The following is a 57,671-nucleotide window of genomic DNA, read 5'->3' as shown; positions in this document are numbered from 1 at the left end:
GACCGTTATTTTGTCACTATGGCACCTGCTTTAAGCTATTTTTTAATACTAGCCTTTAATTACATTGGAAATTTATGGACATTAAAAGAGGATTATCAAAAATTAATATACAGGATGTTGATAATAGTACTGGTGGTTATGATCATATCGTCAGCTGTATTCTCCATACATGAGATACCTGATAATGAATCACAGATGAGATGTATTTCAAACGATGTTCAAGCTGCCAGCCAATGGCTTAAAGATGATGATCATCAATATAATAGTAAGATGATATGTTCAGAGCGATGCCCACAATTAAGTTGGTATCTTAGAACTAATGTCCTGCAAATGCCATTATGTGACACAACAGGATCTTGTGAAACTCAGTTAAACAGAGATAAAATAGATTATTACTTTTCTTTTGAGGAAATGTCTAACTTCACAGAATACCAACAAATAAAACATTTTGGAGTTATAACAATTTACAAAAGACGATCTTAGAACTATTTAGAGGTTTCTTGATGTTAGAAAAATTTGAAAAAAAGCATGCTCAATGGGTGTTTTTAATTCTTTTAATTTTAATAGTTGGTCTGATTGCTTATTGGCGTGTCATCATGCATCTGTATTTGTGGCCGGCCTATGATACCTTTGATTTACTTGCCAATGCTGCACTATTTGCAGGTAAAGGGTATGGATATTCAGATCTCCTCAGACCACCTTTACTCCCCTTTTTAACTTCCATATATTTCATGTTTGATGGGTTAAGTATAGCGCCTATGTTGATCATTGACGGACTTTTATACGTAATAGGATGTATTGGGTTTTATTTATTCTTAAAAGAACGTTTCACGCCATTGATCAGCTTTTTGGGAAGTTTATTATATGCAACATCTCCTCTAATCCTCATATATGCTGCTGTTGGATACAATGACATTCCCAGCGTATCCATCGGAATTTGGGCACTGTATTTAACGTATCTGGGTGTTAAAAGAAACTCTAAATTCTTTTATTTGGCATTTTCCGTGGCAATGCTGGCTGTTTTAACCAAGTATAATATGGCTCTGCTCATATTCCCCATATTTGCTTGTATCTTGATGAATTGGAACAGGATAAAAAAACCTAAAGATATTATGTGGGGAATGGGTTTGAGTTTACTGGTAATAATACCGGTTCTGCTCTTTTTCTATGTAAGGTTGGGTAATCCCATCTATCCTTTCATGAGTTTCTTTACAACATCAGGAGGGTCGAGCACTTCAGTACATTTTGCATATAACCCTGATCAATTGTATTTTGTTAAGAATTCTCCTTATTATCTGGGAAATAGTGCCCTATTAATCATATTTTTCACATTATTCGCTTTATTGTTCCATTTATACAAGAATTTGGATAAAATACGGGTTTTAAGTTGGAGTAAAGTTAGGGGGGATGTGACTAAAACCAGATTATTATTAGCCTTGATTTTCGGACTATTAGCAGTTTTTTTAATCACATTTGGAAAAGTACATTATTTTATTAGCGAAATCCTTTTCTTTGCAATCATATACCTTGTTTATAAGGTCTCTTTTAAATGGGGTTGTGATTGGAGTATGGATCTTCTTTTCTTATCATGGTTTGCAACATTCTTTATATTCCACAGTGTTTATGTCATCAAGGATCACCGTTATTTCATCTTTATGGTGGCACCCCTGGCCTACTTCCTAGCACGGGCAGTAAGTTTTTCCACCGAAAGGTTCAGATTCAATTATAAAAAGAAAAATTTAACATTATACATTTTTTCAGCAATTTTAGTGTTGTCTATGATCACATTTACATTTGCTCAGTTTGAATCCATTAAAACAGCTAACATGGGTAATAAAGTGTTTAATGAAGAAGTGAGTAGTGCGTGTAACTGGTTAATGGACCATGACCCTAATTACAAGTCTAAAGTAATATATGCTGATTTTTGGGCCATGTTTGCATGGCATCTGCAGATGGATGTTGGGAAGATGCCCACATTCCGAAATAATACAACGATACTGTTGGGTGCTAAAGATGCCAATTTCACTGAAGAAGATAGGAAGGCATATGACCGAGAATTAAATAAAACAAATCCTGATTATTATTTCTTCACATGGGGAGAAATAAATTTCACCAACTACAAAGCTATCAAAAGATTTGGAGATGTAACCATCTACCAGAGGAAATAATTTGTTTATTTACTAAAAATATAATATGAAGATTGTGATTGATCGTTTTATAGGGGCAAAAAACCTTGAAAATATGTATTGTAACAACCATGTTCCCTAAATTTTTGGGAGATTATTATGGTTCATTTATATTTGACGAAGTTAAAGCCCTGGCGGATCAGGGGTTTGAAATCCATGTAGTTACTCAACATAACCATGGAATACCTTATGAGGAGATCATGGAAGGTATTCACATTCATAGATTCAGATGGATTGAACCCAAACAATTCAGGGCTCTTGTTCATTTTCATGGTTTAATGGATACTTTTCGAATGGTAACGTATGTTATTTCTTTATTCTTCAATTTAATCAAAATAATACGGAAATACAAAATCCAGATTATCCATGCACATTCTGTTATTCCCACAGGGTTTATGGCATCTATTGTATCCAAAATTATGCATAAACCCCTTTTTATAACTGCACACGGTATGGATATTAACAACTTTGAAAATAGCAGAATTTTTAATTATTTTATATCATATTCTTTAAACTCTAGCTTTAGATCCATAGCTGTCAGTGAAGATTTAGCTAAAAAAATGCGATTAATGGTAAATGATAATAATAAAATTGTGGTTATAAGAAATGCAGTTGATACAGATAGATTTAACCCGACAAAAAATACAATTATCCGTGAAAAATTTAACATCAAAGATGAGGACATTTTACTTTTATTCGTAGGATATTTAGATGAATTTAAGGGGATATTTGAGTTAGTAAATGCGTTTTCCCAGCTCAATGCAGGAAATAAGAATGTTAAACTTATGGTGGTAGGTGTTGGGCCTAAGAAAGAAGATCTGTTAAAGATTTTAACTAAAATGGGCATTGAAAATCAGGTAATATTTACCGGAATGATTGAACATCATAAGATTCACAAGTACTACCAGTCTGCAGACATTTTTGTACTCCCATCTTATACAGAAGGTGGAGGACCACCGTTAGTTGTCATGGAAGCTATGGCTTGTGGTCTACCTATAATTGTTACAAATGTTGGGGGGATGTCAGAAGGTATTGAAGAAGATGTAAATGGATTCATCGTACCTCCTAAGAACGTAAAGGAATTAAATAAGAAATTAAATATTCTAATTGAAAATGAAGATTTAAGAAAAAAGTTTGGAAATAATTCATTTAAAATAATAGGGGAATATTCAACTATTTTAGGGAAAAAAACAGAGAATTTAATAAATTTATATGGAAATCAGATTAAAAATCGTTGATTATTGTAGTAAGACCATCATATATGCCCCTGTAGTAAGCTAAGAATAGTTTAGGATTTTTGTAATAAATACTCAAAGATATAGGAAATATTATTGCCCCAATGGTCTGATAAATAACGAAAAACAGAAAATCAGTTTTTTTTGCCCATTTTTTCATGAACAACCACCTATTTCTAGTTATGTAATATAATCCAACCTTTCCCTTTATCCCACCCCCAGATCTAGATACTTTATGCCAAATTTTCCCCCCCGGCACAAAAAAGCTTTTATAACCAATTTTAGATGCTTTTAATGCCAAATCTATCTCTTCAAAGTATAGAAAAAATCTTTTGTCAAATAGCCCTATTTTGTCAACCACTTCTTTTTTTATAAGAAATGCACATCCACTAACATATTCCACTTCTGTAACATGATCATGTTGTCCCACATCAATTTCGTTGTGACCAGTGTTAAGTCCACGACAGAATTTCCATGAAATTTTGCCCTTTGCAAACCAAATCCGGTTTGGTTCGTCATAATAATAGATTTTTGGGCCTGTGATTCCAATTTTATCATTGTTTTCAGAGATCTTCAACATTTGAACTAAAAATTCTTTATCTACCACTGTATCGTTATTTAGAAGTAAGATATAATCTGGATTCAAATTATTCAGGGCATATCTTATTCCAATATTATTTCCTTCGGCAAATCCTTCATTTTTATTATTTTTAATTAAAAAAAGTGTGGGGGATGAAGATTCAACAATCTTTTTTCTTTGAAAATTATTATCAGGTTCAGTTTCTAAGATTTCTAAGGGCTTATTGTTAGGATCATATCTAAAAAATGTTGATTTGATTTTTATTTTTCCATTACAATATTCTTTAATTTTTTGCACTGATTCGTCATTAGAATCATTATCTACAACAATAACATTATAGTTTGGATGATTGTTTTGGAAGACAGATTCTAAACATTCGATTGTATCTTGCCAACCATTCCAGTTTAAAATTATAATACTCAGCTTTAAATTCATCTGCACGTCCTTATTTAATTTTAGTTTTATGTGTAAATTCGTATTTTTATGGGTTTGATTTAGATTTTTGGATAATTTAATTCATATGTTGAATATTATAGGTATCTATCAATATTTTAGTTCCAGGGATGATGGAGTTTAATATTATTAATAAGATTAAAAAAAGGTTTACTATTTATTCCGTTTTTCTCATCAATCTAATAAATTTTCTATAATTAATTAAACAAGTTAAAATTATATAACTTATTATCAAGTTTAAGAATACAAAGCTGAATACTATCTTTTGATCAAGTGTCCCGTATTCTTTAACTGTTAAAGTAATATTTTTGATACCTAACCTTTGAAAATACAATAATTTTGAGTCTTCTTTCTTAATACTCTTCCCAATTTTGTGGTATATGATGGATTTAGGAACATATATGGCTTTCCATGAGTTTATATTAGCTCTCCAAGATAATTCAGCGTCTTCATATAAAGTAACCAAATCTTCTTTAAATAGGCCAAGATTCTAGCATTTCGCGTTTGTAAAGACAAGCAGCTCCTTTAGCACCGATTACTTCAGTTTTAGCATCGTATTGGTTTTTATCAACTTTTTCAGAACCTCTATCAACGATTCTTCCCCACCTAAATATATGGCCCGCAGAATCAATTATGTTGGGATTATTGGCGTTTAATATTTTGGGTGCAAATATTCCCACAGTTTCATGCTTTTTCACAGCCATAATTAATTCTTTTAAGAACTCTTTATTAACAATAGTATCGTTATTCAACAATAAGATGTAATCTGGGTTAAAAACTTTTAATGCAATTTTCATTCCTATATTGTTTCCTTTAGCGTATCCATAATTTTCGGAATTTTTGAAAATAATTAAATTTGTATTCTTTTCTTTTTCTACATCCAGATTAATGGAATTAAAATCTTTTTCTTCATATACTGACAGTTTAGTATCAAGACAATTGATCCTTGAGGTGTGATTAGTTCTATTTGAGCAGTATTTTTTTATTCTATTGACTGAATCATCTTTAGAATCATTATCTACAACAATAACGTTATAGTTGGGATAATCGTTTTGGAAAACAGATTCTAAACATTCGATTGTATCTTGCCAACCATTCCAGTTCAGAATTATAATAGTAACATTTGGGTTCATAGTTACCAACTTCACTTACAATATGATAATTTATAATAATTAGAGTTTTCTTATTTGGAAATGATTTTATTTCACTTTATGTATTCATAGGAATATTTGGTAATGGTTTTTAAAAATGCATTATTATATACGATTTATAACAATATTTGAGTCTTTAAACAGATTAATTTAAATATAAATACTTACATATTTTTGTTTGTTAAGGAGAATGAATCATCATTCAAATATCTGTAAAAAAACCTAATTGTGGTCTGTTAAAGAAAATATTTAAGATTATCGGTTCTCACACCAGTTAGTTGTGAGTTTGCGGAACATAGTTCAACAAATTCTACAAAACATAAACAATATATTTTCTAAAGGTATTGAACATATTTATCTGATGATTTTATCAAGTAGGATTACATCTATTGGAATTTTGTCAAGATTTAAAGTTGATACATACCTTAAACAGATCCAAAAACCACTAAAAAGATTTATAGAAAGCTATTGGGTATTTAAATTATTCGGTGCAAAGAATAGAATACAGAACACGAAAATTTGTCTTTCAAAATGTAACAATTAACAATTCTAAAATTATATTATTAAAAACTTTATTTAGGTTACATCAAATAATTTTTTTATTTCTTATTGATTAATAAAGGGAAAAAATGAATACAGTCCAGAGAATAGCAAAAAATGTTGGGATGTCTGGAATATCACAAGTTTTCACTTCATTATTAGTATTTGTATTTTTGATTTATATTGCAAGATACTTTGGAGAAGCTGGTTTTGGTGTATTCAGCTTTGCACTCTCATTTTCAGCATTATTTGTTGTTTTTGCAGATATTGGAATCAGTCAATTTGTGATAAGAGAGATTGCAAGGGATAAAAAACTTACAAATGAATATATCACAAACATTTCAATAATAAAAGTTTTATTATCTTTTTTAACTTTTGCTCTGATTATATTATTCATTAATTTAATGCATTATCCTCCGAATGTAGTATATTTGGTCTATATTTTTGGTATTTATGCTATTTTAACATCTTTTAGCCTATTCTTCATGTCTATATTTCAAGCTTTTGAGAAAATGGAGTATGTAGCATTTTTAACAATTATTGAAAAGATCATAATCGTTTTATTTGGATTTTTGGTTATTTTTTGGGGTTATGGGTTAGATGGATTGGCATATGTTTATGTGTTGGCTGGTGCAATCAATGTTATAATTAGTTTTTCATTAGTTTTGATGAAACTTTCAAAACCACTACCCAGTGTAAATTTCTTGTTATGGAAGACAATCACTATAAAATCCATACCATTCGGTCTAAACACGGTTGCAAGTGTTCTTTTTTTTAAGATAGATACAGTTTTACTTTCTTTCATGAAGGATGCTACTGTTGTTGGAATTTATAATGCTGCCTATAATCCTTTACTTTCATTTGGAACTATCATATCAACTATGGTTGTATCTGCAATTTATCCTGTGATGTCCAGATATTTTATATCTTCTAGGGATTCTTTAGAAACTTTTACAATTTTAATCTCTAAATATATGATAATAATAGGATTTCCAGTAGCTATGGGATGTTTTGTACTTGCAAATCAGTTTATTGAATTATTTTATGGAGGTAGTTATACAAATTCAGTAATTGCATTTCAAATCTTAGCGATTTTTATCCCAATTAGGCTTGTGAGTAGCATAACAGGAACACTTTTGACTTCAATCAATAAACAAGGTATTCGTACTTTTGGTGTTACTCTGGCAGCACTTTTCAACATTTTTCTAAACATCGCTTTGATTCCTTCATTAAGTTATGTTGGCGCAAGCATTGTAACAGTGTTATCAGAAATCTTTTTATATTTTCTTTACATCATTTTCATTAGTAACTACTTCAAAAAACTTAGATTATACAATCTTTTTATAAAACCATTAATAGCTTCATTAATAATGGGTATCCTTGTGTTTTATTTTAGAGAAATCAATTTGTTTCTTGTAATACTCTTCGCAGTTTTATCTTATTTTATTGTTTTGATGGTCTTAAGGACCTTTACTAAAGAAGATAGATTCATTTTTAAACAGATTCTAGGGAAGTTTATCAATTAAAGATTATTTTAACAAGTAGATGATTTTGTTTCTTTAAATAATTTCTCATTATTTTGGTCAAATAAAAACTCTTTTTAGATATTGCATGATGGGATTATTTATATAATACTGGTCTAATATACCAAAGTTAGGGAATTTTTGGTATCTTATGGAGAAGTATGGATATCTAAATCACTTTAAACTTATGGAGCCAAATCTTTTCACTCCTTCCTTATCAAACGTCGCGCGGTGCTTTGATAACGGGATTACCTCTAACTTTATAGCGGGCAAATTTCTTAATTAGGGGACATGAAATGAGTAAAAATCATATTAATGAGAAAATTAGCTTGTCAGATTTTCAATTAGATGCCATAAGTAACGTTTTTTATCATGAAAAATCTCACACGATTGATTACTCTGATGGAGTCCAAAATGAGGTTTACGTTTTAAACGCCATAAAAAACTCTGGAGATATTAGTAATCATTCATCTGAACTTATAAAGTGGGTAAAAGATTGGCCTTCTTATTACCATTTAGGCACTGGTAGATCAAACATTTTTAATGTGTTGGATTTGTCCAAAAATGCTAAAGTGTTGGAGTTAGGATGTGGTTGTGGAGCCATTACACGATATCTTGGAGAAACATTTGAAAAAGTAGATGCTGTTGATGGAAGCCCATTTAGAGCACGAATCACACGTGAAAGATGCAAAGATTTGGATAATGTAAATGTGTATTGTTCTAATTTCAGTAACATTAAATTTAGTGCATCTTATGATATTGTAACAGCCATAGGTGTTTTAGAATATGCTCCAATATATTATGATAAAAAACTTGCTCCTAGAGATTCATGTATGTATTTGTTGAAACAATTAAAATCTGCTCTGAAAACATCCGGGCTTTTAATAGTAGGTATAGAAAATAAAATAGGACTTAAATATTGGAGTGGGAGTCCAGAAGATCATACCGAAAAAGTGTTTGATAGTATCCAGGATTATCCTGATGAAGGTCCAATAACATTTAGTAAAAGAGAAATTGAGTCTCTCTTAAAAGATGCAGGGTTTTCCAACATTTCATTTTTATATTGTTTTCCGGATTATAAATTTGCTAACACCATAATAAGCGATAGAGGTGATGAAAGAGATTATTATCTTCATAACTGGATAGAGGTACCATTTAAATCTCAAAGTATCCCAAGGAACTATAACTTTCATGAGGGTCTGGCAATTAAAACATTATCTGAAGCAGGATTATTAAAAGAATTTGCTAACTCTTTTTTGATTATTGCGAGTAAGGATAACTCTAAAACATTATCTCAGGAATGGATTATTAAAAAAATTTCTGTTAATCGGAAAGATGAATTTAAATGTATAACCACTTTAAATATAGATCCAATGATTGTTGAGAAAAAAAGGATGATGGGGACTGATAAAGATATCATTTTAGAAACTAATGGAATTAAACTAAAGCATAAAGTCGGCACTAGAAAGTGGGAAAAAGGAAATTTAATGATTTTCAATGTTTATAAATCTCTATTTAAAGATAATTGGAAAAAAGAAATATTAGATATATTGAAATTATATTACAATGAATTAACGATTAATTATTCGGAAATGGTTGATGATGAAGGTTATCCGCTTTTAAAGGAAACTGATATTGATTACACGATTGGTAATTTAATTGAATCGCATGATAATGATTTAATTTTCATCGACAATGAATTTGAAGTTGATCATATTCCCGCAGATTATGTTTTTTATAGGTGCATTAAGTTCAATATAGTAGAGTGTAATGATTATTTTTTAAGAAAAAAAATCGTTAATACTGACAAATTTATAATAGAATTGATTAAATACTTTTTCCCAAAATACAATAAAAAAAGACATAATAGAAATAAAAATTTAGAAGAATCTTTTCAGAGATTGATAGATGTGGGATACCCTCCAATCTCTTTTGATGGTTTTTTATTGTCTTTAATGCAGAAAAGTGTGCAGATATTACCAGAAAATGTTAGAGAATATTTAAAAACCATTTATTTGAGATTAATAGAATAATTTTAGTCCCTTACTTTTAAATGATTTTGCTTTTAGTTTGCTGTGTTTAGATGACTATTTGTTGTATGTTATTATTTCTAAATAATACATTTGATTAACCTCAAAGATGTTGGCACTTGCCTGATCTAGTATTACTAAAAAACAAAAAATTCACCAGTAAATTTGGCTTCAGTTAACAAATGACAACAAAATTGATCTCAATCAAAACTCTCGGAAAGAGGAGTTAAGAGTTCGAATAGTTAAAAACCCTTATAATTACATAATGACCATATTTGATAAATTCCGATCTTATTATGTCAAATTGAACACTGAAACATACAGAAAAACTTAAGAGTGAATAGTATTCTTACTATCATAATACTCAACCTCAATTCTATAGAATTCATCTGGAAAGATATTAAGAATATATTTATCCTTATTGTTCACAGAAAACACAAGAACAACTAAGAGATATCATTGAAAAATATTTCAGAGAACTTAAAATCACCAAATTTGTCAACGAATTGATTAAAAAATTCTACAAAAAGAAAGTAAGTTCTATACTAATTCATTGTGAGTCTTTTTTATTGAATTTTTTTCTTAATAACTTATTTTCCTTCTGGATCACGTAAATTTCACGTTTTAAGAGACTGATCTGGGTGGCAACAAATCCAAACATGAGGATCTGTATCCCTGAAATTATCAGTAAAACCATAACAAACATTAGAGGTCTGGTTGGATCTAGGGTTCCAATCAAATATTCGTAGAATAAGTATATGGCGATGATGATCCCTATAAGGCACAGAATGAGGCCAATCACTCCAAATAGCATCATTGGTCTTTCATGGAAAGTGAATAATAGGTGTGATGTTGTGGTGGATCTGAATTGAACCTTTGATTCTCCTAATTTTCTCCCTTTAAGTTTTACAGGAATTTCTTTAACTTCAAAACCGATGGCTATTGCTTTTGAAAGAATTTCCGGATTGATTTCAGTCCCGCTAGATTCAATCTCTATGGAATCAATAACTTCTTTTCTGTAAGCACGTAGTATCCCGGTTACTGTACTTATCTTTTCGTCCAGAGCACATCCCACTATTTTATTGGCCATCTTACTTACAAAGAGGCGGATAAACGGGATATCTTCAGTTTCCCCTCCATCCATGTACTGAGATCCGATGACAATGTCTAAGTGATTTTCACGTAGTTCATGGATGAGTTCGGTGATATATTTGGGGTCGTAACTTAAATCAGCATCCAACGTGATGATCACATCACCTTCTGCCTTTTCAAACCCTGTTCGGAGGGCTCTTCCCATTCCCATATTAACGGGATGGTTTAAAACTTCTAATTCTGGATTTTCTTTGGCGAATTCTTCCAGTAATTGTAAAGTCTGATCACCACTTCCATCATTTACTGCCAGGATCTGATAACTATCATAGGTTTTTAAGACCTTTTTAACTTCCTCAAGTGTGATGAGGACATTATCTTCCTCATTGTACATGGGTATGATCAAAGATACTTCCATGATTAGAATTAGGAGATAAGAAGGATATAAGTTTTTACAAAAAGAGGATAATATATCAAAAAGATGGATCCTGAAAAAAGAGAAATCTAGGAATAAATTAAAAATTAACGAACTTAGATATCATTTAAAGTCTTAAAGTGTGGGGGTAATGGTTTCATTTTGGCTGGTGCCCCTATTGCCAAGTAGTATGGAGGTATGTCCCGGGTGACTATGGCTCCTGCAGCAACCATGGCTCCTTCTCCCACTTCAATACCGGAGAGAAATGTCGAATTTGCCCCAATGGATGCTCCTTTGTTTATAACTGGTCCTTTAAGTTTATAATCAGTTCTTAAGGGGTATCGATCATTGGTGAAGCAGGCGCATGGCCCAATAAATACCATGTCTTCAATATAACTATTTTTAGGGATGTAAACATTTGATTGTATACTGATTTTACTCCCAATGTCGGCATGTCCTTCAATAACACTATTGGTCCCTATGAGTACTTTATCGCCTATTTTGGTCTTTTCTCGGACTAATACTCCGTGCCCAGTTTGGAAATCGTTGCCGATCTCCACATCGTTGTAGATGACTGTGTTGGAACGCAAAAGAGCGTTTTTACCAATTTGTGGAGGTTTTGATCTGAACTTGTAACTGACTCCTAAAGTGACATTTTCATGAACTTTAGGTTTGTTAATATCTTCTTCAGTCTCCACTCCAAAAAAGCGACTCCTGAAATTGGTTTTCTCGCTGGAACCCCATGGATTTTTGAATAACGACATTATAACCTCAGATCTTTTTTTATCCATCCCACTTTTTTTTGCTTAGATTAGTGACATAATATTTCTGTATGCTACCTAATCTATTTTACCATTATATTTGATCTTCATTGTTTATAATAAATAATTGTATACAACCAAATATTTTTAGTTTAGTTAAAAAAGGAGTATTATGCTGTATTGGGGCAAATGGATGGTGTTGAGTCACATAACTTATTTATCCAATCTCTTAACAGATTAAAAACAATATTCATAAATAAGAGATTTATCAAACTTAATCTAATATTATTACAGGGGGTTCAAATGAATAGACAATTATTAGTTCAGATATGCATTATTTTATTGATATTTTCAGTTGGTGTTTTCCTGAGATTGGGCACCGTTAATGTGGAAGGAACTTATGATTTTGAAACCCCTTTTTATCAGGATGAAAACGGCATTCCCTATATGTCTGAGCTGGACTCATATTACAACTACCGTTTAACTGAAAACCTATTGGATCATGGATACATGGGTGATGCCATAATTAATGGTGTACAATGGGATTTGCATTCTTATTATCCTCCTGGAGTCCCCCTTGATTATCCTCCGCTCATAACCTATTTAACCGCATTTATCTATAAATTTGTGAACTTATTTGCAGATGTACCCTTAATTGTGGTTTGTTTCTGGTTACCTGCATTTGTAGCGCCACTGGCTGGAGTTGTGGCCTACTTATTTGTGGGTCGATTCACCAACCAGTATGGGGCAGTGGCTGCGGGTGTCTTGGCAGTTATCACTTCCTTTTATTTTGCTCGCACAGTCCCGGGGTGGTTTGATACTGACATGTTTAACCTGATCTTTCCATTGTTAGTGGTCTGGTTTTTATTTGAAGCATACGATAACATTAATAAATCTACCCAAAAAGTGATATTATTCTCATTTTTGTCAGGATTTTCCATGTTTTTGTTTGCACTTGCCTGGAATGGGTGGCAGTATCTGTTCTACATAATCATCGTATTCTGGTTAATTCAGATTATCTGGAACATTGTTAAAGGTAAAATAGTTAAAAATCATCTATATGGGTTTTCAGTTTTCATAGTTACCACTTTAGTTTTAGTAGTGATTTTTACTGGATTCATTAATATTATAAAATTAACATATTCTCCTTTACAGTTAATTGATTTATCTAGTGGAACATGGTCTGATTGGCCTAATGTTTACACCTCGGTTTCTGAACTAGGTAAACCTTCCCTTAAAGACCTTTTTTCATATTTTGCTGATTTGATCCTTGGTGGATTGTTTGGGATTTTGTGGATATGTAGAATAATGTTAAATGATTCATTACACCAGAAATTCCTAGACAGAATGAACTGGTTATCATTTTCTTTTTTAGTTTTATGGATCATTGCTGGTTTTGCTACTTTAACCCAAGGTGTCAGATTCATCATGATCTTGATCCCCCCACTTGTGATCAGTACGGGGATAATGGTAGGTATTGTTATTGAATATTTAAGTCTGCTTAAAAACAGCAAAAGAACTGATATTTTCCGAAGAAAACCTGTTTTTATTAAAATCTCTTCTATTTTAATCCTTTTGGTGTTATTACTTCCAGGAATCATTAATGTGGAGAGTGATGTTTTTCTGGCTCCAGGGATTGATGATGATGTCTGGGCAGCTTCAATTTGGATAAAAAACAACACAGCCAATAACACCGTTATTATAAGTACGTGGAGCAATGGCCATGTATACACAGCTATTGCAGATCGTCCTGTTAGTGAAGATGGTAGAATGGGTTATATTGAAACGTTATCTGTGAGAAATTACGATGATTTGTATCCATTTAAGAGTAAATCTCCCAGCACGGCCAGGGATTACTGGATCTGTAAAGCCTTTTCAACGGATAATGAGAGTCTTTCTGTTGGTATTATGCGAATGCTGTCTACCAGCGGGGATGAGGGTTACATTAAGCTGGATACTTATATCAAAAATACCACTAAAACTGTGGAGACATTGAACAATATTTTAGGTCTCAATAGAACCACTTCTAGGGAAATCCTTATAAATAAATACAACTTAGAATCAGAACAGGCTGATGAGGTTTTAAAATACACTCATCCTGAAAATCCATCACCAATGGTTTTAGTCACTACCGATACAATGATAGGTCCTGGGCGCTGGACACTCACCTTTGGTGAATGGAACTTCCAAAAAAGACAATCAAATAATTATACATACTCTGTTGGAACTGTAGATATGATGGATGGTTATCTAAATTCCACCAACGATGTGGTAATGAATTTGGAAACTGGAAACATCACATGGAAAAACGAAAAACCATACTGTGCGGTTTTTGTTGATAATGGAACTTCAGAAAAGTGTTATATAGATGATAGTAGTGATTTTTGTATATTCATAATTGATAATAATCAGGCAGTAATAATTGATAGAAAATTTGAAAATTCGACATTTGCCAAGTTAGTTCTTGAAAAAACCAACTCAACAGTGTTCAAACCATTATATGCAAACAAAGGTGCGATTGTTTGGGGAATCTAAGTTTAAAATTTTCTAAAAATGAAACACAGTTACATTCGGTTAATGGTGCTGTCTCTGGCAGTATCTACTATTCCAGTAATGTTTCCAGCTATAGAATCAGTAATATCGTATATGAAGGTACCTGCGACAATCACTATTACTAAAATGGCACCAATCAATAATATCATTTCTGCGCTAAGTTGAGCTTTTTCATCCATTTTATCCACCTTAAAACATTTGGGCCTGTTATTTAAGTATAATTATTCATCAAGCATGCTTTATCATTAATAATTATTATATTGAAGTGTCCTGTATAAATCATTTATTATTTCAGATATTTTGAAATATTAAAAAAATCTTTTTGGTTAATCACTGAAGTTAATTCATACGAATTGTAATCTCTAAAACGAGTTGAATAATGGATTTCTAAATTAATTTATTGAAAAAATTCTTAAAAATAGGTTTTATTTGAAAAAAAGAAAACTTACAACCAATAAATATTATGGGGATTTATTGGTTGTTATCGTTTTAATAATTTGATTTATTTGCGACACTTTCCCTAACGCTTGAAACATCTTCAGCGCTGTTGAAATCGGTGTTCTGGAAGTATGCTTGGTAGATCAGTAGTGCAGCTATTGCAATCACGATTACACCACCAAACAATAGAATATATTCAGCTGCGCCTTGTCCATTTTCGTCTTTTAAGAAACTCATAGGTTTTCCTCCATCATTTTTTTATTATTTAACAAACTTAATTCTATTTATGTTTTTGTAATGCATATAAGTTTTTTGAAATTGATGTAAGTTTTTAAATTTTATATCTTTTCTTATTAGTAGTATTTTTAGGGAGTGTTTAACCCGTACTTTTGTTTTGCACACTTTCTCGAACAGCACTTATGTCTTGTTCGGAGTTTAGTGCTAGTGCTTGGTTGATATATGATTGGTAGATCAGTAGTGCAGCTATTGCAATCACGATCACGCCACCGAATAATAGGATATATTCAGCTGCGCCTTGTCCTTTTTCATCGTTAACAAAATTCATAACATTCCCCCGATTCTCTCCAACATTATTATGATTGATATTATTATAATAATAATATTACTGTATCAACTAATATATATAATTGTTGTTTGTAGACAAAATTGTCATTACATCGTATATCTATAATATCTAATTTATAGTTTCACACACAAATATCTTTAATACACCCTTTTGTGCATATTATCACATAACAATTAAAGGATGGTTGTGACCATGCCCAAAAACTACAATTTAAAAAAATTGATCGTAGAAGTACTGGAAGGTAATGAATTATCCAAAAAAGATATTCTCGATGTTATCAGATCCAGATCAGGAATAGCAACATCTGACAAAACCTTCAATGAATCTTTAATGACATTGTTACGTGAAGGAGAGATCTATATTGTAGATTATGATTTTAGTATCTATGATGGGGTTAAAAGGATTCAATCCATAAGACCAGAGGGTATTGTGTTCGGTATTTCCAGAATGGACTTTGTGGAAATAGAAACCATCTTAAAACAGATGGAAAGTGACGATCCAGAAGAGGTCTATCGGGCTTCCAAGAATCTTAAAAGAATTTTCCGCAGAAAAATTGATGAAATCCAAAAAGATGAAAACACCGGCTTTGAAAGTGGTACAGACTCCCTTTTTAATCAGACTATTTTCTACTTAAATTCCCTGGGTGAAGAACCCAAAAGAAGTCTCAGGAATAAATTAGCATGGAGTTTAAGTGGCAACCAGGGTTCCCTTGAAATGTTTAGAAGTATTGCTTCATTTATTGAGTCCCAGGACTAAAACATCACGGGAATAATACAATATCATTATTTTAAATGTATAATCTTATACTTCCAATTAAATAATTAGGGCATCGATAGGTACAGTTTATATTTCTTGTTTTTTGGATTTTTATAGTGATATTTTAAACATATTTAATTCTAATAAATTTTAAAACACAATTGATTCTAAAAATTTATCTAGTTTACATGGCAATAGTTAACGGGTATATTGTATAAAACAAGGGAATATTCCTTTAAAATTTCATTAAAAAAAATAGACAATAATAGTTTCTTGATTAAAAAAATAGAGTGTTGAGGTAGAAGTGGCTTAAATGAGAGTGTTAATAATTCCTTGCGGTATTGGGATGGGTCACACATCCCGTTCACTAGCTCTGGCTCAAAAATTTCACCAAAACGGGGATGAAGTCCTTTTTGCAAGTTATGGGTCTGGTTACGAGATGTTGAATGAGTACAGCACATTTGATGTTGTTAAACTGCCCAACATCAAATTTTATGGGAGTTCTGGTGAATTAAACCTGAAATACACAGCTAAAAAGTCCATAGATGCACCTTACATTTTTTTAAAAAGCATATACCATGAATCCCGCATAATCAAGGAATTCAAACCAGACGTAGTTGTTTCTGACTCCCATTACTCTGTACCCATCACCTGCAAAGTATTGGGAATACCCTGCGTACTGATCAGCAATGACATTTCCCCGGATATTAAAGATGCTTACCCAAATGACAAGACCATGGAGTACCTGGAGAATGGTTTGCAACGTTTCATAAAAGATGTTTCTCGATTGTGCCAGTCCATTATCATCCCGGATATCAAGAATTCCTGGGATATTCCACCACAAATTCGTGATAAAGTTCATTATACAGGGCCTATCCTAAAAATGGATACCAAGAAGATGGATAGTAAAGAAAAGCTCCGCAAAAGATTTGGATTTGGAAAGTCAGAAAAAATCGTAATGGTCACAGTAGGGGGATCAGAATTTGGAAACAAACTTTTAAATCTGGTATGCCAATCAGCACCAGATCTGGAATGTGATAGGTTAATTCTGGTCACCGGACCCCAAATAGAATTAGATCAAGAAATATCTTCTTCCAATATTATTTTTAAGAGCTACCTGGAAGATATTATGGAATGGATGAAACTTTCAGATCTGGTGGTAAGCCTAGCTGGACATACCACCTCCATGGAAATCGCATCATTAGGCATTCCCAGTATAATGGTTCCAATCCAAAACCATCCTGAACAACTAAAAAATGCCATGAAAATGAAAAATTATGGAATAGCCCATGTTGAGAACATGGAGAATATAAGTTCTAGCCGATTGGTTGATGGTATAAATCATCTACTGAAAAATGAAGATTTAAAGGAAGGAACATTAAAAACACAGAAAATGTTTTCCCAGTACAATGGTACACAAAATGCCGTCAAAATCATACATGACTGCATGTATACAAATGAATAATCTTGATTGAGATTGAATTACTAGGAATTATAATTCAAAGGTTGATAGTCTAAATCAAGGGGATAAGTCAACATAGGAAGACATATCAGGTGCAGTGATTAGCAATAACTATAAAAAATTATCATACAAATCCTTACAATAGAAATCCTGAAAATAGGTTGATATTACCCTAAATTTTTCGAAAAATACCAGGTTTTGGAATGATTATCCGGAAAATATTAATAATTGATAAGACCCTATTTTATTTATAGATTCAATTTTTTAAGAGTTAAACTAGAAGAATGATAATAATGGTGTGTGATGAAACTAATAATTTATAAATAATCCCTAACATAATAAGGCTAGGAGGTATGAGGATGATCAATTTAATTGTCAGCGTTTTTGGGGCTCTCTTGATTATCGGCGGATTGTATTTCATGTATCTTGGTTTAAAAATTCCACCAAACCCTATAGCATTCTTTGTAGGCCTAATAGCAGCAGTATTTGGACTAATTTTACTTATATTCTTTGGTAGCAAAATAGATTTATCAAGGGGGGCAACTTCAAAACCTAAAAAGATAGTATCTCCCAAACCATCCGCTACTAAAATAACCAAACCGATTAAAGTAGCACCTAAAGAAAAAAAGCCTTCAATCTCTCGTGATGAGTCTAAATCTAAGGTAATTAAACCTAAACGGAAGGCCGATGAACAACCAAAATTCGGACCTTCAAAAACCATCACACCAACCATTAAAAAAGACAAAACAGAACCTAAAAAGGTTGAAAAACCTAAAAAAGCAGCCGTAACTCCGAAAACCATCACCCCGCAAGCAAAACCAAAGGCTGACACTACAAAATCAACTTCTACACCTCCAGATGTTGCCAGTAAAAAAAAGGTAACCCCTAAAAAAATCTCCCCAGTAAAAAAAGAGGAAAAAGATAAAAACCCAGCAAAATTTGCTGGTAAAAAAATAGAGCCTATAAAAACCCCCGAACCAGTTAAAAAACCAGTAAAACCTACTGAAGAAAAAATTAAACCTCCTGCCCCTAAATCTGTGTTGGAAACTGCGGATAAAGAACGTTTGAAAGAACTACAAACCCGCCCAGGAAGGGATGATCAGTTCGTTAAAAATAGGCTGGACAAACTAAAAGAAAACTACATTGAGAATGCTAAAGACATTGAAAGCATAATCGATGAACGTTTAGACTCTTTTAAGGGAACAATTGATAAATTGAAAACAGACTCACAAGAACCCAGCATAATATGGTCTTTTGAGGCTCAAGACGTTCAGGAAGCCATGAAAGACACCATCATAACTGCGGAGAATCATTTATTGATGATGTATCCTTGGGTGCGTAACATTGACGTGGGCATACTTAAAAAATTCATGGACACCAAAAGCCGTATGATCATCCAGGAAGCTAGTTTAGATGACGATGCCTCAGTGGAGCTGATAAAACTGCTTCAGGAGAAAAATGTCGATATAAGAACAATGCCCCATGTACACACCGTAGCGGTAGTGGCTGATGATGCCAATGGCCTTATCATATCCACAGACCCTATTTATGAAAGTTATGAAGTGGGAGTAATCTACAAGGATAAAAAATCGATTATGGAAATCGAAAGAATGTTTGAAGATGCATGGACCATTTCACAAGATATTGACCTGGAGATAAGAAAATGAAGATCAGGTGGCTGGGACATTCTGCATTTTCCATATCCACTCCCAATACTGAAATTTTAATTGATCCTTTTATTAGGGATAACCCTGCCTGTCCAGTGGAAATAGAAGATCTAAAAGCAGACATTATCTGCGTTACACATGGACATAAAGACCATTTTGGGGACACAGTGGAATTAGCTGAAGTAAATGATGCAACTGTTATATGTAACCATGAACATTCTGTATATCTTGCTCAACAGGACTTAGACACCATAGGTATGAACATGGGGGGAACCGTTACTGTGGAAGGAATAACAGTTTCCATGGTAAACGCCATTCATTCTTCAGATATGGACTTCATTGAAGGAATAGGTCCTGGTGGTAGCTCTTGCGGCTTTATACTGCAACTTGAAAATGGTAGGAGGATTTACCATGCCGGAGACACCAGTATTTTTGGTGATATGGAAAAGGTTGTAAAAAATATTTACAGACCCCAAATCGCATTACTCCCCATTGGGGATCGTTTTACCATGGGAATCACGGAGGCATCCATAGCTGCCAGTTGGATAAAACCAGAAATCATAATACCCATGCATTATAACACTTTCCCAGTGATAGAACAAAATCCGGAAAGATTCAAAGAATTAGTTGAACTATCCACCGATACTGAAGTAACCATACTCAAACCTGGTGAAACATACCAAGAATAAAACCACCACATTATTACCTATTCTTTTTAAACTTCTGCAGGAATTAGTTCATTTTCCATAATACATCAGTCATTAATTTATTATATTAGAATACACACATGATAGTTTATTTATATTAGAATTTGCACACAATAAATAATTCCTATTAGGTGTACACCAGATAAGTTTATTTATATCAAAATTTCACACGAGATTACTTTACGAATATCAGAATGTTACGCAAGATTTGTTTATTTGCCACCTACAAGAGTGATTAAATGGTTGATATCATGCAAAGAATTTTCAGAAAAAAATTTTTCAGAGACATTTTTAACAAACTAATTGGAAAGGAAAAAAAACTTAAAATAGGATTCTATGGACATCCAAACTCAGGAAAAACAACCCTGGCGAACCGGATGACCAAGGATTGGATAGGAAAATCCCTGGGACTTGTTTCAGAAATTCCTCACGAAACCCGAAAAGTTTATCGGCAGGAAAGAGTTTCCCTTAACTATGATGGGGTTGAACTGGACTTTGATATCATTGACACCCCCGGAATAGCCACCAAAATTGATTATAAAAATTTCCTAGAGTATGGTTTATCCAAGGAAGAAGCCAAAGAAAGAGCAAAAGAAGCCACTAAAGGCATAATAGAAGCTATTAAATGGTTGGATGATGTTACTGGTGTTCTTTTAGTTGTGGACTCAACTAAAGACCCTTTAACCCAGGCCAACATAACCATAATTGGGAATTTAGAGGCACGTAACATACCCTTTGTGGTGGTGGCCAATAAGGTGGATCTGCCTGAATCAAACACAGGAAGAATTCTATCTGTGTTTCCCCAGCATAAAGTGGTGGGAATATCCGCCCTCAATGGAGACAACATTGATGAACTCTACCAGGCAATGGTGGAGAAGTTCAACTAAGGGGTGATTTTCATGGATGAAGATACAAACATTCTGAAGATGGATTTCATTTCATATGATGCCCTTAAAGATCAAAGCAGTATTGAAAAAATATTCATGATCGTGGAAAAAGTGAAAAAAGGCGAAGTTCTGGTAATAGAGGGTGGTTTGGAGCCTGAAGAAGAAGCAGAGCTCATTGAAACCACCATGCGTGAAATCGATGTGGAAAACTTTGTGGGCATAGATATCTACACCCTGGAAAAGGATGAAACCTCATTCTTCGGCCTTTCAAAGAAGAAAACTGTGGGTATAACCATAATTGGACCTGCAAACATCATGAAACAGGTGAAAAGGAAATCGAACTTCCTATCAATGGTAGCAAGCCTCGGTGATAGTGATGCATCGATGTATTAAGTGTGGTCATGAATTCCAGGATTCAGAAGACCTTTTACTCAAGGGCTGCCCTAACTGTGGCAGTAAATTCTTTGAATTCCATCAAGATGGAAAAGTAAAAGAGATCAAAGAAAGCAAAGGCAATTCTGTTGAGACAATCCTGGTCCATGAACAGGGAGTTTATGAACTGAACCTAGAATCTATAATGGCTGATGAATCAGTAATAGTCTCTGATGAGGAAGGGAAATACCTTATTGACATTAATTATATTCTTAAAAAGAAGAATAAGGATAAAAGAAGGTCTTAATAATAATTGTGTGGTCTTAACTAAATAAGGTCTTAATTAACAATTTTTTCTCAATACATCCTTTTTTTATTTCCTTCTTATTTTATTTTTTTGCCGTTATTTTACACAAAATCACACTTACCTGATGGTAAGACCCGGATAACATCTTCCAAAGTTAAAACATGATCAGGATCGATTTTTTTAAGAACTGATCGGGCAATTTCCTCTTTTTTGGTGAAACCTGGCTTTAAAACCACGTAATTATCAGTGTACTTAGAAACTGCTTCTTGGGGTCCTGCCATTATTCTTTCACCCTCATAATCAACAATACCCACGGCTATCTTCAGGGGTATTCCCCGGAGATAATTCCTGGTGCCCCTTATTATGAATGCACCCCTGGCCACGAATTCACCTGACTGGGGTGTTTTGGAAACCTGTTCCGGGTGAACCCAGTAAACATCCTGAGAACCGTAACCTTTACTCCAGGCACTGGAAAAGGATGCAGCCATGTGACCTGCTTCTTGAATACTTTCCTCAGGAATTTCACTTTCACCCTTCTTGATAACCACAGAGGGGGCGCCATGGATATCTGAGTGCAAATAGATATCCTGATTGTCCAGGTAACGTTTCACCACCAGTTCATTGGTCCCGGCATCCCGACCACCAACCACCAAAAGTCCATCTGAAGATAGGAACCATCTCAGTTTTTCGAACCATTTAAGAGGTTTACGAACCCTTTTCTGGGGAAGTTGAACCTTTTCCAGGGCCAATTCCCTTTTATTCCTCATTCTATCCACATCTTTTTTGGTGCGTTCAATGGCAATATTAACTCCTTTAATCTTCCTTTTTGCCTTTTTGCCTTTGTTGTAATATTTCTCTGCATTTTCAGGGATCTCCAGATTGGAGTCCACCATCACTCCTTCTCCCTCAAGATTCAAAGTAAGGACACCCATTTTATCCAGAGATTCAATACTTTGCGCTTCTTGCATACCTTCTTTACGGCCTTTTTTCAGTTTTGATGCAATTTCAGCCCATGAAAACTTCTCCCTGGCCTGGTGAATTATATCAAGGATGTTTTGAACTTCAGAGTAATGTGAATAGAGAAGATCTCCCCTCTTTTTTGATTGAATCACGGTTTTTTGGAATTTTTCCAGACTCTCCTCTTGTATACGGAGCCTTTTTTCATATTTGCCCACTTGTTTGGCCCATATATCTTCCTGAACCTTTTTAATACCAGCACCAACCTTTGCACTGTAGAATTCATCTGCAGCCTGGTTAAAGGTATCAAAACGTTCTTTCTGGAAATTTTTGTAGGTTAAAATATCAAGGGGAAGAACATCTTCTTTACCCTTTTTATCCCCTATTTCCTTACCATTCTCTTTTCCTTTATCATTTTCTTCATTTTTTATGACTTCACGAACGATCTGGGGCTGAAATTGGTAGGTTTTAAGGGGGTTGAAAAGTTCCATCATGCTCTGGTGGATTGATTCAATTTCATTTGCACTGGTTTGGTTGGCTGGCTTTTTTTTATCCACACCAGAACGCAGAAAAATTTCCTCGGAATACATTCCACCCAAACCGCTTCTCGCCAATGTTCGGATAAGATCACTGTCAGAATTCTCAAATAAAGTTTTCAACTCTTCAAGTTCAACATTCAATGGGTGTATACCTCGTTCCGGAGGATAATGGTATTCTTCCTTAGAGGTTATCTTCCGACCCTGGGCATGGCGGTGTTTCAGGGGTAAAATTATCCGGTTGTCTTCATCCAAAAGTATTATATTGCCTTGGGAGAAAAGTTCAACAACCAGAGTAAAGCGATGTTCCTTCTGGATGTCAATTTCTAGGATACGGTCAAAGTTATGTTGCCTCACCATAGTTACTGTGGCATTTTTTAAATGCTTACGCAGTAACATTGGGAATGCAGGGGGAACTTTAGGGTTTTCTGGTGGATACTGGGTGGTGTGTACCCTTAAACCTGCTTGAAACGCTACATCAACTCTTCCTTTTCCTGGAACGTGGAAGCGTATGATTACAGTGTCCTTGGTGGGCTGGTATGCTTTCTGCACCCTGGCATCTTTGAGGGTTTCATTGAGTTCATGGGATATTGCGTAAAGATCAACATTGGACATGGCTTTCATGGAAAACACCTTACTTATATTATATGATTAATAACTAAATATGTAAAATGGAGGAAAACTATGGAAATAGAAGTTAAAGTTACAAGTATACACGCTGCACTAGCCATTGTTGCCGGTTACATATCAGCTTTACTTTCAACAGGCGGTATTCCAGGTCTGGGTAAAAATGAAGCTCTCGCAGTCCTGGCAGGATTGATCATCCTTTATATAGGTGGTCAAATATCCGAACGGATCTTTGGCAAGGAAGAAGTGGGAGGATTTAAAGGCTGGTTATGGAGCGGGATTGTACCATTCTTCTTTTTATGGGTAGTGGTATGGGTAATTCTCTATAACATCTAATTTTGTTTAAAACCCCAAACCATTTATTTCAAAATATTTTTCAAATATCTTTAATTTAAAAACTTTTTTTCTTTTTTAAACTTAATTTCTTTCCAATATTTTATCATCTTCTTATTGTTATATTATGGTTTTTTATATTAATTGAATGTCCAGTAGAATCATATTAGAATGTCCAGTAGAATATCCAGATAAAGACAAAGATCAGTGCCAGCACAAAAATCAGGGGGGCAACGATCCTGCTCACTGCAACTATGGAGCTGATGGTGGTTACCAGTTCAGTGGCGTGGGTGGGACCAAGGGTGTTAATATTTGATACTTTCATCATCTTAGCACCAGCCATCACTGGTTCAAGGTCATTTAAAGCATTTTGCACACTTTCTGTTATTTTTTCGATGATCAGATCGCGTTCTTTTGTTCCCAGGGGATTATGGCCCCCGGAAAGTGTGTTGACAAAGTGGGTGTCGGTGGTCATAACTTCAGCACAATCTACTCCTGTTTTTTGTACTGCATCTAATATTTCATCCCGGAATCCAATGACCATGTTGTTGGCATCCATAAGAATGTAAGCAGTTTTCTGCCCATTAACATCTAAAACCATTACTTTGACTCCGCTTTGACCAACACCACTATTTTTTTCCAGTTCTGGAATGGGGTCACTGGCACATCCCATCTTAAACTCTTTTTCTTCAGTTTTCTCGAGTTTTTCGATTGCATCTAAAAGCTGGAATACTTCTGGATTTCCAGGTAGCACACGTCCGGATTCTCCTTTAAATGAGTTGTGGCAGTCCACCAATACCACATTTTCTGCTTTGGTATGACCCTGGGCTGCTTTGATTAGGGATAAACCCACCCCAAAGTCGATATCGTCGAATCCCATGGGTGCAAATGTGGCCAAAATTAGTAAATCATCTCCAAAGTACTGGACACCTAGTTTAGCATCTTCACTCCCTACTCTGATAAAAGGACTGGCTTTTTTTGAATATTCCATTTCGTTCAGGGCATTTTCGATTACTTTTTTTATTTTGCAGATTTCTCTGGAGCTAACTGGGTTGAAGTCGTGGGTTGATGGCCCGTGACTCACCATTGCAAAAGTTTCTAAACTATTTGCTAACTGTGTTGGCATGTTACCTCCTCCAATGGTCCCCACCGGACCAGGATGTACGCAGGGAGATATGAAAAGTCCCTTAATACCATTTTTTCCCTTGAAACTAACCAAACCCACCAGGGTGTCGATTGGTTCACCCATATCTTCAAAGAGTTTTTCCATGGCCTTGGAACCTTCGGAGTATTGTGCTATAAACAATGATAAAAGTTCCAGACCACCAACCCCCAGGTTTCGGCGGATGGGTGATTCAATTACCAGTATAAAAGAGTAGATAGCAATGATTATTATTAATCCTGCTACGATCCCTTTCAATGCCACTATTATGATGCTGAAAGGGCCAATGTTCGTGCTGATGCTGGTTAAAAAGACTAAAACCACCACCATACTTAATATAAGGATTGGTTGAATGGTTGATACTAAAATGGATCGCACGGCACCAATGTTAGAGGTTCCCCAGATGATGAAGGTTCGCAGACCAAAGGCCAGGGCACATCCCAGTATCAGTGCATCAATGATGTAACTGTAAACAGTAAAAGTTGAGATCAGGCTGCCTATAACATATACCATAGCCACTAATACCATGGTTATCAGGGAGATGAACATGGAATGTTTCATTTTCATGTAACGTCGACCTTCCATGCTGTTAATTAAGGGTTGGGTTATTGCACCGTCCATAATGGATGTTATTCCAAAGATCAGAAAACCTGCAGATCCACCATATACAATGCTATCGAATAGGGAGACTTGTGGTTCTAAATATCCTGCTATGGCTCCAGTGGCAAAGCTAAGGAAGATCATGGTTAGAACCGAAAATTTACTAGGGGGAATGGTCACCAGGTACTTGGAAAGGTTAGTAATGTTATCAACAGCAGACATAAGTCACCTCTAATTTAATCTGAAAATACTCAGAATGTAAATGTTAATGAACTTAATATATTAAGTCTCTTATTTTTATTTATAGTTCTTATTTGAAGTTATTGTGGGATTATTCTAACATTGTTATATTATTTCTTATTATTTCATTGCTTTTTTCACCATAAAGAAATGGTTTTTTAGTTAAAGGAGTCTAAATTGGGTAAACCAGCGAGAATGCTTTTATTTCTATTGTCAAAAGTGGTAGCTGTTAATGGAAGAATAGTTAACCAAAAATTTATATTAAATATATATTAAATAGTATTACTATTATTTTGCTATTGATGTTAGCAGTAGAATATTGCATTTTTTCTAAGGGTTTAACAGAATTTGATTAATTTTTTCGGGATTTTTTTTAAATCTCAAGAAGTTCAGTTACATGTATTGTAAACTAAAGAAATGTAATGTAATGTAAAGGTATATGACTATCATTCTTCCTTTAAAACATCAGCTTAACCCATCTTTAAAATTAGCAGGAATAACTAAATTATTTCATGATCTTTTGTTAAATTTATCTTTTTATTGTATTATAGTTTTCAGGATATCTTATTCTGTGAACATAAATGATCATAATAGAACCTATTATCGTTGTTCATGTTTTTCACTGAAGGGGGGCATGAATTGATCTTTTAAAAAAACCGTTAAAAATACAAAAAGATTAATTTATATCAAATTATAAAAGTTACTGTAAACTAAAAAAGGCAATAGATGTACGTGCATGGAAAATAACATACTGCCATTATTTCCCCTTTTTCATGTAATTGGTCTTAGGAAATGTTTATACTGAAAATATGATAAAAAGGGGTTAAGGTGTTTTCATGGTTTTAAATGGGAAAAAATCATCCAAAACAGTGATCATTGAGAATGGTTATCTCTTTTGCAATCACTGTGGGGGACATTACAAACTCAAAAATAGTGAATCTCATCGTGATTTTGCTAAATGTGAGTGTGGTAATCCATTAGAATTTTGTAAAACCAGAAAAGAATTGGATCAAAAGATCAGCAACCTTAACCAGAACAAAAAAGCCTTAGATCAATTTCAAGCCAGAATATTGGAAAGGAGGGAAAATTTACTGAACATTTTCCCTAAAGTTCAAATGGACGATGATTTCATAGAAAATACGCAGAAAGAAGAGAGTTTATGGGATATTCTAGATAATAATCTTCTAGGAAACGAATCTAATAAAAAAAACGATTCAGATGTAAGCAGAAAAAAGGAATATTTTAATGTTGTCCTGGAAGAAGAACGTTTAATGAGTAATATTGCCAAAAAAAGGGCCAGTGTCAAAAATCAAACATTTATAGATAGAATTTTCAGTTTTTATAACCAGACAGACCCCACCTTTTTGTTAAGTGTGATAATTATCATTTTACTTGCTATTCTTTCAATTGCAGTGATAAATTCATATTTTATTTGATAGAAATTACTTGTTTTTATAACCTATTTAAAAAAGATAATATTTGTACTAAATGGATATATTAGATTGATACATTGAAAATAATGTTTCTGTAACAGCATAAGTCAACGAAAGTTTTCATTTCATTGCTCAGAGTTAGAATAAAAATTTTGTATGGTGCACTATGATATTCAATCTCAAAACACCCTTAAATAGAGAAGAAACTCGGAAATTAAGAATTAAAGACTCAGTTTATATATCCGGAACCATTTACACGGCTAGAGACAGTGCTCACCAGCGCATGATCCAGGAGGGATCACCAGTCATCCTGGATGGGGCGGTTATATTCCATGCTGGACCCATAATAAGACGGCATGATGATGATTATGAGATGGTGGCAGTGGGCCCAACCACCAGCACCCGAATGAATCCTTATCAGGCAGAAATTCTGGACAAAGGTGCACTGGCTGTAATTGGAAAAGGGGGCATGGATGATGGAACTTCTGAAGCACTAAAACGAAATGGAGCTGTTTTCCTGGCGGCAGTTGGAGGCTGTGCTGCTTTGTATGTTAGTTCAGTGAACAAAGTTAAAGGAGTGCATTGGCTGGATCTGGGTGTGCCTGAAGCTATCTGGGAACTGGAAGTTGAAAACTTTGGCCCGTTGATAGTTGCAATGGACTCCACCGGAGCAAATTTGTACGAAGAAACACGCAAAAAATGAATTTTGCAAGTAAAAACACGCAAGAAATTAACTTTCATTTGGGAACACCCGAAAAGTGTGCCATATGGACCTATCAAACTAGAAAATGTTTTAAGGGGAGTTTAGGCTGAAAAATCCGGAAAATGGTATTCTCAAGGGCATCATTGATATGCATATCCACACCAACCCTGATGTAAAACCAAGGCTCTTAGATGATTATGAAGCAGCTCTGGACGCTAAAAAAAGTGGAATGAAGGCCATTGTACTTAAATCCCATGTAGAATCCACTGTTGGCAGGGCTTACCTGGTGCGTAGATTAACCGGGTTCCCGGTTTGGGGTGGTGTCACACTAAACCTTCCTGCGGGTGGATTAAACCAGGATGCAGTTAGGACCGCTGCTTTGATGGGTGGTAAAATAGTCTGGTTACCCACCATCCACCATCATGATATTAGAATAGAACAAGAACCCTTGCAGGATATATTACATCATGTAAAGGAACATAATCTGGTTCTGGCCACAGGCCATTTAAAACCACCGGACATATTCTGTGTTTTGGATGAGTGCCGCAGTATAGGTGTAGAAAAAATATTGATAAACCATCCCCTTACCAGTGTGGTGGGAGCATCTCTGGATGAACAAAAAGAAATGGCTCGTCAAGCATACCTGGAGCACTGCTGGGTAGCCACCATGCCGCAACATGATAGACTCGACCCTCTGATTATGGTAGAGACCATAAAGGAAGTGGGAAGCAAACATTGCATCCTGGCCACAGATTTCGGCCAGAAACACAATCCCAGCCCAGTACTGGGGATGCAGATGATGATTAACAGTATGTTAAAACATGGGATTTCCTGGAGAGAAATAACCATTATGTGCCAGGATAATCCCGAGAAACTCTTATTTTAATAACAATCTCATTGGATGAATTTGTAGTTCAATGGAAATCCGCTTCAAACATAGGAGATGTTACACCAATGGGAATGCTTATTTTAATGAAGCATAGATAAACTAAACTAAGGAGGGGCTAAATTGGAAAAAACACATCAAGAATACATGGAATATTATAAGGCAAGATTGAAGAAATATGAGGACAACCACCTGTATCCATACTCCTACCAGTCTGAAAAGGCATTATACGATGCAATAGCCAATTCAGAGAACCTGGATGAATTTGGCCGCAAGGTAGAAGAAGGGAATTTGGCTGTTGAAAACGCAATAGCCCTTGTTAAAGACCAGGAAACAGCAAGGAAAAAATTATACCTGGAATTAAAAGAAAAAATACGTTTACACGCACCATTAAGAATTCTTGATATTATTGATACAGTTAAAACTGACCTGGAACTGACAGACACTGTTTCTGAGATTGAGGGCGAAGTAAGTATTGAGATCACTCTGGATCTTTTAACAGAATACATTTACTATGATCTATTAGCTTTAGAGGAAATAGAGGTTTTCCAGTCTGCAGAGGTACCTGATGAATGGAAAAAGGAGATCAACCAGGATTATCCCCAGGAACTTCTCAATATGGGCCAGGAAGATTGGATAGAATCAGTGGTTCCCAATGCCCATAAATGGGATCCCCACTGGCAGTACAACTTTGACCTCATATGGGAGGAAAGACACCGCAGACTAATCCCCATACCTGATGAAATCCTAAAAAAGAGAATAGAACAGTTCAAAACCTACAGGGGGATCTAAACATGCCTGTGGATAAAGCAATGGCAGATTCCATCCTGGACACCTACCGTAATATGTACAGGGAGATGGAAGAGAAAGGAGCAGAAGGCGAATCATTCCAGGCCATGAGTGAAGCTTTAAACAGAATGGAAGCATTGGCCCAGGAAACTGATGATATTATGGATTTCACAGCAAAACTAACCACAGAAAACCTGTTTATCGAGTTTAGTAACGCTTACTCAGAAACCATCTCGGGCATGGTCAAAGAAGAATACTCAGCTGGCGGGGGAGATGAACTGCTCCTGGAAAAAACATTGCAAGCCTATGAGAATGCAATAAAAACTTTAGAGGATCATCCTAACTATGAAATCTTAAAAGCCCCCATTGAAGAGTTAATTGAACTTGGAAAATCAGGAGTATCCTACCCTGTGTTTTTAAGAATTGCAGAGGAAAAGAGACTTTACAAGGCGATGGAGGGAGATATAGTTGCTAGAAAAGCCATAATTTCTGATAAAACCTTTGCTGAATTCATGCACCTGCCACTTGAGGTGGAAAAACACGATAAGATCCTAAAAGTCCACGATGAACTGGCGTCCCGTTCACCATTTCAGGTGGCTGATAGCTTTGAATTTGGATTGGAAAGACAAAAAATCGATTGGGAGTATGCTCCTCGTATTAACCAATGGAACATAATTACACGCTTATGGGAGAAGATGCTTGAAAATGTTTATGACTGGCTGGACTCCTTCTGCAGCTTCGCACCCTACGATGAACGTTGGGCAGATCTGAGGGGCAAAACATATACCATGAAAAATATTAAGCGCACCCAGGAATGTAACCCCGGAATTCTCAAGGCCAGGGAGAAAATCTTCCAGGATTACTTCCAAATGGTCTGGGATGATGTATTTACCCATGAAACCTTCCGGAATGAATATGCAGCTAACCGAGTCTGGTACTCAGATGAACGCCTGGAACTCATAAAAAAGACATACTCCTATTGTGTTCCATCAAATAAACCAGATCCTGAGTTAATACATCAATCAGAAATTATAAATGCCGAAAAAAGGTACAAAAGACCGGAAGCATTCCAGTATTCTTCTGAAGATAAAGAAAAATTCATAAGCATCTTTGGAAAGGAAAAATGGGATGAGTTTTTTGGAAAATATGAGAAATAGATCCTTGATTATTCAGTCGCCTATGAAATTTCACATTACTGATAATCAGGTGATTATAAGATGAAAGAATCCCATCCAAACCAATTCATGGTAAGTTATGAAAATAAAAATAGAAATTATCTGTTTAATTTAAAATGGGATGATAATCATCTAGTTTTAAAACAATTTTCAGATGATCAGCTGGATATACAGGAAAATATAACTCCCAATACCAGTGAATGGCTGGATTTCTGGCACCGTATGGATGACATAAAAATCTGGGACTGGTATGAGCAATACATTATGACCTGTTTGGATGCTTGCCTGGAAGGGGATGAATGGGAAATACACATCATGTACGATGATTTGAGAATTGAATCTTACGGTGCTAACAGTTACCCTTCCACATTTCGGGAATTTGTACAATCACTGGAAGAATTAACTGGAGTTGTGATTGAATTCATTCAGGACTAGATGCAAACATCAAATCATATACTTGCGAATATCATGATCTTATACTTGTGAACATCCTGATGGTATACTTGCGAATATGATCATATGTTGTATAAACTAATGAACTGAAACCCAGTTGAAGAAATTTTCTAGGATAACTTCAGACCATTCCTCAATAACATCAAAGAATTTTTCGGATATAACTAATTTTTTGGATATAACTAGAACAGTTTCTTGATAACCTACAAATTTTTGCCATCAATGATGATACATAACAGAATGGTGGGTAAATAGAATACTATCTTCTTGATGGATTATTTGAATATCAATATCTGCAGAATTCATGATGGAATTTATCATAACTTTATGATAAAAATGAATAATCAGAGAAATGGTCCTATTTTCACTACTCAGCCTATATGGGAGAATCGAAAAATACCTATTTTGTCAAATTTCCATTTTTGGCATATTCCCGATGGGTGGAGTGATGTTAGTTACGGGTAATAAATCCATTAATTGGTAGATTACTAAGTGAAAACCTATTTTAACTAAATTAACCCATCTCATTTTTGTGGGGAAAAGAAATGCCTGATATAAAAATCCATCCAGATTTATGTTCTAAGTGTGGGACCTGTGTGACCAACTGTCCGGTGGGAATATTCCAACAGGAGGATGATGATTTTATTCCCATAGTGAAAGATACCGAAAACTGCATACTCTGTGGTATGTGTGTGGATAACTGCCCTGAGGATGCAGTGAAACATGAAAATTTTTAAATGATAATATTTTTTCCACTAAAAACAAATACCTTTAACTACATAAATCAGTAAGGGGATGGAATGCCTGATGTTAAAATCCTATTGGTAGAGGATGAAAGCATAGAAGCCTTAGACATCAAGAGAACTTTGGAAGCTTATGGTTACCAGGTACCTTATGTTGCTGCTTATGGTGAAGAAGCTATTTTGAAGGCGAAAGAGATTATCCCTGATATTATTTTATTGGACATAGTTTTAAATGGACAAATAAATGGTATTGATGTTGCATCAGAAATAAAATCACTCGACATACCAATAATATATTTAACTGCTCATTCTGAAGAGTCTACCATTGAAAGAGCTAAATTCACAGGACCCTATGGATATTTAATAAAACCTTTTGATCCATTAATTCTTAAAAATACAATAGAATTGGCCATTTCCAAGCATGAAGTTGAGCAACGATTGAGGGGAATAATACATGGCTCTCCTATTCCCCAGTTTGTTTTGGATAAAAATCATGAAGTTATCTACTGGAACAAATCACTGGAAAAATACAGTGGAATTAAGGCTGAGGAGATTGTTGGGACTAAAAATCACTGGAAAGCTTTTTATGATGAAAAAAGGCCATGTATGGTTGATTTGCTCCGGGATGGTGATTTAGAAGATCTTTCACAGTGGTATCATGGTAACTATGAGAAATCTGAAGTATTAGAAGGAGCATATGAAGGAACTGATTTTTTTCCGAGGGTAGGTAAGGGAGGCAAATGGTTATACTTCACTGCCACAACTATCAAAAATTTTAAAGGAGAAGTTACCGGAGCAATAGAAACTCTTGAAGATGTTACAGATCGTAAAGAGGCAGAACTTGAATTAAAAACCAATGAAGCAAAGTTCCGCAATATCCTTGAAAATCTTCAGGATGCATATATACAATCGGATATGGATGGAAACATATTAATGGCAAGCCCATCTGCGGCAAAGATGTATGGATATAATTTCCCCAATGAAATGATAGGCATCCCCACTGAATCATTATTTGAAAATCCTGAAAACAGAATTATAATTCTTGAAAAAATAAAAAAACAGGGAAAGGTAGGGGATTTTGAAGAAAAAGGCCGTAAGAAAGATGGCACATCATTCTGGGCATCAATAAATTCCCAATTCTACTGGGATGATCAGAAACAAATTCAGGGTCTGGAGACTTTTATCCGTGATATATCAGAACGAAAGAATTCTGAAAAAGTTCTAAAGCAAAGTGAAGAAAAATTCCGAGCCTTGATCTATAACTCAACAGATATCATCCGCATACTGGACAGTGAAGGGCACATAATCTTCGATTCTCATTCTTCACAACGTATTTTAGGCTATCCAAAAGGGTTTTTCATTGGTAAAGATCCCCTGGATTTCATACATCCTGATGATCGTGCCCAGGTTAAAGAAGACCTGGACGAAGTTTACCAGGATCGTAATCCAGGAATTCCAACTGAATTCCGGATTCAAAAGGCTGATGGGGACTATCTCTCAGTCGAGACTATTTCCCAGAACATGATCGATGTTCCTGGTGTGGAAGGTGTAGTGGTTACCACTCATCCAGTTCAAGCACGTAAAGAAATGGAAGAAGCATTAAGGGATAGTGAAGAAAAATATCGCACTCTTTTTGAATCAGACCCTGCTTACACTATTCTCCTAGATTTAAATGGTATTATTTTAGATTTGAATAATGCTGCTTTGGATTTTATGGGAGTTACTAAAGGAAAACTGATTGGTGAAGACTTCACAGGGTTAGGTCTATTCCCTGAAGAGGATGCCGTGTTGCAAAGGGAAAAATTCAGTATTGCCATAGAAAAACGGACTGTGCAGGTTTTTCAATGTAAAATCTACAATAAAAAGGGTGGTCACAGTTGGATTGAATTGAAAATGGTTCCATTGGAGAAGGAGGGTGAAATTTGTTCAATTTTAGCCATTGCCACAGATATAACCGAGATGAAGATTACCACAGATAAGCTAAAAGATTCAGTTTCAGAAAAAGAGGTGTTAATTAAAGAAATTCATCATAGAGTCAAAAATAATATGCAGATTATATCTAGCTTGCTTAATCTGCAAATGCAATATGTTGATGATGAAGTTGCAGTTGATATATTAAAGGAGAGTCAGAACCGGGTTAGATCCATGGCCATGATCCATGAAAAATTGTATCAATCCCCTGATTTGACCAGTATCAAATTTGATAACTACGTTCGCACACTGGTATCAGAACTGTTTTATTCATACCATATCCCTGAGGACAGGATTAGATCAGTAATCAATGTGGAGGATGTGGTTTTAAATATTGAAACTGCAATACCATGTGGACTTATAATAAGTGAACTTGTCTCCAACAGCTTAAAACATGCTTTTCCTGTAGGAATGAATGGTGAAGTAGTTTTATCACTCAAAACATATGATACTGTTGAAGATGGTGATTATTATGAACTCAAAATTAGTGATACAGGTATAGGGTTCCCTGAAGATTTAGACTTCAAGAATACAGAATCATTGGGTTTAAAACTAGTTAACACTTTAATTATCCAGTTAAATGGTGATATAAAACTGGATAGGAGCCATGGAACCCAATTTAAAATAGTTTTTAAACGTTCAGAGTACGAAAAAAGGTATTGAGTATCCAATGGAAATAACTATTGTACTTATATCCGCAAAAATACCCCTATAGCTATTTCCATCAATTAAACACCCAACAATTATTCTAAACTCACATGCCGTACTCACAGAATCAATAATTATTCTGTGTTGGTACAATTTTTACATAGTAGTTGATTCCATACTCGATGATCGGGGAGAACTCTGTAACAGGTCCTCAGATTCTCCTTCTTTCAATACTGCTCTCATATCAACGGCTAATGCTCCGTCACCTTCATCAAAAACCATCAATGGGTTGATTTCAAACTCGTTGATCTCTGGGAAATCTGTGACCATTTGTGAGATTCTCAGTATTATATCAACGATTGAATCGATATCCTTTGGTTTGGCACCTCTGGTTCCTTCCAATAGTTCGTGGGTTTTGATTTTTTTGATCATAGTTTTGGCTTCACTTTCATTTACCGGGGCTATGGCAAATTCAACATCTTCCAGGACTTCCACATAGATACCACCCAGTCCAAACATGAGCATGGAACCAAAAGTGGGATCCTGTATCATTCCAATGATAACTTCTGTACCTCCAGATAACATCTTCTGTAACTGAACACCTTCTAAAACTGCTTCAGGTTCCATTTTTGGAATGTTTTCCATCATATCTTGGTAAGCTGCTCTTACTTCTTGGGCATTGTTGAGGTTGAGTTTGATTCCACCTACATCAGACTTGTGTGAAATTTGAGGGGATATGATCTTCATAACCAGAGGATATCCAATTTCTTCGGCTGCTTGCACAGTTTCTTCAAGAGTGGATGTCATGGCAGTGCCTACGGTAGGTATTCCATATGCCTTTAGTATATCCAGTGATTCCAGACCCAGAGTATTTTTACCCTGTTCCCGTGCATTTTCAATTATGTTTCGAACCAAATTTTTATCAGCATCAAATTCAGGAGATTTTGGATACTCCTGTTCCCTGATGATTGTGTAATCATAAAGTTTTTTCATGCTTTTTACAGCCCGTTTGGGATACAGGTAGTTAGGAACTTCCTCTTTTGCCAGGAGTTTTTCAGCACCTTCGAAACGAGTTCCTCCGAAGAAACTGGTCAAGATTGGTTTTTCAGCAGTTTTAGCATGGTTTGCAGCTATTTTGGCAATTCCTTCCGGGTCAGTTACTGATTGGGGTGTTACCATGTAGATTACTCCGTCCACATTGGGGTCTTCCAGTACAGTTTCCAGGGTGAAGGCGTATCTTTCAGGAGTGGCATCACCCAGAATATCCACTGGGTTTTTAATACTGGCTGTGTCAGGTAATCCTTCGTTGAGTTTTTCTTTGGTTTCTGTGGTTAGTTCGGCAAGTTCCAGTCCGACTTTTATGGCAACATCAGTAGTCATAATGGCTGGACCACCGGCATTGGTGATTATGGCTATTCTTTTCCCCTTAGGGAGTGGTGCTAGTGCCATGGCACTACTGTAATCCATCATTTCGTCCAGGGAGTTCACACGTATGATTCCGCACTGGGAAAATGCTGCTTCGTATGCTGAGTCAGAGCCTGCTATGGTTCCAGTGTGGGAGGAAACTGCTTCTGATCCCTTGGATGTTGTTCCTGACTTTATAACCAGAACTGGTTTTTTATGGGAGGCGGCTCTGCAGGCATCAATGAAACCCTGGCCATCAACAATACCTTCCAGGTAGGCAGTTATCACTTCGGTGTTTTCATCTTCCATGAAATCTTTCATACAATCATTTTCATTGATCACTGCCTTGTTTCCCAGACTGACAATTCTGGAGAATCCTATGTTCTTTTTATCAGCATAATCAAGGATAGCGGCCATGATGGCTCCTGATTGGGTCATGAAGGATATTTTACCTTTATGGGCAATGTCTGAGGAGAATGATGCGTTGAGATCATTGTAGGTGTCCATAATACCCAGACAGTTAGGGCCAACCAGTTTAATCTGATATTTTTTGCATATTTCCACTAACTGGTTTTCCAGACGAGCTCCTTCAGTGTCAACCTCTTTGAACCCTGCTGAGATCACCACAACGTTTTTTATTCCAATTTCTCCACATTCTTCAACTGTCGCTGGGATCAGATGTGCAGGTATGACTATGACCACCAGATCCACTGGACCATGGTCTTTAATGGATTTGTATGCCTGTAATCCAAGTACACTACCACCTTTCGGGTTTACTGGGACTATTTTCCCGTCATAATAATTCAAAAGGGATTTCATCACGTCGTAACCGATTTTACCCTTTGTTCCTGATGCCCCTATTACGGCAACTGATTTTGCATTGAACATTTCCAGCATGTTATCACTTATTCCATTTCCATTCGAATATATTCCAAAAAATATTCTAAATTATAGAATGTTCTATATTATTTTATGTACTGATTAATCATTATGTATTGATTAATCATTATGTATTGATTAATCATTATATATTTGATTATCCCATTGAATATAAGAAATTAACTGCAGTATTAATAATATTGCTTAAATAACTATAGATTATGATGTTAACTATAATGGCATTTTTTAATAATCATTTACATGAAAACCAATTTTGAAACATTTTTAGTTAATCATCATTAATCTGTAATCATTTTCCTTAATATATTGAATGGTATCATTTCGAAATAGGCTATTCATTTTACATGAATTAGGTTCATTCGATTTGTGAGGATATGTGTGGTGTGTAAAATTTTATTCTAATGTAGAATAAGATCACTTCCTTATAGGATAGTATATATACTCTGGGGTCGTTATAGATCCAACTTCGTAATATAGGAATTTAACGAAGTAAAAAATTTTATTTGAATTGATGTATGAAGATGTAAAAATATGAAAAATGCCTATTTTTTTATTGGGTAGTAAAGTTAAAAAGATAAAAATAGAAGTTATTTTCAAAAAGCATTTTTAAGAATAATTTTGGATAAAAATTATTCTCCTAACACTTCACCAGAAAACTTATCAAAACCAATTTTCTCGATAAATCTTCCTAAACGTTTTTCAGTACCACTTTCAACGTAATATTCGATTACTTTTCCAATACAATCAATTACCTGGTCATCAGATAGATTCTTCGCAAGTACTTTACCTTGTCTCACCTGAAGCCCGCAGGTACCACCCACCAGCAACTTCCAACCTTTAGGAGTTCCAATTAGACCTATGTCCCTAACAGCAGATTCAGCACAGCAACGGGTACATCCTGAAAGGGATATTTTAACTTTAGTGGGTGTTTTTGTCCGGTGGAATGTTTCATCAATCCTAAATCCCATCTCTACTGTGTTTTGATATCCTTTTTTACAGAAAGTATTGCCTGTGCAGAATTTAACTCCCCTTACACATTTTCCAATGTGACCACCAGGTTCCATGCCCAGATCATGGAAAATTTCATCAATATCTTCCTTTTTAACACCATAAAAGCCAATTTTGTGCTCTGAGGTCATTTTAATACATTCAATCTGATATTTTTCTGCTACATCTGCAATCTTACGCAAAATGGCAGGATCAAGGATACCACCAGGGATATAAGGGATGATTGTATATGTTTCCAGCCCCTTTTCAACTGCAGCTCCTTTATCGGGTATATTTTCGTTTTTTACTCCCATATTCTCGCCTTAAATATTTAACAATTATATTTTTATCTATCCTTTTCGTTTAATCCCGAAAAATTAACTGGTCATTATTCTTCAGAGGATTGGAAAATAATTTATTCTATTAAATCTGCTTTGCATGGTTCTGTTCTATTTAATGGAGATGCATTCCCATGGTTGGGATTCGGTATCAATAGTGGCGTACAACTCTTTTTCTGTGTCCTTTAATAACTCTTCACAACCGAATTTTAAGTCTGCAGCTTTTTTAACTGGATAAATTCTCCCTCTTGCGCTTTTAACAATTATTTCACCCTCTCGACTAATGCCCACTACTAATTGTTCTATTTCCTTTGCCATAATATTCAGCTCCTAATTTTTTTAGATCCAGTATATATTTTGTTATACATCCCATATAAGAATCAATTTAAACCTGAAATAGGATTTTAATAATTATATCAAGATACATCACAGAGTATTATGTTCCAACTTGACTAAATTTGCTCAACGTTTATAACCTATTTAAATTGATTAAAAAAAGTAGATTAACATCATTTCCAGGGAATTTCAGTTGATGCTGCTGTCAATGGGATGGCCTGCCCATATAACAGATTTAATATTATTATTTTTATCTTTAACTACTTTTACAGTTAAATAAAAACATTTAAATTCACCATCTTTAGTTTCATATCTTTTCCGTAACCTATAATCATCAATTTCTCCAGATAAGAGTTTTGAAAATAACTCAGATGTCTTTTCTATATCATCGGGATGTGTAATATCGAGGTGATTTAATTTTAAGAATTCTTGTTCAGTATAACCCAGTTCATTTAAGAAAAAGGGGTTTACATTAATCCAATGACCATTTGTATCTACAGCTGCCAGAGCTATACCTGACATGTCAAAAATAGCTTTAAGCTCGGTTGCATAATTGATTATTTCTTGTTCGGTTTTTTTACGTTCATCAATATTTTCAACAATGATAAGAGAATTAACAGCCTTTCCATTGGTTGAAATACCAAATCCCCCAGTCACTTTGCCCCATATAATCTTTTTATCTTTGCGAATGAATTGTTTTTCAATTTCATAGAATTTAATTTTTCCATGACGTAAATTTTCGAGTAAAGCTAATTCTTTTTCTACATAATCGGGATGGGTGAATTCTTCAAAACTCATATTTTTAAGTTCATCCAGGCTGTAACCCATCATGTTTTCAAATGCAGAGTTACAGTTCAATATACGACCTTTAGTATTACCCATAACTATTCCAACCTTAGCATTGTTGTACAAATTCTGGAACAGTTCCCAAACTTCGTTTAATTCCTTTTTTAACATTTTTTGTTCAGTTAAATCTCTGGTTACCTCAGAAATACCCACAATTTCCCCATGTATATCATGTAGGGGGTTCAAAGTCACTTCATATTCATGAATTTTACCATCTGGCAGGGTGAAAGAATTAAAATACTTAGCAGTTGAATCAGTTTGATAAACTTCGCTGCGAATTTTATCCAATTCTTCACACATTTTCTCAGTAAATCCCAATTCAAAGTCTGTTTTACCTATAATTTCTTTTTCACTCAAGTTCAAAGCTTCGCATAAGCATTTGTTGGCACTGGTGATTTTTCCATCAAGGTCATGGCTGTAAATATAGTCTTTACTGGAGTCGAAGATCAATCTTAAATACTCTTCACTTTCAGCTAATTTCTTATCAAGGTCATGCTTGTAAACCGCAGCTTCTATAGAAACAATTAATAATTCAGAACTGACAGGTTTACTCACAAAACCATAGGGACTAGTAAGTTTAAGTCTTTCATAAGTATTTTCATCGGTAAAAGCACTCATATAGATAACAGGAATATCAAAAAGTGTTTTAATTTCTTGTGCCGCATCAATCCCGTCTATATCTCCCTTTAAAGTGATATCCATTAAGATTAAATCTGGTTTCAGTTCCCCGGATTTTTGGATTGCTTTATCACCACTATCAACAATCCCTACAACATCAAAACCAAAATTACTTAAACTATTTCGGATATCCATTGCAGTAATGGCTTCGTCTTCCACAATTAAAATTTTCGTCATATATGATCTGAGGTTTTTTTGTCGATATTTATTCAAATCTCTGGTTATATCACCTACATTATATTTCCATCCTATTTACATTTTTTTTATCATAACCTGTTTCAACACAGCCAATACACTTAACATTAAAAATATCAATTCGAACTTTAATTATATTGAATAGTAAATTAACAAAATTCAACAAATTTATATAGTATGACTTAACAATCTTAATTTAGACATGGATAATATTGAAGTCCGGTTTAGGGATGCATAAATATGAAGACCAAAAAATTAAAAATACGGGTGAAAACGGATAGATTCTCAATTCCCATTCCTGCTTTACCGATTTCATTATATCGGTGGATTTCTAAACTGACTCTCAAATATCATCCCTCTAAAGTGGGAACACGTTCATCTAAATCTGATGAAAATGATGCCATGAGAATTTTACTGGATAGTCTCACTAACCAGGACATTGACCATGTTTTTGACCAGTTAGAATGCACCGAGCCATTTAAAATGGTGGATGTTCAGGTAGATGATGAGAAAAAAGGTAAAGTGAAGGTGGAAATTTACACTATATAAAGGGGGTGAAGTCATGAAACATGAAGTACCAGGAAACTGTCCTGTATGCCAGAGCGAAGTTAAAGTCACCGAAATACGATGTAAAAAATGTAAGACCATTATCCAAGGAGAATTCGATCTTTGCAAGTTTTGCCGATTGAATGACAAGCAAAAATACTTTGTAGAAGTGTTCATAAAAAACAGAGGCAATATTAAGGAAATTGAAAAGGAACTGGGAATATCTTATCCAACAGTGAGAAATAAACTGGATGAAGTGATTTCCGTTATGGGACATAAAGTGGAAAAACCAGTTATTGATAAAAAAGAGATTTTAGAAAAACTTAAAAATGGTGAAATCACCAAAGATGAAGCTTTAAAATTACTCAACGGTAAACTATAAGGAGTGATGGAACATGTCTAATGATATAAAAGAGGAACGAATGCAGATTCTGGAAATGGTGGAAGACGGAAAAATCAATCCTTCAGAAGCAGAGGAATTACTTGATGCTTTGGGAGGAGATCAGGAAGAAATAAACCCTAAAACCGATGCTAAATGGCTAAAAATCCGTGTTAGAACCATGGATGACAATCCAAAAGTCAACGTGAACATACCTATTTCCCTGGTGGATGTGGGATTAAAACTGGCCAAAAAATTTGATCCCAAGATGGAAGAAGCAGGCCTGGACCAGATAGACCTGGATGAAATAGTTGAAGCGGTTAAAAGCGGAGCAAAAGGTAAAATTGTCGATGTTGAAGATGAGGAAAATCAGACCAGAGTGAACATATATGTGGAATAATTATGGAATTAATTTACTTTTTTTTTACATTATTTTGTTTAAAACTAATTTAACGGATTTATTTTCTTTAAATACCTGAAAACGGAATTTAGCAAAAATTGATATTACTCAACGCTAATTTAAAGATGGAATATAAAAAAAGAAAGAAAATATGATGGATAACTGAGGCTTTAAATCACGGTTACCAGGGGTAAAATCACATGCAATACTATGTCTGCAGAAAAATGTGATATCATGGCTGATTCTAAACCTTTTTTCCAGTAAAGCCATCCAAATATAATTCCACCAACAGCATTTAAGATTATCACTTTGGTAACCATTAGAGGTGTGAGTGTGGTTATGGCCATTGCTGTGGGTAGATGGCCAATACCAAAAATAACAGCTGCTAAAATAATAGATAACCACATACCTATATTTGTTGGCTTCCCATCATCAGTTTTTTTGATTTTAAAGATTATCCAGGCAATCAAGGTCATTAAGAATAATCTCAACAGAATTTCCTCATTTATCCCACCATAAAATGATGAAAGGAAACCCTGCCAGGCTGGAGGAGTTATTTGAGCCAGAACTATATTACTACTGGTTAACCCAGCAAGGGAAAACAGAAAATCTATTCCTATTATAAGGATACTGGCTAGTATTCCAAGTCCGATGGATATTCCAAGTATGGATTTCAAATAGCTTTTAACTTCTCTACCTTCAAGCCATCCTTCAAGGATGGGAAGTCCAAGTCCAACTTTTTTGGCAAGATAAAGCCCAATAAATATAACAACTGCAAATAAGATCGTGCTCTGGATAATCTGAGCAATCGCCACGATGTATAAAGGTACAGGTGAATTTTGAAGTAACTCTCCTTGCAGAGTGAAAGTATAGGGCATTACAGCTATGATTCCGAAGATAGATGCAATTAACAAAATTATGTATAATTTCCAGTTTACAAGTCGATTTTTTTCAATGAAATTTTTTCCATCAGTTTTTTTATTTTTAGTTTCCATTTTAACCTCCTCTTTAAAAAATTATTATTTTAATGAATTTAACTTCACTATTTTATTGAATGCACCATCATGTCTACAGTATAATCAATCAGTTCTTCATGGGTCAGATTGTTATTTTTCAGATGTAGCCTGATGGTGGGGGGAAGATTGAATACATTCTGTATGGATGAAGCTAAAACAAGATTTGCTTTAACCGGATCTAAATCAGATCTAATAGATTTGTCTTCGATCCCTGTCTGAAGCGCTTTTTGAAATAATGAGAACCCTTTTACCCGCATGTTCTTCATTTCTTCCATTTCTGGCAAGTCATGATCAATTGAACACTTATATGACGCCCAATTCACATCATAATAATCAGGATATTCTTCATAGAACTCATAAAATGCATTCATGAGCATTTTAACCTTTTCCAACCCGGTTTCACCTTTCTCATAATTTTTTTTTAACATTTTGTTTAGAAGTTCTGTACTCCTAAACGATATGGCCAAATATATCTCTTTTTTATTTTTAAAATAGAGATAAAGGGTACTTCTGGCCAATTCAGCTCCTTCAGCTATGTCTGCCATGGTGATGTTTTCGTAACCCCTTTTGAAGAATAATTCTTCGGCAGTGTCGATAATATTCTTTCGCCGCATTTTTTTTTCTCTTTCTTTCCTATCTGATATGGTCATGTCATCACTTCATGCAGACAAATTTTTATTAATTGTCATTAAATATATAAATTACTATTTATGTCATATAATGACATTATATTATAAAATGTCCGATGTGGTATATAAAGTTTTTCCATATATCATTGAAAATAATAATAGGATTCCAGGTACGACGGTAGTTAAAAAAAATATTTCTTAAAAAAACAGATGGGTTAATTATATTATTTAAAATTCAGAAAAATAAACTAATTATCCATAAAAAATACAGTTTAATCCATCAAGTGTAATATTAACGTCTAACTGGTTCACTAAAGGATCCTAAACCAGACATACCTACTTCATAATTAATGCATAGCCTTAATAAAAATTGATTTTTTTGTTATAATGAAATATGGTTACAGGGTATGAAAAACTTTCCTTCAAAGTAATCATTCTAAAACAAATTCCATTGTTATTTAATTGGTAAATGTTGGTGGTATCAATTTTTTAAAATAACATAGACCCCCTATCAGGAAAAACTATTAATACATGCACTCCTAATTTTCTTTATAGAATCGTGCTATTGCTAATATTACACGCCTTTCATCGTTATTTCCTATTATAATTTAAGGAAAGACCAATTATGTATTAGTACAATAAAATAAATCAGGTGAATTCATGAGTAAAGATGAAAAAAAAATAATGAAGGAGCTTAACAAGAGGATGAAAGAATTTAAAGCTGCTTTGAAGGATGAAAAGAAGAAATTTGATCTTATGGATAACATTCCAGGTTCAGAAGTCCTTATTCGTTTCGAAATCTTCTTACCCTCTAAAAATCCAGAGGAATTTGTGGATGGTCTCTACCTTTATATGAATGATGAAGGTGCAATTGTCAACGCAGAATACTACTTCAGAGACATGTCTGACGTGGAAGTGATAAACATGCCTGAAGACTACCTGCCGGTGATAAAGGATTTATTCGGTGATTCTTTCACTTTAGAAGTGGAATAACCTTAATTCACTCTATAAAAATAAAATAACATTAATGCTCCATGAAAATTGAGCCGAAAGAGAGTAAACAATTTCAAAATCTAATGTCATGGGGAAGCATCCTCTCATATTGTATGTTTATTGTAGAATTTCACACAAAAATTGAATCAATTGTTAATATATTCAGTTATCATACTATGAACCATTTTATATGTTAGTAAATTCATAGATAAATTAATAGTATAAGTAAGATGGTAAAAATAATGGTCTTGACGCCTTAAAAGGGTTATTGTAAGCTTATGGTTCAAATAAATTGTTGACATCCCACCAATTTCGTATAACAACTTTAGAAATGGTATAAAATCAAAACTATGATATTTATGATATATTCAGTTGGGCCAACTTATTTCAAAGTACAATAACCTAATATCAGACATTTTCGAAGTATAAACAATCTAGTCAAAATTATTGTAAACTATTTTTTTGCCATTTAGTTTGGAGGATAAAAATGCGAAGTTTTGAGAAATTAACTTCTTACATCCCACTTAGAAGGTCAGAGACAGGGTCAAAGAATATTGGACTCCTGGTAGATGGGCCGAACATGTTAAGAAAAGAATTCCGCCTTAATCTAGATTTAGTAAGGGAAATAATATCAGAATATGGAAACATGAGGGTAGGTAAAGTTCTTTTAAACCAATATGCGTCAGATAAACTCATTGAAGCCATAGTGAACCAGGGATTCACCCCCATAGTGGTGGCTGGTGATACTGATGTTTATATGGCTGTGGAAGCCATGGAACTTATTTACAATCCTAATATTGATGTAATAGCGCTTATGACCCGAGATGCCGATTTTTTACCCATTATCAATAAAGCTAAAGAAAACGGTAAGGAAACTATAGTGATTGGTGCTGAACCCGGTTTCAGTGCTGCTCTACAGAACTCTGCGGACGACGCCATAGTCCTGAAACCAGATAATGATAAAAAGTCTTTCAAGGAAGAAAACTAAATGCTTATTTGTTCTTCACTTGATGAAGTGAAAAGAAGAGAAACTGCCCTAAAATTTATTGCTTCTCTAGTTAAAAATGAAGGAAGAACCAGCTTATACGACCTTTCAGGTTTAGCTGGCGGATTTCCCATTGGAAAATCTGAACTAGCCCTCCTGGAAACCTATGCAGGCCCTGCTTTTTTTTCAGAATCCCTGCAAAAAGAGGGAATCAAACACCTTGGTGGTGAAAAGGTAATAGCCTTCAACCGTACAACTGCAGCCATTTTAGCCACCATACTTGCTTTGGTTAAGCCTGATGATGAAGTAATACATTATTTACCTGAATTACCATCCCATCCTTCTATTCCACGTAGTGTGAAGCTCCAAGGTGCTTCATACCGTGAATTTGATAGCTTAGATGATTTCAGGATCAGTGAAAAAACATCACTGGTGGTTATAACCGGTTCTACAATGGATCATAAAATAATCCCTTTAACTGATTTTGAGAAAATAATAAAGATCTCCCATGACCAGAAAGTTAACGTGCTGGTGGATGATGCATCCGGGGCACGTTTAAGGACTGTAGTTTATAATCAACCTAAAGCTATGGATATGGGTGCAGATCTGGTGGTTACCAGCACGGATAAGTTAATGGACGGCCCTAGGGCAGGTTTGATGGCGGGTAAGGTCCAACTAATAGGCCTGATCAAGGATAAAGCGCATCAATTTGGTCTGGAAGCACAACCACCCATTATTGCAGGTATGGTAAGGGCTTTGCAGATTTTCAATCCAGAAAGAATTTTGGATTCCCTTGATAGAAGAGATAAACTACATCAACTTTTGATGGGAGTGGTGAAAGGTACAGAAAAAACACCCACCGGGATAATGATATCTCCAGACACCCTACTAAAAGAAGTCACAGATCCCCAAAATGACATGAACATTTCTGAACGTGAAATTGGCACTTTAATGTCCATGATACTTTTAAAAGAACATCATATACTTACTATTCCTGCGGTTGGAATGCCGGGAGTTTCTTCCACTATACGCCTTGATCTGGCCTCTCATGATGCAGAAAGATTGGATGATACTCAAATATGCCAGGCAATCACGGATTCACTAAGAAAACTGAAAAAAATCATACACAACGAAGAATTATGTTGGAGTGCTTTATATGAATCATGATTACTGTAAACCGGTGTTTGGGTTTGTCAATTGGGGTTTACCTAGACTTGTGTTTTGGTGAATAAGGGTTCATTGTAACTTATGTTTGTTTTTATGAACCAGGATTACTGTAAGAAATAAGGTTACTGTAATATAACCGGTTTAATGCTATGCGGATCCCAACCATAGTTGTGTTTTAGTTTTTAAACGATTTTCATTCAAGTATTGGTTTATTATTCCGTTTCATTTTAAGTGGATTGATGAAAAAAATGATAGAAATTGATGGATCCTTCCAGGAAGGTGGTGGAGCTCTTTTACGGGTTTCAGCAGCCTTATCAGCTTTAACTGGAAAGGCATTTCACATGGAAAACATCAGGGTTAGGAGACCAAAACCCGGGATGATGATGCAACACTTTAGCGCAGCCCGGGCAATTGCCAATCTTTCCGGTGCCCAGGTTAATGGATTGAAACTGGGTTCAACCCAGATAACATTTATACCTGGCCAGTTAAGGGGTGGAAAAATCAAGGTGGATGTTCAGACTGCAGGCAGCACCTCTTTGATACTGCAGGCTCTGATAATACCGGCCTTGTTTGCACCGGAAACAGTGGAAATTGAGATTAAGGGAGGAACCGATGTCCAATGGGCACCATCAGTAGATTATCTTTCTCATGTAACCTTACCCATATTGCGATCCATGGGGGCATCTGTAAAACTTGAATTACTAAACAGAGGACACTATCCCCGCGGTGGAGGTTTAATTCGGGCTATTACAAAACCTGTGGGGAAGTTAAAACCATTAACTATCCACGAACTGAAGGTGGATGTGATTAAGGGAATATCTCATTCTACCCGACTACCTCGGCATGTTGCAATCCGCCAGGCAGATTCTGCTCAAAAAACTCTTCGTTCTGCAGGTTTTGAAGTTGAAATCGAAGTAAAATCAGATGATAATGGTTTAAGCCCAGGATCAGGACTGGTGCTCTGGAGTGAGTATAAAGGCAAAAACATTCCCCGTGTTGGGGCCAGCAGCCTGGGAAAACCAGGCAAACCAGCAGAAATAGTTGGAAGGGAAGCTGCAACCGAAATTTTATCATACTTATCACGAGGTGCTGCCCTTGATCAGTATATGGGTGATCAGATCATTCCTTATATGGCCATCAGTGGTTCATCTTCAGTTAAGATATCCAGACTCACCAATCATACCCTCACCAATATTTACGCAGCAGAAAAGTTCACTGACTGCCATTTTCATGTAGAAGGGAGTCTTGGTGAAGTTACATTAATCGAGGTCGAATAAAAAAAATTAAAGTTGGACAAATTGGTAGGGATAAAAAAAATTTAGGGTTTAGTGGGCGCTGATTAATGGGTTATTTCATGTGTATACATTCCCCAGAAATAATTTTGCGCAAACTTCCATCATCCATCTCTAAAATAAGCACTCCTTCTCTGGTTATACCAACAGCTTCTCCACGAACTATTCTTCCTTTTTTCCGAACTTCAACGTAGGAACCAATTGTTTTAGATAGTTTTCTCCATTCTTTAAGGATTTCTGGGAAGTTGCCAGATTTGAAATCATCATAAAGTGTTTCAAGGTTATTGAGGAATCTTTGAACCAATTTTACACTGTAAATTTCTTCCTCAAGTTCTTTTTTAAGAGATGTTGCTCCTTCCCTGAGTTCTGGAGGGAAATTATCCACATCAACATTAAGATCTATCCCTATACCAACCACCACATATTCAAGTCCTTCAGGGGTGGTGTTGGCTTCGGTTAAAATACCACATACCTTTTTCCCACCTATCAATATATCATTGGGCCATTTAATACCCACGTCCAGTCTGCACTCCTGATCCAGTGTTTCAGCCACTGCCACCCCAGTTACCAGGGTGAGTTGAGGTGCTTTGGAAGGAGGAATATCTGGTCTCAGAATAATGGTCATCCACACCCCACCAGAGGGTGATATCCATTTTTTGCCACGACGGCCTCTGCCACTTCTCTGACTTTCTGCAATAATAATGGTTCCTTCAGGTGCACCGTCATCTGCCAGTCTTTTGGCAACCTCGTTAGTTGAATCAACCTCAGAATAATAATGAATTTCTTTACCAATATAACTGGTGGGCAGATCGCGTTCTAATTCATAAGGCAGGAGTCTGTTTGGGGTTTTAATCAGACAATAACCCTTTTCAGATGATGATTTGATTTGATAACCATTTTTTTCTAATTCTTGGATTTCAAGAGCAAGTTGGGATTCGGATATTCCCACTTCCGATGCCAAATGGTCACCAGGAATGTATTCGCCCTTATTTTCATGGAGTGTTTTTAAAATCTGTTTTTCATACATAAAAACCACTGACCAATCTTTTTTATAATCATTGAAGATATTATAACTACGGAATCTATTATAATAATCTTATTTTTTACTCCTGGAAATAGAATCGGCTATATGGCTGGAAACTGCTGCAGAAACTGCTGCCACTTTTTTAGAAGGTAAAAATGTTGATTTCAGCCTGGAAACCATCTCTCTATCTTCCCGGACGATTTGTTCTACATTTTCCATTATTTCCTGTTTATGCTCATCCACAAAGTGAGTGTGTAATTTACCTTCATGGAAGGTGGAATTCAGCATCATGGCCTTATGGAATGGTATGGTTGTTTCCACTCCTATAATAATATATTCTGAAAGAGCTCTTCTCATCCTGGAGATGGCTGCATTTCTATTCCTACCCCATACAATGAGTTTGGAAATCATGGAATCATAGTATGGGGGTATGGTGTAATTCATGTAAACCCCACTGTCCACCCGTAATCCCGGACCCCCTGGGGAACGATAACCAGTGATTTTACCAGGGTTAGGGGCAAAATCAGCTAAAGGATTTTCAGCATTTATACGGCACTCAATGGCATGGCCTCTCACCTGGATCTCATCCTGTGCACAGCATAACTCTCTGCCAGAGGCGATTTTAATCTGTTCTTTAACCAGGTCCACTCCAGTGACCACTTCGGTTATGGGGTGTTCCACCTGGATTCTGGTGTTCATCTCCAGAAAATAAAACTCACCGTGTGAGTATAAAAATTCCACAGTACCTGCATTGGTGTATCCTATGGATGATGCTGCTTTAACAGCTGTTGATCCCATCTTTTCCCGGAGTCTATCGGTCATAATTGGAGAGGGTGCCTCTTCAATGAGTTTCTGGTGTCTTCGCTGGATACTGCACTCACGGTCCGCTACATGGATGGTGTTACCATCTTCATCAGCCAAGATCTGGAATTCTATGTGGCGTGGTTCCTCCACATACTTTTCAATAAACACAGTGGAGTCTCCAAAGGCTGATTCCGCTACAGATTGTGTGGATTCCAGGGCACGTATGAGTTCATCTTCCTCATAGACAGTTCTCATCCCAATACCACCGCCTCCCGCGGATGCTTTGACTATAACTGGGTATCCAATGGATTCTGCAATTTTAAGGGCTTCATCTGGGTCAGTCACTCCCTTACTATCACCGGGGATCACTGGAACTCCTGCTTTTTCCATGAGTTTACGGGATTCGATCTTACTTCCCATAGCTTCAATAACACGTCCTGGTGGGCCTATGAGTTTAACACCATTCTTGGCACATTCTTCACCAAGTTTTGAGTTTTCAGCCAGGAAACCATAACCGGGGTGTAGTGCATCGGCCCCGGATTTTTCTGCTGCTTCCAGTATATGGGGAATGTTCAGATAACTATCAGCGGGGGCTGGTCCCCCTATAAGGTATGCTTCGTCAGCGTATTTAGCAAAAAGTGAATTTTTATCTGCTTCAGAGTAAACTGCCACACTCTTCACATCCAGTTCTCTGCATGCTCGCATTACTCTAATGGCGATTTCTCCACGGTTAGCAACCAGGACCTTGTCAAACATGTTATCTTCCTGTGTATCTTAATTTCAATTTATTTATGACTTTTTTAAATCCTAAATATTTATTATATTTATCTTTGTCTACTCTATATCCTCATACAGATTTATATCTAACTCCATATTTTTTTTATATCCGGGGAAATTTTGAATATTCTGGGAACACAAAATATAACATGTTCTGCTATAATTATATGAAGTTAATCAGAGGTAATTGGAACTGAAATCATGATCAACAAGAAAAGACACCTGGAAATGGCACTACAATCTATTCCTCCTCATCCTCATCCTCATCCTGATCTGGAACAGTACCACACGCCAGCTACCATAGCTTCTGATGTTGTATGGAATGCCAGTGTCCAGGGGGATATCCACCGAATGAAAGTGGTTGATCTTGGCTGCGGAACTGGAATACTTACCCTGGGAGCAGCACTCATGGGGGCTGATGAAGTGGTGGGCGTTGATATTGACAATGATGCACTTATGGTTGCTGAAAATCAGGCCAAAAAACTAAAAATTCAACATAAATGCAGGTTCGTGAATTTGGATATTGATGATTTCCAGGAAAACGCTGATACTGTGATCCAGAATCCTCCATTTGGTGCACAGAAAGCCCATCGTAAGGATGCAGATAGGAAATTCCTAGAAAAAGCGCTTCAAATGGCTCCGGTTGTCTATTCATTTCATCTAGCTAAAACAGAAGAGTTCCTGGAGCAACTGGTGGGAAGTATTGGTGGGAAGATAACCCATCGATTTTATTATAATTTTCCATTGCCACGGATCTATCACTTTCACCAGGATGAAAAACGGGACGTTGAAGTGGTTGTTTTGCGCGCCGAAAAATCTTAAAGAAATAATCTAATATAAGATGAAAGAATCTCATTGAACAATAAGTTTAATTAAAAAATAGGGATCATCGTGTATTTTTTTATAAGATAATCAGTTAATTAAGTCTAAAACTTCCAGATCCAGTATCATGATGCACATTTGGTAGGATGCGTTTGATGTAAGTGATGTACTTGATATATTAGTTAGGTAAAAATTCACTTGAAAAATTGTAAGAAATACATTATATATACATATGTTATTATATGGATTAAAAACAAAAATTTAAAGATGCCAGTTAAAAATATTTCAATTTTTATACCATCTTCATTTTTGAAAGAAACAAAAGATTTAAAACTAAAGACTTACAAAGTAGGGTTGATTGGCAGATCAGCTGCCCTGTTTCGGGTGACAGACATCGTTGTTTACAGCGATACCGAAGACCCCGAAGACCGTAAAAGGGTAAAGTTTATTAGTGATATCCTCACTTATATGAATACCCCACAATACCTTAGAAAAAAGGTATTTCCTATAACTAAGGAGTTGCGGAACGTTGGAATATTACCTCCGCTTAGAACTCCTCATCACCCAACTGGAGAACTCCGTGCAGGTGATTTTAGACAGGGACTTACATTGAAAAGGACCAAAAAGGGTACCATAGTTGATATAGGTGCCGACCGGGATGCATTGTGCAAGGAAAAGCTCAGTGTAAACCGGGTTATAAGCTTTAAGGTAGATAAGTTAGGAAAAGAAATAATTGTCACCCCAGATGAACCTGATTTCTATTGGGGTTATGAAGTACTTTCTACTTATAAGAGTTTAGATGATAGCATAGACATGTTAAAACCACGACCAGATTTGGTGGTGGGCACATCACACTATGCTGAACCCATCGCTTCTGTTTTAAACGAAGTAAGAGAGGGGTTAAGGGGCTCCAAACACTTAGCTATTTTGTTTGGTGGTCCATATTCGGGCTTACACGAATTAATGGGCAATCCCAGGGACTTATTGGACTTGGAGGTTAACATCATCCCTAACCAGGGAACTAAGACTGTAAGGACTGAAGAGGCAGTTTTAGCTACTTTATCAGTATTTAATATGCTAATGGACTAGTTACACGCTAATGCTATAACCAGGGACCATAGTGGCTTAATTAGCAAAAGCTAATTGGTTAATTAAATTTTGATATGAAAATGCATACTTTTTAATGCATTTAAAGCTAGCACAAGCATTGATTGCAATTATTAAAAATGATTAATTGACAATGCACATTAGGGCTAATTAGAATGCCCTTAAATTAATTCATGTTCACATATTTGGAAAAGTGGAAAATCTAAGAGTAAGGAGGAATATATTAGATGACTAGACATCATCAACCTAGAAAAGGATCAGTTGCATTTAGTCCTAGAAAAAGAGCAGCCAGAGAATCACCCCAAATTAGCTCCTGGCCCGAAAGTGAAGAGCCGGGTCTTTTGGGATTCCCAGGTTATAAAGTGGGCATGACCCATGTAACCATGCTGGATAACACCAAGAACTCACCTACCGAGGGAATTGAAATATCTTCCCCGGTCACAGTGGTAGAAACACCACCAGCAGTGGTTTTTGGTATCAGAGCTTACCAAAAAACATCAAGAGGAATCAAAGCCATGACTGATGTTCTGGCAGCAGAAATGGACGAAGATCTAAAAAGAAAAATTACACTACCGGAAAACCATGATTCTGAAGCTCAAATAGCTGAGCTAAAGGAAAAAATGGATGCAGTTGTGGAAATAAGAGCATTAGTACATACCAAACCCAGACTGGCCAGTGTCCCCAAGAAAAAACCTGAAATAATGGAATTTGGCATAGGAGGATCCAGTGTGGAAGACAAACTGGAATATGCCATCAGTGTTCTGGGTAAAGAAATCAACCCTGCCGATGTTTTTGCTGATGGTGAACACACAGATGCTGTGGCTGTCACCAAAGGTAAAGGATTCCAAGGAGTTATAAAAAGATGGGGTGTCCGAATCCAGTACGGAAAAGCCGCCAGGAGTAGCAAAGGACGGCACGTGGGTTCAATAGGACCATGGAGTCCAGAACGTACCATGTGGACTGTGCCAATGGCCGGACAGATGGGATATCACCAACGCACAGAGTACAATAAGAAAATATTAAAAATTGGGGAAGCGGACCAGGCTGATGAGATAAATCCCGACGGTGGATTTGTAAGGTATGGTATGGTTAAAAATAACTACTTACTTCTTAAAGGATCATTACCAGGACCATCCAAGAGACTGGTCATCCTCAGGAAAGCAATGAGACCACACGGAAAACACGATGATGCTCCTCAAATATCAAATATCAGTACGGCCTCCAAGCAGGGAGCCTAATTATTAAAGAGTGATGGGAATGAAGAAGATCAATGTTTACTCATTAAAAGGCAAAGTTACTGGCGAGATGGAGCTTCCAGAGATATTTAGTGAAGAATACAGGCCAGACCTTATAAAAAGAGCTGTTCTCTCTGGACAAAGTGCCCGTATCCAACCATGGGGAACAGACCCCATGGCAGGTAAACGAACCACAGCAGAATCATTCGGTGCAGGTAGAGGAGCTGCAATGGTACCTCGTGTTAAGGGTTCAAGACACCCAGCAGGATCCAAAGCAGCATTCGTACCTCATGCCGCAGGCGGAAGAAGAGCTCACCCCCCAAGAACTGCCAGAATCATCCAAGAGAAGATCAACAAAAAAGAAAGAAAACTGGCCATACGTTCAGCACTGGCTGCCACCACCAACCAGGAACTGGTAGAATTAAGAGGACACCAAATTGAAAACATCCCCCAAATACCATTTGTAGTTGACGATGCCCTGTGCAGTGTCAAAAAGACCAAAGATACCCGGGAAATTTTCAAAAGTTTGGGAATAATGGATGATGTTATCAGAGCCAAAAAAGGCCGTAAGATACGTGCAGGCAGAGGAAAAACCAGGGGCAGAAAATACAAAACACCTAAAGGCCCCTTACTGGTAGTGGGAGAAGACAAAGGAATCCGTCTGGGAGCCAGAAACCATCCCGGAGTAGATGTGGTGGTTGTTGACAATATCAATGCAGAACTCCTTGCACCAGGAACCCATCCAGGAAGACTCACTGTTTACACCAAATCTGCCATAGAAAAATTGGGAGAGTTATTCCAGAACAGGTAGGTGTTATGAATGGATCCTTACGATATAATAATCAAACCACAGTTAACTGAGAAAAGTATGAACGCAATTGACTACAAAAACGAGTTAACCTTCGTGGTCCGAAGAACAGCCAAGAAGCCACAAATCAAACAGGCTTTTGAAGAATTATTCGATGTTAAGGTTGAAAGAGTCAACACCCAGATAAACTCCCGTGGTGAAAAACTAGCCTACCTTAAACTCACCGAAGAGGCCAGTGCCGAAGACATCGCCGTAAAGATGGGTGTATTCTAAGGGAGGATTAAATAATGGGAAAACGATTAATAATTCAAAGAAGGGGAAGAGGAACCCCCACCCACCGTAGTGCATCACACAGATTCAAAGGAAAAATACAGTACCGAACCTATGATGATGTTGAAAAAAATGGCAGCCTCAATGGAAAGGTAGTGGACATCATCCATGATCCCGGTAGAACTGCCCCGGTGGCCAAAGTCAAATTCGAAAACGGAGAACAGAAACTCATACTGGCCCCGGAAAGCATTGCCATTAATGATGAAATTGCTTGCGGAGTATCCGCACCAATAAAACCAGGAAACTCACTACCACTGGGAGAAATCCCGGAAGGAACACCGGTGTACAACCTGGAAAACAACCCTGGTGACGGAGGAAAATTCGTCCGATCCTCAGGTACTTATGCTTCTCTTATCACCCATGATGTGGGTAAAGCCATTGTGGAACTTCCCTCAGGGGAATTAAAGGCTTTCAACCCCCAAAGTCGAGCCACCATAGGAGTGGTTGCAGGGGGAGGTAGGAAAGAAAAACCATTCCTGAAAGCAGGAAACCGACACTATGCAACTAAAGCTAAGGGTAAAAAGTGCATGACAGTGCGTGGTGTAGCAATGAACGCAGTAGACCACCCACACGGTGGTGGAAACCGCCAGCACCCAGGACGACCAACCACAGTCTCCAGACATGCCCCACCAGGAAGAAAAGTGGGTTCCATAGCAGCCAAAAGAACCGGAAAAAGGAGATAAACTCAGTATACATAGTTATTATCTCACAAATTAGGAATAAAATTACGAAAATACAGGATATGAGCAAAGAAAATTTAAGGAGGAGGCTAATTGGCGAGGAAAGAATTCAAGTATCGTGGTTACACCCTGGAAGAACTGCAGCAGATGCCACTGGATAATGTCATCCAGTTATTCCCATCAAGGCAACGCAGATCCCTTAAAAAGGGTTTCTTACCCAGGCAAAAAAAGGTACTAGAGAAGATACGAAAACTGAAAAAAGATGAAAACAAGGGCGGACGACCAAAAATCATCAGAACCCATTGTAGAGACATGATTGTTTTACCAGAAATGGTGGGCATGACCTTTGGCATCTACAATGGCAAAGAATTTGTGGAAGTCCAAATACAACCAGAAATGATAGGCTGTTACTTTGGAGAATTCGCAGTAACCCGACAAAAAGTACAGCACGGAGACCCTGGTATGGGTGCAACCCGTTCATCCATGTTCGTGCCCCTGAAATAAGGAGAATCAAATTATGGCAAAATTGAAATATGCTTACGAAGGAACGGGAAAAGTAGCTAAAGCCGCTGGCAGATCCCTAAAAATCTCACCAAAACACTCAGTGGAGATCTGCAGGGAAATCCGGGGAATGTATCTGGATGAAGCCAAAGAATATCTGGAAGATGTAATCCAGATGAAAAGACCAGTACCCTTCAAAAGACATAACAAAAAAGTAGGCCACCGAAAGGGACTTAAAGGATGGCCTACAGGTCGTTACCCCAAAAAGGCAGCCAACCAAATTCTGGATGTTCTGGAAAATGCCGAGGCCAATGCCGAATATCAGGGCATGGACACTGAAGATCTTATGATAATCCACATATCAAGCCATAGGGGTTATGTGATCAGAGGATACATCCCAAGAGCATTTGGAAGGGCAACACCCTTCAACACACCAACCACACACATTCAGGTAGTTCTAGGGGAGGCAGAGAGCGCATGATTGAAAAGGACTTTGTAACCGAGGGACTAAAAAGAACCCGTATTGACGAATACCTGGAAAAAGAACTGGACAGAGCAGGCTACGGTGGAATGGAAATACAGGTCACACCCCTAGGAACCATGGTAGTAGTATACGCTGAACGACCAGGAATGGTCATAGGACGAGGCGGTAAAACTGTACGGGCCATAACCAACAATCTTAAAAACAATTATGATCTGGAAAACCCACAAGTAGAAGTTAAAGAAGTTGACATTCCAGAATTAAACCCTAAAATCATGGCCCACAAAATATCAGCCATGTTACAGAGGGGAATGCACTTCCGTCGGGTGGCTTACTCAACTCTCAGAAGAATCATGGGAGCAGGAGCCCAGGGAGTGGAAGTAACCATCTCTGGTAAAATCCGAGGATCCAGATCTGCCTGTGCCAAATTCACTGATGGATACATCAAAAGATGTGGAGAACCATTCACCAAATATGTTAAAGAAGGATTCGCCACTGTACAACTCAAACCAGGAGTTCTGGGAATATACGTGCGAATCATGCCACCAGATGTAGTCCTACCAGATAAGGTGGATATCATACCTCCAAAAGTTGAAGAACCAGCAGCTGAAGAAGCAGCTGAAGCTCCAGCTGAGGAAGTAACTGAAGGCAGCGTTGAAATCTTAGAAGAGATCACTGAAGAAGCTGCTGAAGAAGCTGCTGAAGTACCAGCAGAAGAACCAGTAAAAAAAGATGATTTAAAAGCCAAAGCTGCTGATGCCAAAGAAGCAGTGGAAGAAAAGGTTGAGGAAGTAAAAGAAAAAGCTACCAAGACCAAGAAAGCTGCCGAGAAAAAAGCTGAAGAAGCTGACAAGAAAGCCACCGAAACCAAGAAAAAAGCTTCCAAAAAAGCTGAAGAAGTCAAAGAAAAAGTCTCTGAAGCTAAATCCAAAGTTACTAAGGCTAAAAAGGCTGCTGATGAGAAAGCTGAAGAAGCTGACAAGAAAGCCACTGAAGCTAAAGAAGCAGTGGAAGAAAAGGTTGAGGAAGTAAAAGAGAAAGCTACCAAGACCAAGAA

General features: G+C 36.1%; 54 protein-coding genes and 1 pseudogene (1 of these 55 running past the window's edge). 38 read left to right on the top strand and 17 right to left on the bottom strand.

Features of this window, described 5'->3' with window-relative positions:
• The 3 genes from J2743_RS04635 to J2743_RS04625 all read left to right on the top strand — a co-directional run.
• Positions 1-483 carry the end of a glycosyltransferase family 39 protein gene (locus tag J2743_RS04635; RefSeq protein ID WP_209625404.1) on the top strand. It extends 1,143 nt beyond the left edge of the window, so 483 of the gene's 1,626 nt are visible here — the last part of the coding sequence; its start codon lies beyond the left edge, outside the window; it ends in the stop codon at positions 481-483.
• Between the two features lie 20 nt (positions 484-503).
• Positions 504-2,168 (top strand): glycosyltransferase family 39 protein, encoded by a 1,665-nt coding sequence (locus J2743_RS04630; protein ID WP_209625403.1) that lies wholly within the window; start codon positions 504-506, stop codon positions 2,166-2,168.
• 65 nt (positions 2,169-2,233) lie between these two features.
• On the top strand, positions 2,234-3,424 hold the full coding sequence (locus tag J2743_RS04625; protein ID WP_209625402.1) for a glycosyltransferase: 1,191 nt from the start codon (positions 2,234-2,236) through the stop codon (positions 3,422-3,424).
• Here J2743_RS04625 and J2743_RS04620 read toward each other — a convergent pair.
• Positions 3,411-4,436, bottom strand: a complete 1,026-nt coding sequence (locus J2743_RS04620) for a glycosyltransferase family 2 protein (protein ID WP_209625401.1) — start codon at positions 4,434-4,436, stop codon at positions 3,411-3,413. The genes J2743_RS04625 and J2743_RS04620 overlap by 14 nt on opposite strands.
• A 491-nt stretch (positions 4,437-4,927) precedes the next feature.
• Positions 4,928-5,587 (bottom strand): glycosyltransferase family 2 protein, encoded by a 660-nt coding sequence (locus J2743_RS04615; protein WP_209625400.1) that lies wholly within the window; start codon positions 5,585-5,587, stop codon positions 4,928-4,930.
• 647 nt (positions 5,588-6,234) lie between these two features.
• Here J2743_RS04615 and J2743_RS04610 point away from each other — a divergent pair.
• Both J2743_RS04610 and J2743_RS04605 read left to right on the top strand, forming a co-directional pair.
• The gene (locus tag J2743_RS04610) at positions 6,235-7,671 is read left to right on the top strand and encodes a flippase (protein ID WP_209625399.1); all 1,437 of its coding nucleotides are present in this window, start codon (positions 6,235-6,237) and stop codon (positions 7,669-7,671) included.
• Between the two features lie 293 nt (positions 7,672-7,964).
• Entirely contained in the window at positions 7,965-9,701 is a 1,737-nt protein-coding gene (locus tag J2743_RS04605; RefSeq protein ID WP_209625398.1) for a class I SAM-dependent methyltransferase, read from the top strand.
• Positions 9,702-10,248: 547 nt separating this feature from the next.
• On the opposite strand, the gene J2743_RS04600 is transcribed toward J2743_RS04605, so the two are convergent.
• Both J2743_RS04600 and J2743_RS04595 read right to left on the bottom strand, forming a co-directional pair.
• Entirely contained in the window at positions 10,249-11,193 is a 945-nt protein-coding gene (locus J2743_RS04600; RefSeq protein WP_245248049.1) for a glycosyltransferase family 2 protein, read from the bottom strand.
• A 125-nt stretch (positions 11,194-11,318) separates the two neighbouring features.
• On the bottom strand, positions 11,319-11,966 hold the full coding sequence (locus J2743_RS04595) for an acyltransferase (protein WP_209625557.1): 648 nt from the start codon (positions 11,964-11,966) through the stop codon (positions 11,319-11,321).
• Between the two features lie 300 nt (positions 11,967-12,266).
• Here J2743_RS04595 and J2743_RS04590 point away from each other — a divergent pair, with 300 nt between their 5' ends.
• Positions 12,267-14,498: an STT3 domain-containing protein gene (locus J2743_RS04590; protein ID WP_209625396.1), complete on the top strand. Its 2,232-nt coding sequence runs from the start codon at positions 12,267-12,269 to the stop codon at positions 14,496-14,498.
• A 29-nt stretch (positions 14,499-14,527) separates the two neighbouring features.
• On the opposite strand, the gene J2743_RS04585 is transcribed toward J2743_RS04590, so the two are convergent.
• The 3 genes from J2743_RS04585 to J2743_RS04575 form a co-directional block, all read right to left on the bottom strand.
• Entirely contained in the window at positions 14,528-14,695 is a 168-nt protein-coding gene (locus tag J2743_RS04585) for a class III signal peptide-containing protein (protein WP_209625395.1), read from the bottom strand.
• 310 nt (positions 14,696-15,005) lie between these two features.
• Positions 15,006-15,191, bottom strand: a complete 186-nt coding sequence (locus J2743_RS04580; RefSeq protein WP_209625394.1) for a Flp family type IVb pilin — start codon at positions 15,189-15,191, stop codon at positions 15,006-15,008.
• 139 nt (positions 15,192-15,330) lie between these two features.
• Positions 15,331-15,519, bottom strand: a complete 189-nt coding sequence (locus tag J2743_RS04575; RefSeq protein ID WP_209625393.1) for a class III signal peptide-containing protein — start codon at positions 15,517-15,519, stop codon at positions 15,331-15,333.
• 213 nt (positions 15,520-15,732) lie between these two features.
• Here J2743_RS04575 and J2743_RS04570 point away from each other — a divergent pair, with 213 nt between their 5' ends.
• From J2743_RS04570 to J2743_RS04540, 7 genes are all read left to right on the top strand, one after another.
• Positions 15,733-16,296: a hypothetical protein gene (locus J2743_RS04570; RefSeq protein ID WP_209625392.1), complete on the top strand. Its 564-nt coding sequence runs from the start codon at positions 15,733-15,735 to the stop codon at positions 16,294-16,296.
• Between the two features lie 313 nt (positions 16,297-16,609).
• Positions 16,610-17,761, top strand: a complete 1,152-nt coding sequence (locus tag J2743_RS04565) for a UDP-N-acetylglucosamine--N-acetylmuramyl-(pentapeptide) pyrophosphoryl-undecaprenol N-acetylglucosamine transferase (RefSeq protein ID WP_209625391.1) — start codon at positions 16,610-16,612, stop codon at positions 17,759-17,761.
• A 356-nt stretch (positions 17,762-18,117) separates the two neighbouring features.
• Positions 18,118-19,425 carry a DUF308 domain-containing protein gene (locus tag J2743_RS04560; protein ID WP_209625390.1) on the top strand — a complete coding sequence of 436 codons (1,308 nt, stop codon included), beginning with the start codon at positions 18,118-18,120 and terminating at the stop codon, positions 19,423-19,425.
• Positions 19,422-20,114, top strand: a complete 693-nt coding sequence (locus tag J2743_RS04555; RefSeq protein ID WP_209625389.1) for a metal-dependent hydrolase — start codon at positions 19,422-19,424, stop codon at positions 20,112-20,114. The genes J2743_RS04560 and J2743_RS04555 overlap by 4 nt, the downstream gene beginning before the upstream one ends.
• 257 nt (positions 20,115-20,371) lie before the next feature.
• Entirely contained in the window at positions 20,372-21,019 is a 648-nt protein-coding gene (locus J2743_RS04550; protein WP_209625388.1) for an Era-like GTP-binding protein, read from the top strand.
• Between the two features lie 12 nt (positions 21,020-21,031).
• Positions 21,032-21,412, top strand: a complete 381-nt coding sequence (locus tag J2743_RS04545; RefSeq protein ID WP_209625387.1) for an OapB/ArvB family protein — start codon at positions 21,032-21,034, stop codon at positions 21,410-21,412.
• The gene (locus tag J2743_RS04540; RefSeq protein WP_209625386.1) at positions 21,396-21,698 is read left to right on the top strand and encodes a Zn-ribbon domain-containing protein; all 303 of its coding nucleotides are present in this window, start codon (positions 21,396-21,398) and stop codon (positions 21,696-21,698) included. Before J2743_RS04545 ends, J2743_RS04540 begins: the two co-directional genes overlap by 17 nt.
• Positions 21,699-21,799: 101 nt before the next feature.
• Here J2743_RS04540 and rqcH read toward each other — a convergent pair whose 3' ends face one another.
• Positions 21,800-23,815, bottom strand: a complete 2,016-nt coding sequence (rqcH, locus tag J2743_RS04535; protein ID WP_209625385.1) for a ribosome rescue protein RqcH — start codon at positions 23,813-23,815, stop codon at positions 21,800-21,802.
• Between the two features lie 60 nt (positions 23,816-23,875).
• Between rqcH and J2743_RS04530 the strand changes: the two genes are divergently transcribed.
• Positions 23,876-24,154: an EMC6-like membrane protein gene (locus J2743_RS04530; protein WP_209625384.1), complete on the top strand. Its 279-nt coding sequence runs from the start codon at positions 23,876-23,878 to the stop codon at positions 24,152-24,154.
• A gap of 163 nt (positions 24,155-24,317) precedes the next feature.
• Here J2743_RS04530 and J2743_RS04525 read toward each other — a convergent pair whose 3' ends face one another.
• Complete coding sequence (locus tag J2743_RS04525) at positions 24,318-26,135, bottom strand: DUF2070 family protein (protein ID WP_209625383.1); 1,818 nt, start codon at positions 26,133-26,135, stop codon at positions 24,318-24,320.
• Positions 26,136-26,989: 854 nt separating this feature from the next.
• Here J2743_RS04525 and J2743_RS04520 point away from each other — a divergent pair.
• From J2743_RS04520 to J2743_RS04485, 8 genes are all read left to right on the top strand, one after another.
• Positions 26,990-27,589, top strand: a complete 600-nt coding sequence (locus tag J2743_RS04520; RefSeq protein WP_209625382.1) for a hypothetical protein — start codon at positions 26,990-26,992, stop codon at positions 27,587-27,589.
• 163 nt (positions 27,590-27,752) lie between these two features.
• Positions 27,753-28,289 carry a FumA C-terminus/TtdB family hydratase beta subunit gene (locus J2743_RS04515; RefSeq protein WP_209625381.1) on the top strand — a complete coding sequence of 179 codons (537 nt, stop codon included), beginning with the start codon at positions 27,753-27,755 and terminating at the stop codon, positions 28,287-28,289.
• A gap of 148 nt (positions 28,290-28,437) precedes the next feature.
• Positions 28,438-29,175, top strand: a complete 738-nt coding sequence (locus J2743_RS04510; protein ID WP_209625380.1) for a DUF6282 family protein — start codon at positions 28,438-28,440, stop codon at positions 29,173-29,175.
• Positions 29,176-29,298: 123 nt separating this feature from the next.
• Positions 29,299-29,967 carry a hypothetical protein gene (locus J2743_RS04505; RefSeq protein ID WP_209625379.1) on the top strand — a complete coding sequence of 223 codons (669 nt, stop codon included), beginning with the start codon at positions 29,299-29,301 and terminating at the stop codon, positions 29,965-29,967.
• 2 nt (positions 29,968-29,969) lie between these two features.
• Positions 29,970-31,121 carry a hypothetical protein gene (locus J2743_RS04500; protein ID WP_209625378.1) on the top strand — a complete coding sequence of 384 codons (1,152 nt, stop codon included), beginning with the start codon at positions 29,970-29,972 and terminating at the stop codon, positions 31,119-31,121.
• Between the two features lie 60 nt (positions 31,122-31,181).
• The gene (locus J2743_RS04495; RefSeq protein ID WP_209625377.1) at positions 31,182-31,574 is read left to right on the top strand and encodes a hypothetical protein; all 393 of its coding nucleotides are present in this window, start codon (positions 31,182-31,184) and stop codon (positions 31,572-31,574) included.
• A gap of 563 nt (positions 31,575-32,137) precedes the next feature.
• Complete coding sequence (locus J2743_RS04490) at positions 32,138-32,329, top strand: 4Fe-4S dicluster domain-containing protein (RefSeq protein WP_209625376.1); 192 nt, start codon at positions 32,138-32,140, stop codon at positions 32,327-32,329.
• A gap of 63 nt (positions 32,330-32,392) precedes the next feature.
• A complete protein-coding gene (locus J2743_RS04485; protein WP_209625375.1) occupies positions 32,393-34,969 on the top strand; it encodes a PAS domain S-box protein in 2,577 nt (858 codons plus the stop codon).
• Positions 34,970-35,110: 141 nt separating this feature from the next.
• On the opposite strand, the gene J2743_RS04480 is transcribed toward J2743_RS04485, so the two are convergent.
• The 4 genes from J2743_RS04480 to J2743_RS04465 all read right to left on the bottom strand — a co-directional run bounded on the left by J2743_RS04480 (position 35,111) and on the right by J2743_RS04465 (position 40,602).
• The gene (locus tag J2743_RS04480) at positions 35,111-37,255 is read right to left on the bottom strand and encodes an acetate--CoA ligase family protein (protein WP_209625374.1); all 2,145 of its coding nucleotides are present in this window, start codon (positions 37,253-37,255) and stop codon (positions 35,111-35,113) included.
• 632 nt (positions 37,256-37,887) lie between these two features.
• A complete protein-coding gene (locus J2743_RS04475) occupies positions 37,888-38,559 on the bottom strand; it encodes an NAD(P)/FAD-dependent oxidoreductase (RefSeq protein WP_209625373.1) in 672 nt (223 codons plus the stop codon).
• 135 nt (positions 38,560-38,694) lie between these two features.
• Positions 38,695-38,901: a hypothetical protein gene (locus tag J2743_RS04470; RefSeq protein WP_209625372.1), complete on the bottom strand. Its 207-nt coding sequence runs from the start codon at positions 38,899-38,901 to the stop codon at positions 38,695-38,697.
• Between the two features lie 207 nt (positions 38,902-39,108).
• Positions 39,109-40,602, bottom strand: coding sequence for a PAS domain S-box protein (locus J2743_RS04465; protein ID WP_342451630.1), 1,494 nt, complete (start codon positions 40,600-40,602; stop codon positions 39,109-39,111).
• Between the two features lie 276 nt (positions 40,603-40,878).
• On the opposite strand from J2743_RS04465, the gene J2743_RS04460 reads away from it, so the two are divergent.
• The 3 genes from J2743_RS04460 to J2743_RS04450 are packed head-to-tail and all read left to right on the top strand — an operon-like array spanning position 40,879 to position 41,963.
• Complete coding sequence (locus tag J2743_RS04460; RefSeq protein WP_209625371.1) at positions 40,879-41,187, top strand: hypothetical protein; 309 nt, start codon at positions 40,879-40,881, stop codon at positions 41,185-41,187.
• A 13-nt stretch (positions 41,188-41,200) separates the two neighbouring features.
• Complete coding sequence (locus J2743_RS04455) at positions 41,201-41,566, top strand: DUF2089 domain-containing protein (protein ID WP_209625370.1); 366 nt, start codon at positions 41,201-41,203, stop codon at positions 41,564-41,566.
• A gap of 13 nt (positions 41,567-41,579) precedes the next feature.
• Positions 41,580-41,963 carry an SHOCT-like domain-containing protein gene (locus J2743_RS04450; RefSeq protein ID WP_209625369.1) on the top strand — a complete coding sequence of 128 codons (384 nt, stop codon included), beginning with the start codon at positions 41,580-41,582 and terminating at the stop codon, positions 41,961-41,963.
• Positions 41,964-42,133: 170 nt separating this feature from the next.
• Here J2743_RS04450 and J2743_RS04445 read toward each other — a convergent pair whose 3' ends face one another.
• Together J2743_RS04445 and J2743_RS04440 are read right to left on the bottom strand one after the other, a co-directional pair.
• The gene (locus J2743_RS04445; RefSeq protein WP_209625368.1) at positions 42,134-42,958 is read right to left on the bottom strand and encodes a CPBP family intramembrane glutamic endopeptidase; all 825 of its coding nucleotides are present in this window, start codon (positions 42,956-42,958) and stop codon (positions 42,134-42,136) included.
• Between the two features lie 47 nt (positions 42,959-43,005).
• Positions 43,006-43,629 (bottom strand): TetR/AcrR family transcriptional regulator, encoded by a 624-nt coding sequence (locus J2743_RS04440; protein WP_209625367.1) that lies wholly within the window; start codon positions 43,627-43,629, stop codon positions 43,006-43,008.
• A gap of 639 nt (positions 43,630-44,268) precedes the next feature.
• On the opposite strand from J2743_RS04440, the gene J2743_RS04435 reads away from it, so the two are divergent.
• From J2743_RS04435 to rtcA, 4 genes are all read left to right on the top strand, one after another.
• Positions 44,269-44,601 carry a hypothetical protein gene (locus J2743_RS04435; protein ID WP_209625366.1) on the top strand — a complete coding sequence of 111 codons (333 nt, stop codon included), beginning with the start codon at positions 44,269-44,271 and terminating at the stop codon, positions 44,599-44,601.
• A 487-nt stretch (positions 44,602-45,088) separates the two neighbouring features.
• Positions 45,089-45,589, top strand: coding sequence for a TIGR00288 family NYN domain-containing protein (locus J2743_RS04430; RefSeq protein WP_209625365.1), 501 nt, complete (start codon positions 45,089-45,091; stop codon positions 45,587-45,589).
• Positions 45,590-46,753, top strand: a complete 1,164-nt coding sequence (locus tag J2743_RS04425; RefSeq protein ID WP_209625364.1) for a TIGR03576 family pyridoxal phosphate-dependent enzyme — start codon at positions 45,590-45,592, stop codon at positions 46,751-46,753.
• A 239-nt stretch (positions 46,754-46,992) separates the two neighbouring features.
• Positions 46,993-48,030, top strand: a complete 1,038-nt coding sequence (gene rtcA, locus J2743_RS04420) for an RNA 3'-terminal phosphate cyclase (RefSeq protein WP_245248047.1) — start codon at positions 46,993-46,995, stop codon at positions 48,028-48,030.
• A 70-nt stretch (positions 48,031-48,100) separates the two neighbouring features.
• Here rtcA and J2743_RS04415 read toward each other — a convergent pair whose 3' ends face one another.
• Both J2743_RS04415 and J2743_RS04410 read right to left on the bottom strand, forming a co-directional pair.
• On the bottom strand, positions 48,101-49,072 hold the full coding sequence (locus J2743_RS04415) for a biotin--[acetyl-CoA-carboxylase] ligase (protein ID WP_209625363.1): 972 nt from the start codon (positions 49,070-49,072) through the stop codon (positions 48,101-48,103).
• 69 nt (positions 49,073-49,141) lie between these two features.
• On the bottom strand, positions 49,142-50,629 hold the full coding sequence (locus J2743_RS04410) for an acetyl-CoA carboxylase biotin carboxylase subunit (RefSeq protein ID WP_209625362.1): 1,488 nt from the start codon (positions 50,627-50,629) through the stop codon (positions 49,142-49,144).
• Between the two features lie 222 nt (positions 50,630-50,851).
• Between J2743_RS04410 and J2743_RS04405 the strand changes: the two genes are divergently transcribed.
• From J2743_RS04405 to J2743_RS12230, 9 genes and pseudogenes are all read left to right on the top strand, one after another.
• On the top strand, positions 50,852-51,472 hold the full coding sequence (locus J2743_RS04405) for an METTL5 family protein (protein ID WP_209625361.1): 621 nt from the start codon (positions 50,852-50,854) through the stop codon (positions 51,470-51,472).
• Between the two features lie 267 nt (positions 51,473-51,739).
• Positions 51,740-52,561, top strand: coding sequence for a putative RNA uridine N3 methyltransferase (locus tag J2743_RS04400; protein WP_209625360.1), 822 nt, complete (start codon positions 51,740-51,742; stop codon positions 52,559-52,561).
• A gap of 245 nt (positions 52,562-52,806) precedes the next feature.
• Positions 52,807-53,817, top strand: coding sequence for a 50S ribosomal protein L3 (rpl3p, locus tag J2743_RS04395; protein ID WP_209625359.1), 1,011 nt, complete (start codon positions 52,807-52,809; stop codon positions 53,815-53,817).
• Positions 53,818-53,836: 19 nt separating this feature from the next.
• Positions 53,837-54,625 carry a 50S ribosomal protein L4 gene (gene rpl4p / locus J2743_RS04390; protein ID WP_209625358.1) on the top strand — a complete coding sequence of 263 codons (789 nt, stop codon included), beginning with the start codon at positions 53,837-53,839 and terminating at the stop codon, positions 54,623-54,625.
• 9 nt (positions 54,626-54,634) lie between these two features.
• On the top strand, positions 54,635-54,895 hold the full coding sequence (locus tag J2743_RS04385) for a 50S ribosomal protein L23 (protein ID WP_209625357.1): 261 nt from the start codon (positions 54,635-54,637) through the stop codon (positions 54,893-54,895).
• Between the two features lie 14 nt (positions 54,896-54,909).
• Positions 54,910-55,635 carry a 50S ribosomal protein L2 gene (locus tag J2743_RS04380; protein WP_209625356.1) on the top strand — a complete coding sequence of 242 codons (726 nt, stop codon included), beginning with the start codon at positions 54,910-54,912 and terminating at the stop codon, positions 55,633-55,635.
• A 90-nt stretch (positions 55,636-55,725) separates the two neighbouring features.
• Positions 55,726-56,136: a 30S ribosomal protein S19 gene (gene rpsS, locus J2743_RS04375; RefSeq protein WP_209625355.1), complete on the top strand. Its 411-nt coding sequence runs from the start codon at positions 55,726-55,728 to the stop codon at positions 56,134-56,136.
• Between the two features lie 13 nt (positions 56,137-56,149).
• The gene (locus tag J2743_RS04370; RefSeq protein WP_209625354.1) at positions 56,150-56,614 is read left to right on the top strand and encodes a 50S ribosomal protein L22; all 465 of its coding nucleotides are present in this window, start codon (positions 56,150-56,152) and stop codon (positions 56,612-56,614) included.
• Positions 56,611-57,309, top strand: a pseudogene (locus J2743_RS12230) (30S ribosomal protein S3); the annotation flags it as partial. The gene J2743_RS04370 and the pseudogene J2743_RS12230, both read left to right, overlap by 4 nt.
• Between the last annotated feature and the right edge of the window lie 362 nt (positions 57,310-57,671).

Origin of the sequence: Methanobacterium petrolearium (assembly GCF_017873625.1) — an archaeon.
GTDB classification, from domain to species: Archaea; Methanobacteriota; Methanobacteria; order Methanobacteriales; family Methanobacteriaceae; genus Methanobacterium; species Methanobacterium petrolearium.
Note: the sequence above shows the minus strand (reverse complement) of the source record. Positions and strands in the feature narration are given on the sequence as shown.

Coding starts and splice junctions, on each gene's coding strand:
- J2743_RS04630 (WP_209625403.1), top strand. CDS start 504: ATGTTAGAAAAATTTGAAAAAAAGCATGCTCAATGGGTGTTTTTAATT.
- J2743_RS04620 (WP_209625401.1), bottom strand. CDS start 4,436: ATGAATTTAAAGCTGAGTATTATAATTTTAAACTGGAATGGTTGGCAA.
- J2743_RS04615 (WP_209625400.1), bottom strand. CDS start 5,587: ATGAACCCAAATGTTACTATTATAATTCTGAACTGGAATGGTTGGCAA.
- J2743_RS04610 (WP_209625399.1), top strand. CDS start 6,235: ATGAATACAGTCCAGAGAATAGCAAAAAATGTTGGGATGTCTGGAATA.
- J2743_RS04605 (WP_209625398.1), top strand. CDS start 7,965: ATGAGTAAAAATCATATTAATGAGAAAATTAGCTTGTCAGATTTTCAA.
- J2743_RS04595 (WP_209625557.1), bottom strand. CDS start 11,966: ATGTCGTTATTCAAAAATCCATGGGGTTCCAGCGAGAAAACCAATTTC.
- J2743_RS04590 (WP_209625396.1), top strand. CDS start 12,267: ATGAATAGACAATTATTAGTTCAGATATGCATTATTTTATTGATATTT.
- J2743_RS04585 (WP_209625395.1), bottom strand. CDS start 14,695: ATGGATGAAAAAGCTCAACTTAGCGCAGAAATGATATTATTGATTGGT.
- J2743_RS04580 (WP_209625394.1), bottom strand. CDS start 15,191: ATGAGTTTCTTAAAAGACGAAAATGGACAAGGCGCAGCTGAATATATT.
- J2743_RS04575 (WP_209625393.1), bottom strand. CDS start 15,519: ATGAATTTTGTTAACGATGAAAAAGGACAAGGCGCAGCTGAATATATC.
- J2743_RS04570 (WP_209625392.1), top strand. CDS start 15,733: ATGCCCAAAAACTACAATTTAAAAAAATTGATCGTAGAAGTACTGGAA.
- J2743_RS04565 (WP_209625391.1), top strand. CDS start 16,610: ATGAGAGTGTTAATAATTCCTTGCGGTATTGGGATGGGTCACACATCC.
- J2743_RS04560 (WP_209625390.1), top strand. CDS start 18,118: ATGATCAATTTAATTGTCAGCGTTTTTGGGGCTCTCTTGATTATCGGC.
- J2743_RS04555 (WP_209625389.1), top strand. CDS start 19,422: ATGAAGATCAGGTGGCTGGGACATTCTGCATTTTCCATATCCACTCCC.
- J2743_RS04550 (WP_209625388.1), top strand. CDS start 20,372: ATGGTTGATATCATGCAAAGAATTTTCAGAAAAAAATTTTTCAGAGAC.
- J2743_RS04545 (WP_209625387.1), top strand. CDS start 21,032: ATGGATGAAGATACAAACATTCTGAAGATGGATTTCATTTCATATGAT.
- J2743_RS04540 (WP_209625386.1), top strand. CDS start 21,396: ATGCATCGATGTATTAAGTGTGGTCATGAATTCCAGGATTCAGAAGAC.
- rqcH (WP_209625385.1), bottom strand. CDS start 23,815: ATGAAAGCCATGTCCAATGTTGATCTTTACGCAATATCCCATGAACTC.
- J2743_RS04530 (WP_209625384.1), top strand. CDS start 23,876: ATGGAAATAGAAGTTAAAGTTACAAGTATACACGCTGCACTAGCCATT.
- J2743_RS04525 (WP_209625383.1), bottom strand. CDS start 26,135: ATGTCTGCTGTTGATAACATTACTAACCTTTCCAAGTACCTGGTGACC.
- J2743_RS04520 (WP_209625382.1), top strand. CDS start 26,990: ATGGTTTTAAATGGGAAAAAATCATCCAAAACAGTGATCATTGAGAAT.
- J2743_RS04515 (WP_209625381.1), top strand. CDS start 27,753: ATGATATTCAATCTCAAAACACCCTTAAATAGAGAAGAAACTCGGAAA.
- J2743_RS04510 (WP_209625380.1), top strand. CDS start 28,438: ATGCATATCCACACCAACCCTGATGTAAAACCAAGGCTCTTAGATGAT.
- J2743_RS04500 (WP_209625378.1), top strand. CDS start 29,970: ATGCCTGTGGATAAAGCAATGGCAGATTCCATCCTGGACACCTACCGT.
- J2743_RS04495 (WP_209625377.1), top strand. CDS start 31,182: ATGAAAGAATCCCATCCAAACCAATTCATGGTAAGTTATGAAAATAAA.
- J2743_RS04490 (WP_209625376.1), top strand. CDS start 32,138: ATGCCTGATATAAAAATCCATCCAGATTTATGTTCTAAGTGTGGGACC.
- J2743_RS04485 (WP_209625375.1), top strand. CDS start 32,393: ATGCCTGATGTTAAAATCCTATTGGTAGAGGATGAAAGCATAGAAGCC.
- J2743_RS04480 (WP_209625374.1), bottom strand. CDS start 37,255: ATGCTGGAAATGTTCAATGCAAAATCAGTTGCCGTAATAGGGGCATCA.
- J2743_RS04475 (WP_209625373.1), bottom strand. CDS start 38,559: ATGGGAGTAAAAAACGAAAATATACCCGATAAAGGAGCTGCAGTTGAA.
- J2743_RS04470 (WP_209625372.1), bottom strand. CDS start 38,901: ATGGCAAAGGAAATAGAACAATTAGTAGTGGGCATTAGTCGAGAGGGT.
- J2743_RS04460 (WP_209625371.1), top strand. CDS start 40,879: ATGAAGACCAAAAAATTAAAAATACGGGTGAAAACGGATAGATTCTCA.
- J2743_RS04455 (WP_209625370.1), top strand. CDS start 41,201: ATGAAACATGAAGTACCAGGAAACTGTCCTGTATGCCAGAGCGAAGTT.
- J2743_RS04450 (WP_209625369.1), top strand. CDS start 41,580: ATGTCTAATGATATAAAAGAGGAACGAATGCAGATTCTGGAAATGGTG.
- J2743_RS04445 (WP_209625368.1), bottom strand. CDS start 42,958: ATGGAAACTAAAAATAAAAAAACTGATGGAAAAAATTTCATTGAAAAA.
- J2743_RS04440 (WP_209625367.1), bottom strand. CDS start 43,629: ATGACCATATCAGATAGGAAAGAAAGAGAAAAAAAAATGCGGCGAAAG.
- J2743_RS04435 (WP_209625366.1), top strand. CDS start 44,269: ATGAGTAAAGATGAAAAAAAAATAATGAAGGAGCTTAACAAGAGGATG.
- J2743_RS04430 (WP_209625365.1), top strand. CDS start 45,089: ATGCGAAGTTTTGAGAAATTAACTTCTTACATCCCACTTAGAAGGTCA.
- J2743_RS04425 (WP_209625364.1), top strand. CDS start 45,590: ATGCTTATTTGTTCTTCACTTGATGAAGTGAAAAGAAGAGAAACTGCC.
- rtcA (WP_245248047.1), top strand. CDS start 46,993: ATGAAAAAAATGATAGAAATTGATGGATCCTTCCAGGAAGGTGGTGGA.
- J2743_RS04415 (WP_209625363.1), bottom strand. CDS start 49,072: ATGTATGAAAAACAGATTTTAAAAACACTCCATGAAAATAAGGGCGAA.
- J2743_RS04410 (WP_209625362.1), bottom strand. CDS start 50,629: ATGTTTGACAAGGTCCTGGTTGCTAACCGTGGAGAAATCGCCATTAGA.
- J2743_RS04405 (WP_209625361.1), top strand. CDS start 50,852: ATGATCAACAAGAAAAGACACCTGGAAATGGCACTACAATCTATTCCT.
- J2743_RS04400 (WP_209625360.1), top strand. CDS start 51,740: ATGCCAGTTAAAAATATTTCAATTTTTATACCATCTTCATTTTTGAAA.
- rpl3p (WP_209625359.1), top strand. CDS start 52,807: ATGACTAGACATCATCAACCTAGAAAAGGATCAGTTGCATTTAGTCCT.
- rpl4p (WP_209625358.1), top strand. CDS start 53,837: ATGAAGAAGATCAATGTTTACTCATTAAAAGGCAAAGTTACTGGCGAG.
- J2743_RS04385 (WP_209625357.1), top strand. CDS start 54,635: ATGGATCCTTACGATATAATAATCAAACCACAGTTAACTGAGAAAAGT.
- J2743_RS04380 (WP_209625356.1), top strand. CDS start 54,910: ATGGGAAAACGATTAATAATTCAAAGAAGGGGAAGAGGAACCCCCACC.
- J2743_RS04370 (WP_209625354.1), top strand. CDS start 56,150: ATGGCAAAATTGAAATATGCTTACGAAGGAACGGGAAAAGTAGCTAAA.